The sequence below is a fragment of the Zavarzinia marina genome, assembly GCF_021568905.1.
Lineage (GTDB): Bacteria > Pseudomonadota > Alphaproteobacteria > Zavarziniales > Zavarziniaceae > Zavarzinia > Zavarzinia marina.
Genome location: NZ_JAKGSB010000003.1, coordinates 111,797 through 168,613 on the forward strand (window position 1 = coordinate 111,797; position 56,817 = coordinate 168,613).

Annotated in this window: 50 protein-coding genes (2 of these 50 only partly in view); 29 read left to right on the top strand and 21 right to left on the bottom strand. The window is 67.9% G+C overall.

Annotated features, from left to right (window positions below; translation table 11 throughout):
• Nucleotides 1–418, bottom strand: partial view of a hemin-degrading factor gene (locus L2U69_RS09420; protein WP_236106555.1) — the beginning only. Its footprint begins 653 nt before the window's first position; 418 of the gene's 1,071 nt are visible here — the first part of the coding sequence; it begins with the start codon at nt 416–418; the stop codon falls past the left edge of the window.
• A 101-nt stretch (nt 419–519) separates the two neighbouring features.
• Nucleotides 520–2,739, bottom strand: coding sequence for a TonB-dependent hemoglobin/transferrin/lactoferrin family receptor (locus L2U69_RS09425; protein ID WP_236106556.1), 2,220 nt, complete (start codon nt 2,737–2,739; stop codon nt 520–522).
• 395 nt (nt 2,740–3,134) lie between these two features.
• Between L2U69_RS09425 and L2U69_RS09430 the strand changes: the two genes are divergently transcribed.
• The 7 genes from L2U69_RS09430 to L2U69_RS19255 all read left to right on the top strand — a co-directional run bounded on the left by L2U69_RS09430 (nt 3,135) and on the right by L2U69_RS19255 (nt 15,714).
• Nucleotides 3,135–5,066, top strand: a complete 1,932-nt coding sequence (locus L2U69_RS09430; RefSeq protein WP_236106557.1) for a hydantoinase/oxoprolinase family protein — start codon at nt 3,135–3,137, stop codon at nt 5,064–5,066.
• Nucleotides 5,067–5,077: 11 nt separating this feature from the next.
• Complete coding sequence (locus L2U69_RS09435; protein ID WP_236106558.1) at nt 5,078–5,515, top strand: acetone carboxylase subunit gamma; 438 nt, start codon at nt 5,078–5,080, stop codon at nt 5,513–5,515.
• Nucleotides 5,516–5,519: 4 nt separating this feature from the next.
• Nucleotides 5,520–7,655: a hydantoinase/oxoprolinase family protein gene (locus L2U69_RS09440; RefSeq protein WP_236106559.1), complete on the top strand. Its 2,136-nt coding sequence runs from the start codon at nt 5,520–5,522 to the stop codon at nt 7,653–7,655.
• Nucleotides 7,656–7,672: 17 nt separating this feature from the next.
• Complete coding sequence (locus L2U69_RS09445; RefSeq protein ID WP_236106560.1) at nt 7,673–9,940, top strand: hydantoinase B/oxoprolinase family protein; 2,268 nt, start codon at nt 7,673–7,675, stop codon at nt 9,938–9,940.
• Nucleotides 9,941–9,944: 4 nt separating this feature from the next.
• Nucleotides 9,945–10,757 carry a hypothetical protein gene (locus tag L2U69_RS09450; protein ID WP_236106561.1) on the top strand — a complete coding sequence of 271 codons (813 nt, stop codon included), beginning with the start codon at nt 9,945–9,947 and terminating at the stop codon, nt 10,755–10,757.
• 16 nt (nt 10,758–10,773) lie between these two features.
• Entirely contained in the window at nt 10,774–12,780 is a 2,007-nt protein-coding gene (locus L2U69_RS09455) for an acetoacetate--CoA ligase (protein ID WP_236106562.1), read from the top strand.
• Between the two features lie 213 nt (nt 12,781–12,993).
• Nucleotides 12,994–15,714, top strand: a complete 2,721-nt coding sequence (locus tag L2U69_RS19255; protein WP_236106563.1) for a LuxR C-terminal-related transcriptional regulator — start codon at nt 12,994–12,996, stop codon at nt 15,712–15,714.
• Nucleotides 15,715–15,829: 115 nt separating this feature from the next.
• Here the strand turns inward: L2U69_RS19255 and L2U69_RS09465 are convergent, their stop codons facing one another.
• On the bottom strand, nt 15,830–16,642 hold the full coding sequence (locus L2U69_RS09465; protein ID WP_236106564.1) for a glucose 1-dehydrogenase: 813 nt from the start codon (nt 16,640–16,642) through the stop codon (nt 15,830–15,832).
• Nucleotides 16,643–16,781: 139 nt separating this feature from the next.
• Between L2U69_RS09465 and L2U69_RS09470 the strand changes: the two genes are divergently transcribed.
• On the top strand, nt 16,782–17,246 hold the full coding sequence (locus tag L2U69_RS09470) for a DUF3237 domain-containing protein (RefSeq protein WP_236106565.1): 465 nt from the start codon (nt 16,782–16,784) through the stop codon (nt 17,244–17,246).
• Between the two features lie 48 nt (nt 17,247–17,294).
• Here L2U69_RS09470 and L2U69_RS09475 read toward each other — a convergent pair whose 3' ends face one another.
• Nucleotides 17,295–18,353, bottom strand: coding sequence for an NADP-dependent oxidoreductase (locus tag L2U69_RS09475; RefSeq protein WP_236106566.1), 1,059 nt, complete (start codon nt 18,351–18,353; stop codon nt 17,295–17,297).
• Nucleotides 18,354–18,394: 41 nt separating this feature from the next.
• Nucleotides 18,395–19,579 carry a lipid-transfer protein gene (locus L2U69_RS09480; RefSeq protein ID WP_236106567.1) on the bottom strand — a complete coding sequence of 395 codons (1,185 nt, stop codon included), beginning with the start codon at nt 19,577–19,579 and terminating at the stop codon, nt 18,395–18,397.
• 163 nt (nt 19,580–19,742) lie between these two features.
• On the opposite strand from L2U69_RS09480, the gene L2U69_RS09485 reads away from it, so the two are divergent.
• Both L2U69_RS09485 and fixJ read left to right on the top strand, forming a co-directional pair.
• A complete protein-coding gene (locus tag L2U69_RS09485; protein WP_236106568.1) occupies nt 19,743–21,212 on the top strand; it encodes a PAS domain S-box protein in 1,470 nt (489 codons plus the stop codon).
• Nucleotide 21,213: 1 nt separating this feature from the next.
• On the top strand, nt 21,214–21,804 hold the full coding sequence (gene fixJ, locus L2U69_RS09490) for a response regulator FixJ (RefSeq protein ID WP_236106569.1): 591 nt from the start codon (nt 21,214–21,216) through the stop codon (nt 21,802–21,804).
• Here fixJ and L2U69_RS09495 read toward each other — a convergent pair.
• Nucleotides 21,801–22,190, bottom strand: coding sequence for a response regulator transcription factor (locus L2U69_RS09495; protein ID WP_236106570.1), 390 nt, complete (start codon nt 22,188–22,190; stop codon nt 21,801–21,803). The genes fixJ and L2U69_RS09495 overlap by 4 nt on opposite strands.
• Nucleotides 22,191–22,378: 188 nt before the next feature.
• On the opposite strand from L2U69_RS09495, the gene L2U69_RS09500 reads away from it, so the two are divergent.
• The 4 genes from L2U69_RS09500 to L2U69_RS09515 all read left to right on the top strand — a co-directional run bounded on the left by L2U69_RS09500 (nt 22,379) and on the right by L2U69_RS09515 (nt 25,287).
• Nucleotides 22,379–23,065 carry a helix-turn-helix domain-containing protein gene (locus L2U69_RS09500; protein WP_236106571.1) on the top strand — a complete coding sequence of 229 codons (687 nt, stop codon included), beginning with the start codon at nt 22,379–22,381 and terminating at the stop codon, nt 23,063–23,065.
• Nucleotides 23,066–23,178: 113 nt separating this feature from the next.
• Nucleotides 23,179–24,087: a DMT family transporter gene (locus tag L2U69_RS09505; protein WP_329605386.1), complete on the top strand. Its 909-nt coding sequence runs from the start codon at nt 23,179–23,181 to the stop codon at nt 24,085–24,087.
• 58 nt (nt 24,088–24,145) lie between these two features.
• Entirely contained in the window at nt 24,146–24,844 is a 699-nt protein-coding gene (locus L2U69_RS09510; protein ID WP_236106572.1) for a peroxiredoxin, read from the top strand.
• Nucleotides 24,844–25,287, top strand: a complete 444-nt coding sequence (locus L2U69_RS09515; protein WP_236106573.1) for an ArsR/SmtB family transcription factor — start codon at nt 24,844–24,846, stop codon at nt 25,285–25,287. Before L2U69_RS09510 ends, L2U69_RS09515 begins: the two co-directional genes overlap by 1 nt.
• A 46-nt stretch (nt 25,288–25,333) precedes the next feature.
• Here L2U69_RS09515 and L2U69_RS09520 read toward each other — a convergent pair whose 3' ends face one another.
• Nucleotides 25,334–25,978 carry a peroxiredoxin gene (locus L2U69_RS09520; protein ID WP_236106574.1) on the bottom strand — a complete coding sequence of 215 codons (645 nt, stop codon included), beginning with the start codon at nt 25,976–25,978 and terminating at the stop codon, nt 25,334–25,336.
• Between the two features lie 302 nt (nt 25,979–26,280).
• Here L2U69_RS09520 and L2U69_RS09525 point away from each other — a divergent pair, with 302 nt between their 5' ends.
• From L2U69_RS09525 to L2U69_RS09555, 7 genes are all read left to right on the top strand, one after another.
• Nucleotides 26,281–27,072, top strand: a complete 792-nt coding sequence (locus tag L2U69_RS09525) for a hypothetical protein (protein ID WP_236106575.1) — start codon at nt 26,281–26,283, stop codon at nt 27,070–27,072.
• A gap of 19 nt (nt 27,073–27,091) precedes the next feature.
• Nucleotides 27,092–27,538 (top strand): DsrE family protein, encoded by a 447-nt coding sequence (locus L2U69_RS09530; protein WP_236106576.1) that lies wholly within the window; start codon nt 27,092–27,094, stop codon nt 27,536–27,538.
• Nucleotides 27,539–27,607: 69 nt separating this feature from the next.
• Nucleotides 27,608–28,471 carry an MBL fold metallo-hydrolase gene (locus L2U69_RS09535; protein WP_236106577.1) on the top strand — a complete coding sequence of 288 codons (864 nt, stop codon included), beginning with the start codon at nt 27,608–27,610 and terminating at the stop codon, nt 28,469–28,471.
• Between the two features lie 39 nt (nt 28,472–28,510).
• Nucleotides 28,511–28,711: a YgaP family membrane protein gene (locus L2U69_RS09540; RefSeq protein ID WP_236106578.1), complete on the top strand. Its 201-nt coding sequence runs from the start codon at nt 28,511–28,513 to the stop codon at nt 28,709–28,711.
• A gap of 156 nt (nt 28,712–28,867) precedes the next feature.
• Nucleotides 28,868–30,631, top strand: coding sequence for a bifunctional protein tyrosine phosphatase family protein/NAD(P)/FAD-dependent oxidoreductase (locus L2U69_RS09545; protein WP_236106579.1), 1,764 nt, complete (start codon nt 28,868–28,870; stop codon nt 30,629–30,631).
• The gene (locus tag L2U69_RS09550; RefSeq protein ID WP_236106580.1) at nt 30,631–31,275 is read left to right on the top strand and encodes an SAM-dependent methyltransferase; all 645 of its coding nucleotides are present in this window, start codon (nt 30,631–30,633) and stop codon (nt 31,273–31,275) included. The genes L2U69_RS09545 and L2U69_RS09550 overlap by 1 nt, the downstream gene beginning before the upstream one ends.
• Nucleotides 31,276–31,285: 10 nt before the next feature.
• Entirely contained in the window at nt 31,286–33,043 is a 1,758-nt protein-coding gene (locus tag L2U69_RS09555) for a SulP family inorganic anion transporter (RefSeq protein ID WP_236106581.1), read from the top strand.
• Nucleotides 33,044–33,104: 61 nt separating this feature from the next.
• Here the strand turns inward: L2U69_RS09555 and L2U69_RS09560 are convergent, their stop codons facing one another.
• The 3 genes from L2U69_RS09560 to L2U69_RS09570 are packed head-to-tail and all read right to left on the bottom strand — an operon-like array spanning nt 33,105 to nt 34,615.
• Nucleotides 33,105–33,761: a DUF599 domain-containing protein gene (locus tag L2U69_RS09560; protein WP_236106582.1), complete on the bottom strand. Its 657-nt coding sequence runs from the start codon at nt 33,759–33,761 to the stop codon at nt 33,105–33,107.
• Nucleotides 33,761–34,177, bottom strand: coding sequence for a DUF6691 family protein (locus tag L2U69_RS09565; protein WP_236106583.1), 417 nt, complete (start codon nt 34,175–34,177; stop codon nt 33,761–33,763). Before L2U69_RS09565 ends, L2U69_RS09560 begins: the two co-directional genes overlap by 1 nt.
• A 15-nt stretch (nt 34,178–34,192) precedes the next feature.
• Entirely contained in the window at nt 34,193–34,615 is a 423-nt protein-coding gene (locus L2U69_RS09570; protein ID WP_236106584.1) for a YeeE/YedE family protein, read from the bottom strand.
• A gap of 330 nt (nt 34,616–34,945) precedes the next feature.
• On the opposite strand from L2U69_RS09570, the gene L2U69_RS09575 reads away from it, so the two are divergent.
• The 6 genes from L2U69_RS09575 (at nt 34,946) to cydX (ending at nt 41,966) form a co-directional block, all read left to right on the top strand.
• A complete protein-coding gene (locus L2U69_RS09575) occupies nt 34,946–35,311 on the top strand; it encodes a hypothetical protein (protein ID WP_236106585.1) in 366 nt (121 codons plus the stop codon).
• Nucleotides 35,312–35,614: 303 nt separating this feature from the next.
• On the top strand, nt 35,615–37,345 hold the full coding sequence (gene cydD, locus L2U69_RS09580; protein ID WP_268967336.1) for a thiol reductant ABC exporter subunit CydD: 1,731 nt from the start codon (nt 35,615–35,617) through the stop codon (nt 37,343–37,345).
• Entirely contained in the window at nt 37,327–39,015 is a 1,689-nt protein-coding gene (locus L2U69_RS09585) for an amino acid ABC transporter ATP-binding/permease protein (protein WP_236106587.1), read from the top strand. The genes cydD and L2U69_RS09585 overlap by 19 nt, the downstream gene beginning before the upstream one ends.
• A gap of 75 nt (nt 39,016–39,090) precedes the next feature.
• Nucleotides 39,091–40,668, top strand: coding sequence for a cytochrome ubiquinol oxidase subunit I (locus tag L2U69_RS09590; RefSeq protein WP_236106588.1), 1,578 nt, complete (start codon nt 39,091–39,093; stop codon nt 40,666–40,668).
• A 5-nt stretch (nt 40,669–40,673) separates the two neighbouring features.
• Nucleotides 40,674–41,828: a cytochrome d ubiquinol oxidase subunit II gene (gene cydB, locus L2U69_RS09595; protein WP_236106589.1), complete on the top strand. Its 1,155-nt coding sequence runs from the start codon at nt 40,674–40,676 to the stop codon at nt 41,826–41,828.
• Nucleotides 41,829–41,846: 18 nt separating this feature from the next.
• A complete protein-coding gene (gene cydX, locus L2U69_RS09600) occupies nt 41,847–41,966 on the top strand; it encodes a cytochrome bd-I oxidase subunit CydX (protein ID WP_236106590.1) in 120 nt (39 codons plus the stop codon).
• Nucleotides 41,967–41,997: 31 nt separating this feature from the next.
• Here the strand turns inward: cydX and L2U69_RS09605 are convergent, their stop codons facing one another.
• Together L2U69_RS09605 and ctrA are read right to left on the bottom strand one after the other, a co-directional pair.
• Nucleotides 41,998–43,290: a putative bifunctional diguanylate cyclase/phosphodiesterase gene (locus tag L2U69_RS09605; protein ID WP_236106591.1), complete on the bottom strand. Its 1,293-nt coding sequence runs from the start codon at nt 43,288–43,290 to the stop codon at nt 41,998–42,000.
• 149 nt (nt 43,291–43,439) lie between these two features.
• Nucleotides 43,440–44,156 (bottom strand): response regulator transcription factor CtrA, encoded by a 717-nt coding sequence (gene ctrA / locus L2U69_RS09610; protein WP_236106592.1) that lies wholly within the window; start codon nt 44,154–44,156, stop codon nt 43,440–43,442.
• Between the two features lie 221 nt (nt 44,157–44,377).
• Between ctrA and fliI the strand changes: the two genes are divergently transcribed.
• Together fliI and L2U69_RS09620 are read left to right on the top strand one after the other, a co-directional pair.
• On the top strand, nt 44,378–45,712 hold the full coding sequence (gene fliI, locus L2U69_RS09615) for a flagellar protein export ATPase FliI (RefSeq protein ID WP_268967337.1): 1,335 nt from the start codon (nt 44,378–44,380) through the stop codon (nt 45,710–45,712).
• Nucleotides 45,702–46,127: a flagellar FliJ family protein gene (locus L2U69_RS09620; RefSeq protein WP_236106593.1), complete on the top strand. Its 426-nt coding sequence runs from the start codon at nt 45,702–45,704 to the stop codon at nt 46,125–46,127. Before fliI ends, L2U69_RS09620 begins: the two co-directional genes overlap by 11 nt.
• Nucleotides 46,128–46,148: 21 nt before the next feature.
• On the opposite strand, the gene L2U69_RS09625 is transcribed toward L2U69_RS09620, so the two are convergent.
• The 9 genes in view from L2U69_RS09625 to fliF are tightly spaced (at most 16 nt apart) and all read right to left on the bottom strand, a layout consistent with a single transcriptional unit that may run on beyond the window.
• On the bottom strand, nt 46,149–47,666 hold the full coding sequence (locus L2U69_RS09625) for a hypothetical protein (protein ID WP_236106594.1): 1,518 nt from the start codon (nt 47,664–47,666) through the stop codon (nt 46,149–46,151).
• 13 nt (nt 47,667–47,679) lie between these two features.
• Entirely contained in the window at nt 47,680–48,507 is an 828-nt protein-coding gene (locus L2U69_RS09630; protein ID WP_236106595.1) for a MinD/ParA family protein, read from the bottom strand.
• On the bottom strand, nt 48,504–49,625 hold the full coding sequence (locus L2U69_RS09635) for a flagellar biosynthesis protein FlhF (RefSeq protein ID WP_236106596.1): 1,122 nt from the start codon (nt 49,623–49,625) through the stop codon (nt 48,504–48,506). The genes L2U69_RS09630 and L2U69_RS09635 overlap by 4 nt, the downstream gene beginning before the upstream one ends.
• Nucleotides 49,626–49,640: 15 nt before the next feature.
• Nucleotides 49,641–51,749, bottom strand: a complete 2,109-nt coding sequence (gene flhA / locus L2U69_RS09640; protein ID WP_236106597.1) for a flagellar biosynthesis protein FlhA — start codon at nt 51,747–51,749, stop codon at nt 49,641–49,643.
• 14 nt (nt 51,750–51,763) lie between these two features.
• On the bottom strand, nt 51,764–53,155 hold the full coding sequence (gene flbD, locus L2U69_RS09645) for a sigma-54-dependent transcriptional regulator FlbD (protein WP_236106598.1): 1,392 nt from the start codon (nt 53,153–53,155) through the stop codon (nt 51,764–51,766).
• 13 nt (nt 53,156–53,168) lie between these two features.
• The gene (gene fliN / locus L2U69_RS09650) at nt 53,169–53,498 is read right to left on the bottom strand and encodes a flagellar motor switch protein FliN (protein ID WP_408065808.1); all 330 of its coding nucleotides are present in this window, start codon (nt 53,496–53,498) and stop codon (nt 53,169–53,171) included.
• 16 nt (nt 53,499–53,514) lie between these two features.
• Nucleotides 53,515–54,141: a FliH/SctL family protein gene (locus tag L2U69_RS09655; protein ID WP_236106599.1), complete on the bottom strand. Its 627-nt coding sequence runs from the start codon at nt 54,139–54,141 to the stop codon at nt 53,515–53,517.
• 16 nt (nt 54,142–54,157) lie between these two features.
• Entirely contained in the window at nt 54,158–55,174 is a 1,017-nt protein-coding gene (gene fliG, locus L2U69_RS09660) for a flagellar motor switch protein FliG (protein WP_236106600.1), read from the bottom strand.
• 1 nt (nt 55,175) lies between these two features.
• Nucleotides 55,176–56,817 carry the 3' portion of a flagellar basal-body MS-ring/collar protein FliF gene (fliF, locus tag L2U69_RS09665; protein ID WP_236106601.1) on the bottom strand. The gene runs 26 nt beyond the window's last position, so only the last 1,642 of its 1,668 coding nucleotides appear in the window; the start codon falls outside the window, past its right edge — the gene reads right to left on this strand; it ends in the stop codon at nt 55,176–55,178.

The following is a 56,817-nucleotide window of genomic DNA, read 5'->3' on the forward strand; positions in this document are numbered from 1 at the left end:
AGAATTGCAGGCTGCGGCGGATGCCGTCCTTGGTGTCTTCGCGAAGGGCGAAACCCATGGCCCAATGGCCGAAAAAGATGCGCAGGTCGATGTCGGGATCGAGCACGAGGCCGATATGGCCTTCGAGGGAGAGCTTGTCGTAGCGCCCGACCTTCTCGTGGACGCAGGATTCGTTCCGGGTCAGGGCCATGACCTCGCCCAGTTCGGGCAGCCGGGCGACGATCGCCGTGAAGCGTGGGGCCAGGCGGACCGTCGCGGCCGTGCCGCAGCCCAGCGCGACCAGTTCCCCCTCGCTGATGCCGAGGCGGGCGGCGGCCTCGCGGGCACGAAGCGCCGGCTCCGCCGCGCGCAGGTCGGCGAGGCGCCGGGCGAGGGCGGCAACATCGGTGGGCTGGGGCGGGGCGAGATCGTCGGGCATGGCTGTTTCCGTCGGAGCCGGGCAGATTTTAAGAGTCACTTGCATTTGCAATCGCATGGTGCCGCCGGGCTGTCAACCGGCAGCCCGGCGGCGGCGCGGCATCAGAAACGATAGGTCGCGGTGACCCGGAAGTTCCGGCCCGGCTCGGAATAGAAGTCGTCCGGCTGGGTCGCGGTGTCGGGCACGCCCACGGCATTGCGATATTTCTCGTCGAAGACGTTGAACAGGCCGACTTCCAGCTTGGCCCCGGGCAGGAACCCGGGTTCCCACCAGCCGGTCAGATCGAAGACTTCGTAGGACGGGGTCTGCAGGTGGGTCACGCTCTGCGGGAAACCACGCACCATCGGCGGGTTCTCCACCTTCTCGCGCCCTGAAGCGATGGTCGCCGAGCCGGCGACGCCCCAGGTTGCCGCGTCATAGGACAGGCCGAGGATCGTCTTGGTCGGGGGGATCGAGTTCAGATGTTCCCCGACATCGACATCCTTGCCGCTCTGGACGGCCAGGCTGGCCCAGGTCCGCCAGCCCGGCGCGAAGCGCCACTGGCCGGACAATTCGACGCCCTGGATATGGACCTTGGCGCGGTTGACATATTCGGTGACCCCGAGGGGGTAGTTCGCGGTGGCACCGGTATCCACCTCGTCGATAAAGTTCCGATAGAAGTTCTTATAGGCCGTGATCTTGCCGCCCAGATCCTCGTCGCCGAAACTGGCGCCGACTTCATAGCCGTTGCTGGTCTCGGGCTTCAGGTCCGGATTGCCGATCACCTGATAGGAACCGACCGAACCATAGGTCAGATAGAGTTCCGTCGGGCTCGGAGCCCGGAACGCCTGCGCCCATTGGGCGAACAGCGTGACATTGTCGGTGGGATACCATTCGAGGAGAACCTTGGGGCTCAGCTTCGAATCGGATGAACCGGCGATCGGGCCGCTGTAGTTGGCATTGCCCTGATAGGCGGCATTGTCCTGCGGTTTCTGTTCGTACCAATCGTAGCGAAGACCCGGAGTCACCGCGACCGCGCCGCCGGCGACCGTGATCTTGTCCTCGATGTAGAGGCCGACGGTCTTACCCTCGGCATCCGGAGCATCGGCCTGATCGTCGTGCAGGAAATAGCAGGTGGAGAAGGGGATCGCGAAGGCCGGGCAGTTGTTCACGCTGTCGCTGAACTGCCTCGTCTCGTCGGCGATGAATTCGCCGCCGTAACGCAGCGTGTTGCCGATGCCGCCGATATCGAAACGGCTGACCGCATTGCCGACGACGCCGAAGGCCTCCACCTGGTTGGTGTTGGTCTGGTCGAAGACGCCGACCGGGCTGGTCTGGCGTTCCGCGTCGCGAAAGCTGGTCAGCTTCACCTTCTGCCAATAGGCGATCGCCTCCGCCTCGTCGATCCAGCCGCCTGCGGCGGGGGCGGTGAACTTGTAATCGAGGGAGACACGCTGGCGCTCGCTTTCCTCCGTCTGCCGATAGTCGCCCGGCGCGAAATTCGTGTTGCCGGACAGGCTGTGGGCATCGATGTCTTCCTCCCGATCGAAGATCTCGGCCGTCAGGCCCAGGCGATGACCGGCCGCCAGATATTGATGCACGGTGATCATCGCGTTGTAGCGGTCGTAATCCGCGGGATCCGCCTTGGTCCGGGTGGTGCCGTAGGTGTCGACCGACCCCTGGCTCGCGAGCTCGTTGCCCCGGCGGTAACCGCCCTGCGCCAGGAACCAGGTGTCACCGTGGCGGCCGGCCAGCGCCAGATTGCCGCGCCAGCTCTCGTCGGCGGAACTGTAGCCGCCCTTCAGGAGACCGCCGAAGACCTTGTCGCCCGTCAATATGTCCTCGGGCTGGAGGCTGCGCAGCGCCAGCACGCCGCCGAGCGCGCCCGAGCCGAAGAGGGAGGAATCCGCGCCCTTCTGGATGTCGAGGGACGAGAGGCCGCCGAAATCGAAGGTATCGGTGCCGCCGCGCTTGGCGCTGCCCGAACCGCTGGCGTCCCGCGCGCCATAGACCAGATGGGGCAGGCGGATGCCGTCCAGCGTGGTCCGCACGCGGCTTTCCGAAAGGCCGCGGATATTGATGCTGCGGGTATCCCGGTCATAGGTGATGGAAGGATCGACGCGCTGGCCGAGGTCCTCGATGCTCTCCACCTGGCGCCGGTCGAGGGTTTCGCGGTCGACGGTGGTCACGGTCGGGGCCTTGGGGGCCTGGGCTTCGACCAGCACCGGGTCGAGCACGACCGGTGCCGCGCCCTCTTCCGCGAAAGCCCGCAGACCGAAACCCGCCGTCATCACCGCGCCGAGGGCGACGCCCCGCAACAGAAGTCCACGATCTCGAAACATGCCTTGCTCGCCCCTCTCGCACGAAATCGGCCGTCTCATCGAGATGATCGGCCGTTGAGGGACAGGGGTATTTGCGAATGATTATCATAGTCAATGCCGGAGGGCCGATCCAAGCCCTTCATTCGAAAGAAACAATCACCGCACGGGCCGGACCCCTCCGCCGTCACCCGGGGCCCCCCCGCCCATACCCCTCGACATTTCCCCCCGATCGGGGGGAGAGGCCGGGCGCGGTCGAGGCAAAGATGCATCCAACGAAACGAGGAAACGTCGGGCAGAGCCTGTTCCCCCAACTGGGCGGTGATCGTCGGAATGGCGGCGCGTCCAACGACGGGAGAATTGCGCCCTGAGCGGGCCGCAAGCCCATCCGCGTGGCCTCAGAACACGAGGGAGTGGGCATGGGTCTCCTCATCAATATCGACAACGGCGGCACCCTGACGGACATCTGCGTCATCGACGGGGCCAAGGTTCATCACACCAAGACGATCACCACGCCCTACGACCTTTCGAAATGCTTCTTCGAGGGGCTGAAGAAAGCCTCGGTTGCGCTCTATGGCGAGGAGAAGCTGGTCGATCTGCTGCTGGCGACGGACCACATCCGCTATTCGACGACCCAGGGCACCAATGCCATCGTGGAGAAGAAGGGGCCGCGCCTCGGCCTGATCGTCGCCGCCGGCGACGATACCGCGGGCCTGACGGCGAACGGCGCCACCGCCGACATGTTCTCGGTGCTGGTCGGGCCCCGTCTCCAGAGGGTCGACCTCGCCCTCGAGGGCGGCGACTTCGATACCGCTCTGGTCTCGGCGGTCAACGCGCTGACCAACGACGGCGCCAACCGCATCGTCATCGCCTTCGCCGGCGACGACTATCGCACCGCCGAGAAGGCGGTGAAGAAGGCGATCCTGCGCAAGTTTCCCCGTCACCTGCTGGGCGTCGTGCCGACCCTCTGCGCATCCGACCTGGTGGACGACAGCGACGCCGTGCGCCGCACCTGGTCCGCCCTGATCAATGCCTTCCTGCATCCGGCGATGGAGACCTTCCTCTATAACGCCGAGGCCATTCTTCGCGAATACAAGCACCAGAACCCGCTGCTGATCTTCCGCAACGACGGGGATTCGTCCCGCGTCGCCCGCACCATCGCGGTGAAGACCTATGGCTCGGGCCCGCAGGGCGGCATGGAAGGCGCACGCGCCCTGGCCGGGCACTACGGTTTCAAGCGCCTGCTGACCATGGACATCGGCGGCACCACCACCGACATCGGCCTGGTCGAGGGCGGCATGCCCCGCGCCAACCGCCGCGGCGAGGTGGAGGACATCGAGATTTCCTTCCCGCTGTCGGAAATCGTCAGTGTCGGCGTCGGCGGTTCGTCGATCCTGAAGGTGGTCGACGGCGCCATCCAGGCCGGCCCCGAATCCGCCGGCGGCGCGCCGGGCCCGGCCTGCTTCGGCCTGGGCGGCACGCGGCCGACCATCACCGACGTCTTCCTGCTGACCGGCCTGATCGATCCCGCCACCTATTTCGGCGGCGCCATGTCCCTCGACAAGGCCCGGGCCGAAGCGGCGGTGCGCAGCGAATTGGCGGAACCCCTCGGCGTCGATCTCGAAACCGCCCTGGCGGCGGCGGAAAAGGCCTGGGTGGGCAAGGTCGCCGACAGCCTGAAGGCCTTCACCCGGATCGACCAGGACACGGTACTGGCGGCCTTCGGCGGCGCCGGTCCCTTCGTCGTCACCGCGATCGCCGAGGCGGCGGGTATCAAGCGGGTGATCATCCCCGGTCTCGCCGCCGTCTTCTCGGCCTTCGGCATCGGCTTTTCCGATATCGCGCAGGGTTACAACCGGTCGGTCGGCAGGGGCGACGCGGCGGTGATCGAGGCGGCGGTCGCCGAACTGACCGCCCAGGCCAATCGCGACATGTTCGCCGAAGGTTTCGCGCTCTCCGACTGCCGCCTGGACTGGAGCCTGTCGCGTGACGGCGGCAACGACACGGAGGGACAGCCCTGGAGCCCGGGGGCGCCGCTGCCGGCCGCCTTCGCGGGCGCGGACGACCTGGTTCTCGGCCTGCGCGCGGTCCGGGCCATCAATCACGCCAAGCTCGTCAACGGCGCGGCACCGCCCAGAACGGCGGCCGGCAGCGCCGGCAGCCGCCGCCTGGTCCTGCCCGGCGACGGCGAGGCGGAACTCGCCGTCCACCGCCTGGAGGACCAGATCCCGGGCGCCGAGGCGACCGGTCCCTGCATCCTCGAGGAAGCCTTCTTCACGGCGCGTATCGGCCGGGGGTGGCGCTTCGACGTCAATTCCAACCGCGACACCATGCTCGCCCGCGACAATTGAGGAGAAGAGCCGTGAAGGTTCTCGTGACCGAATATCTGCGCATCGATCTCGACACCGAGAAATGGGAATGCCGCAGCTGCAACCATGAAATCGGCAACGCGCGGGGCAACTACAAGGAAGGCCTGCTCGTCTACGACCGCGAGCCCGCCGAAATCCACAAGCCCCTGCTGGATCCGAAGCGTTACAGCCATACCTATACGCCGAATCCGAAATGGTGCCGCATCCTCGAATTCTACTGCCCGAACTGCGGCACGATGGTCGAGACCGAATATACCGTCCCCGGTCACCCGCCGGTGCATGACATCGAATTCGACATCGACGCCCTGAAGGCGCAATGGGCGACGCGGAAGCCCGTCACCGAACGTACCCCCGGCAAGGAACCGCCGCGCCACGAGCACCACCACCACGGCCACGGCCACGGCGCGGCCCACGCCCCGCAGAAGGACTGACCCGATGAAGCGCGTCTCTGTCGATATCGGCGGCACGTTCACCGATTGCTTCGTGATCTGGGGTGATCGCTACGTCCAGTCCAAGGCCCTGACCACCAAGCACAATCTGGCGCTCGGCTTCAACGAGGCGCTGGACTTCGCCTGCCGCGAGGTCGGTACCACCCGCGAGACCATGCTGGCCGAGGTCGATTCGGTCCGCTACGCGACCACCCTCGGCACCAATGCCCTGATCGAACGCCAGGGCCCGCGCATCGGCCTCATCACCACGGCGGGCTTCAAGTCGACCGTGCCGCTGTCGCGCGGCCGCGGCTACGGCGAAGGCCTGTCGATGAAGGCCCAGCAGGACATTCCGAACGCCGAACGGCCCCTGCCGCTGGTGCCGATCGAGATGATCCGCATCGTGCGCGAGCGGATCGACTATCGGGGCGACGTGGTCATTCCGCTGGACGAGAACGACCTGCGCGTCCAGATCCGCGACCTGGTGGATGCCGGCGCCGAGGCGATCGTCGTCGCCCTGACCAACGCCGTGGTCAATCCGGCCCACGAGTTGCGTATCCAGGAAATCTTCGTCGAGGATTATCCCGAGCACATGCTGGGCGCGCTGCCGCTTCTCCTGTCCCATCAGGTGGCGGGGCGGAAGGGCGAATACGTCCGTTCCATGTCGACCATCATGGACGCCTTCCTGCACAAGGTGATGTATTTCGGCCTGTCGTCGCTGGAGCGCAACCTGCGCGGTTCCGGCTACGACAAGCCGATGCTGGTCGTCCACAATTCGGGCGGCATGGCCCAGCTGAACTCGACCGACGCGCTGCAGACCGTCCATTCCGGGCCGGTCTCGGGTATCGCGGCGGCGGAACATCTGGCGAAACAGGCCGGGCTCGGCAATGTCGTCGCCACCGACATGGGCGGCACCTCCTACGACATCGGCCTCGTCGTCGACGGCGGCGTGAAGTTCTACGACTTCCAGCCGACCATCGAACGCTGGCTGGTGACCGTGCCGATGGTCCATCTGGCCACGCTCGGCTCCGGCGGCGGCTCCATCGCCCAGCACAACCGCATGTACGACACGGTGCAATGCGGGCCGAAGAGCGCGGGGTCGGATCCGGGCCCGGCCTGCTACGACCGCGGCGGCATGAAGCCGACGGTGACCGATGCCGATCTCGTCCTCGGCTATCTCGATCCGGGCAATTACGCCAACGGTTACATCAAGCTGAACCCGAAGCGCGCCCGCCAGGTCATGGAGGACGAGATCTGCGATCCGCTCGATCTCGATCTGATCGATGCGGCCAAGCTGATCAAGAGCACGGTCGACCTCGACATGGCGAACGGCGTCGCGACGGAGCTGCGCAGCTTCGGTTACGAGCCGAGCGAGTTCACGCTGCTCACCTATGGCGGCAACGGCCCGCTCCATGCCTGCGGCATCGCGCGCGGTCTCGGCATCGGCCGCATCCTGGCACCGCCCTTCGCCTCGGTCTTCTCGGCCTGCGGCGCCGGCAACCTCAGCCAGCTCCACATCCACGAGATGTCGACCTTCACCGTCCTGTTCGACAGCAACACGAAGCAGCTCTTCACCGACTTCCCGGCCTTCAACGCCATGGTGGAGGAACTGGAGCGGCGCGGGCGCGAGGATCTGCTGCGCCAGGGCATGCCGGAAGACAAGATCCAGTATCGCCTGGAGCTCGACATGCGCTACGGCAACCAGCGCGTCCAGACGACGGTGGTGACCGATCTGACCCGCCTGTCCTCGATCGCGGACGTGGTGAAGCTGATCGGGCAATTCCACAAATCCTATGGCGACCGTTTCGGCGAGGGCAGCCAGGCGGCGGAGGCGGGGGTTCGCATCAACACCATCCGCGTCTGTTCCTTCGTCGAGGTCGATGCGGTGGATTTCCAGAACATCCATCCCGGCGACAAGCGTGTCGCGACCCCGGCGCCGGTCGGCTCCCGCGCGTGCCACTTCGTCGATCACGACGGCGCGATCGAGACCGCGATCTACGACGAGGCGGCGCTGGAACACGGCGTCGTCATCGACGGCCCGGCCATCGTGACCACCAGTCACACCACCTATCTGGTCGAACCCGGCTGGCGCTATGAAGCGGCGGCCCAGGGCGCGGTGTGGTTCACCCGCATCGACGCCTGAGAAGAAGGAGAGCAACCATGAACGTCATGCCCGGGATCGCCACGCTCAGCGTCGGCGAGCGCAAGATCCTGCAGGATTTCGTGGACGAGCATCAGCTCTTCTACGGCCCCGATCCCGCGATCATGCGCAACCACCATCTCGAGCCGCGGACCGATATGGAAGACGCGGCGATGAAGAAGCACGACGACCCGCACCTCCTGAACCAGGTGCGCGGGCGGGTGATCTCCGCCCTGTCGGAAAGCTTCCGCATGGTCGAGCAGATGGGCGCCGCCCCGGGCGCCAAATGGGGCGATCTGGTCACGGCGATCTTCACCGCGAGCGGCGATCTTTCGGAAATCTCGCCCGCCGGCATCGTCACCTTCGCCGGCGTCTGCCAGTATCCGATCAAGTTCATCAACAAGTACTGGACCGACGATCCGTCGGTCGGCGTGCGCCACGGCGACGGCTTCATCCATAACGACTCGCGTTACGGCGGAATCCACAACACCGACCAGTCGATGATGATGCCCGTGTTCCACGAGGGCGAACTGGTGTGCTGGGTCTCGTCCACCATCCACGAGGGCGAGAACGGCGCGATCGAGCCGGGCGGCATGCCCGCCAAGGCCGAATCCCGCTTCGACGAAGGGCTGAAGATGAGCCCGTTCAGGATCGTCGAGGACTTCCAGGTCAAGCGCGACATCCTCACCTTCCTGCAGAATTCGGTGCGCGATCCGAAGCTGCAGTACGAGGACGTGAAGGTGAAGCTGCACGCCTGCATCCGACTGATGGAGCGCGTGCGCTCGGTCATCGCGGAATTCGGCAAGGATGCGCTGGTCGCCTATCTGCGCCGGAACCTCGAGGATACCGAGGCCGAGGTGCACCGCCGCATCGCGGAGCTGCCGGATGGCGTGGTGCGCTTCAACACCTGGATCGACTCGACCCTGCGGGAGCCCGCGCTGGTCAAGATCGCCTGCGCCGCCCGGGTGAAGGGCGACCGCATGTGCATGGACTTCCGGGGCTCATCGCCCCAATTGTCCAACCGATCGATCAATGCGGTGATCGGCTCGACCAAGGTCTGTTTCCTCACCGGCGTCCTGCAGAACATCTGGCCGGACCTGCCGCACAACCTCGGCGTTCTCGCCGCCTTCGACTTCGAGACGGACCCCAATTCCCTGATCGACGCCAACAACGACGCGCCCTGCGCCATGAGCCTTCTGCCCATGTTCAGGACCATCACCGTGGCGACGGTTTCCTTCCCGAAGTTCATCTACGGCCTGCCGGACGGCGCCAAGGCGCGGGCGACCGTGACCATCGCCGGCCAGTACAACCAGCCCGCCACCTTCGTCTACGGCGGCCTGACCCAGCACATGGACGTGACCGGCAATTTCTGCGCCGACATCAACGGCAACGGCCAGGGTGCCCGCGAGAACCGCGATGGCGAACATTCCGTCTCGCCGCTGTTCGGCTTCATGTGCGACACCGGCGAGCACGAGCTGGCGGAAGAGGAACTGCCCATGGTGCGCCTGATCGCCCAGCATCTGGCGCGGGACCGCGTGGGCTGGGGCAAGTATCGCGGCGGCCTCGGCTACGAGCAGATGGTGACCGTGCGCGGCACCAACATGTGGGGCTTCATGACCGGTCAGTCCGGCTCGTGGTTCTGTTCCGCCCCCGGCCTGTTCGGCGGCTACAACTGCCCGGCCTATCCGATCGGCAAGGTCAAGGACGTCAACGTCTTCGACTGGTTCGCGAAGGAAGGCAACGCCGCGCGCTTCCCCTATGGCATCGTCGAGCTGATGAACGAGCAGCCGATCGAGGGTGCCCGCTACCTGACGGCCGACGCCGGCATGACCTTCGAACTGGTGGAGGAAGGCGAGATCTACATGATCTGCCAGGGCGCCGGTGCCGGTTACGGCGACGTCCTGGAGCGCGATCCCGAAGCGGTGATGCAGGATCTGCGCGAAGACCTGATCAGCCATGAATCGGCTCGGGACATCTACCACGTCGTCTACGACGAGCGGACCCTGATCGTCGACGTCGCGGCGACCGAAAAGGCGCGCGCCGGCGAGCGGGCGGCCCGCAAGGCGCGGGGCCGGAAATATGCCGACTTCGTCGCCGACTGGGTGACCGAGGCACCGGCCGAGGACCTGCCCTACTATGGCTCCTGGGGTGATCCGGCGACGGTCTACACCGGCGCCGGCGCCGCCCGTCAGATGCTGGACGCCGGCACGATCCAGCCGATCTTCATGGCGGACCCGCGCGACGTCCGTATCGCCGAACTCGAAGCGCAACTGGCGGCGAAGGGCTGACGGCATGGGGGCGTTTCGCGATCTCCTCTCGAAGGGCGGGCGGCGCCCCCGCTGGCTCGACGCCACGGACTATTGCGGGCGCCTGCTCGCCGCGGGCGACATTCCCTGGGGGGATGTCACCCGTCTCGTCGACTGGCACCGCAAGGCGCAGGGCCTGCTTCGGCCCGACGTCGCGGTGCTGCCGTTGGCGCCCATGCTGACGGCCTGGGTGGCGGCGCATCCCGCGCTCGGCGAGGCGATGTCGGCCCGCCGCCGCCTGCTCTACCCGCTGAAGACCCTGCTGTCGGACGAGGGCGCGCGCGATCACATCCGCGCGACCCTGGCCGGGCTCCGGGCGTCCCACGCGGGGCTTCCGCTGGCCCTCGTCCTGCCGGCGCCGGCGGATTTCGTCGCGCTGGCGGCGGATCTCGCTGGGACGGAAGCGGGCGAGGTCGATGCCGAGGACGCGGACAGCGCGGCCATGTATATGGCCGACTTCCTGCGTGCCTTCGGCGACAGCGGGCTCGACGCCCTGCTGCTCGAAACCGCCAGCGCCGCCGCCGATGCTGTGGTCGCCGCCTGCGGTCCGGTGCTGAACATCGCCGGCCACTATCGCTGGGACGTCGGCCTGCGGCACGGCGGCGAGGCGGTGCCGGCGGGCATCGACTTCCAGGTCGCCGCCACGCCGGCGCCGGGCGTTCCGACCGGCATCGCCCTTGCCGCCGATTTCTGGCGCGACGGCGCGCCGCCGCCCCAGGGGGGCGATTTCATCTTCGCGGCCGTTCCGGCGGACGCCCAGCCCGAGGCCGTGCTCGCGCGGCTTCAGGCCCTGAACTGATTATGAGACTGGGGGAATGACCATGGTGAAGGAAGGCGATCTGCTGTGGACGCCGTCGAAGCAATTCGTCGAATCCTCGAACGTCATGCTCTTCATGAACTGGCTGCGCGCGACGCGGGGCCTGGACTTCCCTGATTACGACGCCCTCTGGCGCTGGTCGGTCGAGGACACGGAAGGCTTCTGGACGGCGCTCTGGGCCTATTTCGAAGTGGCGTCCTCCACCCCCTATCTGCGTGCCGTCGACCGTCTCGACATGGCGCCGGGGGTTCGATGGTTCGAAGGCTCCCACGTCAATTACGCCGAGCACATGCTGCGCCACGAGGGCGAGGGGGACGAGGTCGCGCTCCACCACCTCTCGGAGATCCGCCCCCTCGGCGCCATGACAAGACGCGAACTGGGACGCCAGGTGCGGATCGTCGCCACCCAGTTGCGGGCGCTGGGCGTGAAGCCGGGCGACCGCGTCGTCTCCTACATGCCGAACATCCCGGAGACGGCGGTGGCCATGCTGGCGGCGACGGCGATCGGCGCCATCTGGTCCAGCGCCGCACCCGAATTCGGCGTGAAGACGGTGATCGAGCGTTTCTCGCAGATCGAGCCCAAGGTCCTGTTCGCGGCCGACGGCTATCGCTTCGGCGGCAAGGATTTCGACCGGACGGAGGAAGTGCGCTCCATCGTCGCCGCCCTGCCGTCCCTGAAGACCGTCGTCTGGCTGCCCTATCTGAACGAGACGCGGGAGACGCCGCCGGTCGCGGACGCCATGCTGTGGCGCGAATTGCTGGACCATTCCGAGGTGCCGCGCCATCTCTTCGTCTACGAGCGCGTGCCCTTCGACCATCCGCTGTGGATCGTCTTTTCCTCCGGCACCACGGGCTTGCCCAAGGCGATCGCCCACAGCCACGTCGGCGCCCTGATGGAGCATCTGAAGCTCGCCCATTTCCACCTGAACCTGAAGCCGGAATCGGTGATCTTCTTCTATACGACCACCGGATGGGTGATGTGGAACATCGTGCTGGCCGGCCTGCTGATGGGCTCGGCCGTGGTCGCCTATGACGGCAGCCCGGTGCATCCGGCGCCCGACGTGCTCTGGAAGATGGCGGCGGATACGGGCACCACCTGCTTCGGCGCCAGCCCGACCTATGTCCAGATCCTCGAGCGCCAGGGTCTCGAGCCCGGCAAGACCTTCGACCTGTCGCGCCTCGATTCGATCCTGCTGGGCGGCTCGCCCGCGACGCCGGAGAGCTTCGCCTGGTTCTACCGCTCGGTGAAATCGGATCTCTGGCTGACCTCGCAGAGCGGCGGCACGGAGATCGCCTCCGGCTTCGTCGGCGCCTCGCCGACCCTGCCGGTCCATGCCGGCGAGATCCAGACCCGGATGCTCGGCATGGACGTCCACGCCTTCGACGACGACGGCAAGGAAATACTCGACGCGGTCGGCGAACTGGTGGTGACCCGGCCCTTCCCCTCCATGCCCGTCTTCTTCTGGGGCGACAAGGACGGGCGGCGCTATCACGAATCCTATTTCGACGTCTATCCGGGCGTCTGGCGCCATGGCGACTTCATCAAGATCAACGACCGCGGCGGCTGTTACATCTACGGTCGTTCCGACTCGACCCTGAACCGCTATGGCGTGCGCATCGGCACCTCCGAGATCTATCGCGCGGTCGAACAGGTGGAAGGCGTCGCCGACAGTCTGATCGTTTGTTGTGAATTGTCGGGCGGAACCTTCTACATGCCGCTGTTCGTCAAGACGGCGCCCGGCGTAACGCTTGACGATCAGATGCGGAAATCCATCAACTCGAAGTTGCGTCAGGATTACAGCCCGCGGCACGTGCCCGACGAAATCCATCAGGTCCCGGACATTCCCTATACGCTGACCGGCAAGAAGATGGAGATCCCGGTGCGCAAGATCCTCATGGATTGGGCGCCGGAACGCGCCGCGAGCCGCGATGCCATGACCAATCCGCCCGCGCTGGACTGGTACATCGGCCTCGCGACCCGGCGGCGGGTGAATGCTGTCGCCTGATCGGGAACAAGTCCGCTCGCGCCGGACAAACGAATAGTGCATAGTTTTAAATGCGACGGGGAGGAAACGGCCGGCGACAACGCCGGGGTTGATGAGCGTAACGCGCATCGACGTCGCGACAGGCAACTATAACGATAACGGGCCAAAGCCCGGGGTGGTGCCGATATGTTGGTCAGAACCAAATTTCTGCCGCCAAGTCTGCTTACCAATATCGTGCGGCGTAAGAATCTCGACGATTATTTCGAGAACCTGCCGGCTCACACTGTCACCATGGTGCGGGCGCCCGCTGGCTTCGGCAAGACGACGCTTCTCGCGGATTGGCGAAAGCGTCTTCTTTTCGATGGCGCCCGGGTCGCCTGGCTCAGTCTGGATTTCCACGACAACGAGCCGACGCAACTGCTGACATATCTGCTCGGCGCCCTCGACCAGGCTTTCGAGAACGACCGGCAGACGGGCACCTCCTTCCTGTCGGCGTCGGGCAACATGGCGCCGTCCCAGGTCGCGGGCTTCATCGTCAACGAAGTGCAGCAACTCGGCGACGACATCTACGTCTTCCTCGACGACGTGCACGAGCTCAATTCGGCGCCCGTGCTCTCGGTGCTCTACGACCTGCTGCATTACGCGCCGCCGAACCTGCATTTCGTGCTCGCCGGGCGGCCCGCCATGTGGCTCGGCCTGTCGCGGCTGAAGCTGCAGGGCCGGGTGCAGGAAACCGACATCGGCGAAATGCGCTTCGACATCGCCGAGGCGATCGAATTCTTCCGCCTGCGCGGCCACAACCTGCTGCGCCTCACCGACATCGACACCCTGAACCAGGCGACCGAAGGCTGGGTCGCCGGTCTCTGCCTCGCCGCGCAGTCGCTGAACCGCAAGCGCAACGTCTCCGAATTCGTCGAGACCTTCTGCGGCGAGACCAAGGAGATCACGGACTACATCCGCGAAACCGTATTCCGCCAGATCGGCGAGGAAGACCGTCGCTGGCTGGTGCGGGTCTCGATCCTGTCGCGCTTCTGTCCCAATCTCTGCGACACGCTGCTGGACACCACCGATTCCGAGGCGCGCATCCACCGCCTGATCGAGGAAGTGCCCTTCATCATCCCCCTCGAGGGGACGGAGGGATGGGCCCGGCTGCATCCCCTGCTGCGGGAATTCCTGGCGGGCGAGGTCGGCCAGATGGAGGCGGAGGAGTTGCGCGCCCTGCACAAGCGCGCCGCCACCTGGTTTTCCTCCCGGGGCGAGATATCGGAGGCGATCCACCACGCGATCGAGGAGGGCGATACCGCGCGTGCCATCGGCATGATCGCCCGCCAGTCGCGTCACCTGGTCGAGACGGCGCAGATCCTCCTTCTCATGAGCTGGTACGAACGCCTGCCCAAGAGCCTGTTCGTCGAGCGCCTGGATCTTTCGGTCGACGTCGGCTGGGCGCTGACGCTGTCGATGCGCATGGACGAGGCGGCGGCGACCATCGCCGGCGTCGAGAAGGCGCTGGCGGCGCGGCCCGATCCGGGCCGCCACGTGCATTTCGAGCTGCAGGCCCTGAAGGCGGCCTTCTACGCCCTCAACGACCGGACCTTCGAGGGCATGCAGCAGGCGGAGGAATGGCTGGCCTCCGGCCCGCGCGACGATCAGTTCAAGATCGGCGCGCTGGCCAATGTCCTGACCTACTGCAAGACCGTGGAGGGCGATTTCGCCGCCGCCCTCGACGCCCAGGTGATCGGCGAAAGCTGGTCGGCGGCGGAGCGCAGCCGCTTCACCGTCGTCTATGCCGCCTGCGTGATCGGACAGGCCCACGAACAGCTCGGCGATTTCGCCAAGGCCCGCGACTGTTTCGAGGAGGCGCTGCGCCACGGCGAGGAGGCGGGCGGGCGCCGTTCGGTGCCGGCCAGCCTGCCGGCCTCCTGTCTCGCCGGCCTGCTCTATGATCTCGGCGATCTCGAGGGCGCGCAGAAGCTTCTGGCCGGGCGCTTCGACATCGCCTGTTCGCGCACCCCGCCCAGCATCGGCATCCGGGGACCGCTGTCCCTGGTCCGCGTCCATGCCGCCGACGGCGACATGAAGCGTGCCCTGGAGCGGCTCGACCGGCTGGAGGCGATCGCCCATCGCCTCGGCTTCATCCGCATCGTCGCCGCCTGCCTGGTGCAGCGTCTCCATTTCGCCCTGCTCGCCAACGACTGGCGCCAGGTCCGCCATCTGTTGAACCGTCTCGAACAGATGCGCCAGCCCGAGGAGAAGGCGCTCGGCCGCACGGCGCGCAGCGTGACCAACGAGATCATCTGCCTCGGCATGGCCAGGGCCGATTGCGTGCTGGGCGAGGCGCGGCGCAATCTCGCCTATCTTCAGGAATATCTGGCCAAGGCGGAAGCCATGGGCCGCTTCGGCGATCAGGTCGAGGGGCGCATCCTGCTCGCCGCCTCGCTCTGGGCCTGCGGCGAACAGGCCGAGGCGCTGGACGTCTTCCGCAATGCCCTGGCGGCCGCCATGCCACGCGGCTTCACGCGCATCTTCCGCGAGATGCGGCTCTATCTCCTGCCGTTGCTGAAGGGTGTCGAGGCCAGCACCATCGGCGAGATGCTGCCGAAGGCGAAGCGCGACTTCATCGCCGATCTGCTGCACCCCGGAAAGGAACCGGCGGCATCGCGTTCGGAAGTGGTCAGTTTCGCCGACGCCAATCGGCCGCAGAAGCCGGTGCCCGAGCGGATCGTCGCGACGCGCGAGGAGGAACCGGCGACCCAGCCGCTCTACCAGCAGCTCACGGGGCGCGAGCGCGAGGTGCTGGCCTGCATGGCGGAAGGCCTGACCAACAAGGAGATCGCGGTCGCCCTGGCGATCACGCCGGAGACGGTGAAATGGTACGCCAAGCAGATCTTCGTGAAGCTCGGCGCCAACACCCGCACCCAGGCCGTGCGACAGGCCCGGCGGGCGCGGGTGCTGTAACACAACAGTGAGCGTCGTCCAGGCAGAAGGCCGGGATCTTGATCCGGAAGAGGCGCCCCTCCCGTCGCGTCACCCCGGCTGTCGCCGGGGTGACGCTTTTTGAATGGGCCTTCGATCAGCCCGCGCTGAAGCCGCCGTCGACGGCGAGTTCGGTGCCGGTGACCCAGCGCGCCGCATCGCTCGACAGATAGAGGATCGCCTCGGCGATGTCGCTCGGTCGGCCGTCGCCGAGAGGTTGACGCGAGGCGAAGATGGCCGATGCGGCCTCCTCGTCCGGCACCAGGCCGGCGGCGACGAAATGCTCGACCGCGGCCTTGCCCATGGCGGTCATGATGAGGCCCGGATGGACCGAATTGACCCGAATGCCATAGCCGAGCGCGGCGCATTCGAGGGCGACCGCCTTGGTCATCAGGCGAACGGCCCCCTTCGAGGCGCAATAGGCGGTGACGCCGGCGAAGCCGCTGAGGCCGGCGATCGACGACAGGTTGACGATGGCGCCGCCCCGGCCGGCCGGCCCGCCCGGCTTCATGGCCGCGACCGCGGTCTTCATGCCGAGGAATGTGCCGGTCGAATTCACCTGCATCACCTTCTCGAAAATCTCGAGGCTGGTGTCCGCCAGCATGTGGACGACTTCGATGCCGGCATTGTTGACCAGGATGTCGAGACCGCCGCAGGCCGCGACCGTGGTGTCAACCACGCGCTGCCAGTCGGCTTCGCTGGTCACGTCGTGGGTGACGAAACGGGCATCGATGCCGTCGGCCGCCAGCGCCTCGGCCGTCGCCTGTCCGGCGTCGCTCAGGATGTCGGTCAGGACCACGGCTGCCCCCGCCTTGCCGAGCGTGCGCGCCGTCTCGGCGCCGAGGCCGCGCGCGGCGCCGGTGATCAGCGCGGTCTTGCCGGCGAGGCGGGTGCTGTCGGTGGATGTCATGTCTCGTCTCCCTGATTTTCTTGGTGCCGTCTGATGGGCGGGCACAGTGTGGCCCGGCCGGGCGATCGCACTACCCCACCCGTCGGGGGGGCGTGGACGGGGGCGGAACGCGCTAGAACGGTTCGGGGAGGAAAAAACAATGACCCTGAATTCCGAATTCCTGTTTTCCATGAAGGCGCCGCTGCTGCCGCCGCTCGACGGCGGGGCCAGTTCCGCCGGCCATCTGCTGCCGATCCTGGTCGCCGAGGGCGGTACCTTCGAGGGGCCGAAGCTGTCTGGCCGGATCGTGGCCGGGGGCGACTGGTTCCGCATGCGGAACGATGGTTCGGGCGTGCTCGACGTCCGGCTCGCGATCCAGACCGCGGACGGCGCCTTCATCCATCTGACCTATGGCGGCCGGCTGGTGGTGCCGCCCGACCTGATCCCGCAGGTGATGGATTTCGCCAATGCGCAGAAGGTCGATCCGGCGAAATACTACTTCCGCAGCCTCATCACCTTCGAGACCGGGCATCCGGACTATGTCTGGCTGAACGACGTGGTCGCGGTCGGCGTCGGCAAGGTCGGCCATGGCGGCGTTTCCTACGACGTCCATCTGATCAAGTGAAAAAGGGGCCGGCGTCGCCGCCGGCCCCCCTCTCTTACGCGGAACTGATCAGGATTCCGCGCCGATCTGGACCATCAGCTTGCCGCTGTTGCCGCTGTGATACATGGAACGCAGGGCATCCACCGATTTTTCGAGGCCGTCGACGATGTCGAGGCGGAACTTCAACTCGCCTTTCTGCAGCCAGGGGATCAGCTCCGCCCAGGCCTCGCCATAGCGCGCCATGTAGTCGAGCACGACGAAGCCCTGGATGCGCAGGCGCTTCATGATGACGTTGTGGAACAGCTTGGGTCCCGTGCCGCCGGCGCCGACGCCGCCGTTGTAGGTGGAGATCAGGCCGCAGACCACCACCGTGCCGCCCTGCTTCATGTTGGCGAGGGAGGCATCCATGATGTCGCCGCCGACGTTCTCATAGAGGATGTCGATGCCCTCCGGCGCCAGGCGGTGCAGGGCCTCCGCGACATTCTCGGTCTTGTAGTCGACGACGGCGTCGAGCTTCGCCTCGTCCTTCAGCCAGCCGCATTTGTCGGCGCCGCCGGCGATGCCGATGACGCGGCAGCCCTTCAGGCGGGCGATCTGGGCGGCGCAGGACCCGGCGGCACCGGCGGCGGCGCTGACCACCACCGTGTCGCCGGGCTTGGGACGGCCCACGTCCATCATGCCGAACCAGGCGGTCGGCCCGGCGATGGCGAGAACGCCGAAGGCGAGGGACAGGGGAATGCCGTCCGGCCGGTCGAGCGCCATCCAGCCCTCGCCGTCGGTCACCACATGGCTGGCCCAATGGCCGAGACCCATGGCGATCTGGCCGGGCCGGAAGCCGGGGTTGCGGCTCTCCGCCACCTCGGCCAGCACGAAGCCGAGCATGGGCGTGCCCAGCGGCACCGCCGGCATATACATGTTCTCGATCTCTTCCATCCACAACCGGTTGGTGGCGTCGAGGGAGAGATAGACCACCCGCATCAGCACCTGTCCCTCTTCGAGGGCCGGGATGGGCACGGTCTGGAGCGAGAGGCAATCGTCCTCGATCTCGATCTTCGGGCGCTTGTCCAGGCGCCAATAGCGCATTTCACCGGCATTCGCCTGGGGCGAGAGGCTGCGGGCCGCTTCCATGGTTGTTCTCCCTTGTCCGTCTTTTTCGCGGTGTTTCGGCGTCAGGCCTTCTGATAGAGGGTGACGACGCAGGCGCCGCCGAGGCCCAGATTGTGCTGGAGCGCGAGTTCCGCGCCCTCGACCTGGCGGGGGCCGGCGGTGCCGCGCAATTGCCAGACCAGTTCGGTGCATTGGGCAAGGCCGGTCGCGCCGAGCGGATGGCCCTTGGACAGGAGCCCGCCCGAGGGATTGGTCACGCAGGTGCCGCCATAGGTGTTCTGGCCGTCCAGGATGAAGCGTTCGGCCGTGCCTTCCGGGGTCAGGCCCAGGCCCTCGTAGGTGATCAGTTCGTTCGCCGTGAAGCAGTCGTGCAGTTCGGCGACGCGGATGTCCTCCGGCCCGACGCCGGCCATCTCGTAGACCTGCTGGGCGGCCGCCCTGGTCATGTCGTAGCCGACGACGCGGCGCATGTCGTGCGCCTCGAAGGTCGAGGGCTTGTCGGTGGTCATGGCCTGGGCGGCGATCTTCACCGCCGGGGTCAGGCCGTGGCGCCTGGCGAAATCGCGCGACACCAGGATGGCCGCGGCGCCGCCGCAGGTCGGCGGGCAGCATTGCAGCCGGGTGAGGGGGGCGAAGATCTCCTTCGCCGCCATCACTTCCTCGAGACTGATCGGGTTGCGGAAGAGGGCGAAGGGGTTGTTGGCGGCGTGGCTGCGGGCCTTGACCGAGATCCGGGCGAAGGTTTCGGGCCTGGTGCCGTAGAGCTGCTGGTGGGCGCGGCCGGCGCCGCCGAAATGCTGGGCGGCGAAGGGCACATCGTCCTCGAAGCCCTGGATGTCGCGCATCTCGTCGTTGAAGCGCGAGAGCGGCGACGGCCGGTCCTCGAACACGGCGCCGAGGGCGCCGGGTTCCATCTGCTCGAAGCCGAGGGCGAGCACGCAGTCGGCCGTGCCGCTCTCGATCGCCTGGCGCGCGAGGAACAGCGCGGTCGAGCCGGTGGAGCAATTGTTGTTGACGTTGATCACAGGGATGCCGGTCAGGCCGACGCCATAGACCGCGGCCTGGCCGGCGGTCGAATCGCCGTAGACATAGCCGACATAGGCCTGCTGCACCTGGTCGTAGCCGATGCCCGCGTCCTCGAGGGCCGTCCTGGCGGCGGCGGCGCCCATGACATGATAGGGATCGCTCTGTCCCGGCTTTGTGAAGGGAATCATGCCGACGCCGGCGACAAGCACGTCTCTGCTCATGGGGTCCTCCGTTTTTTCGCATTCTCTTCCGGCCGCACCGGATTGCGCCCCCCCAAGTGGGCGGGGTAAACGGAGGGCGGCGAAGGCGCTCCGAGGGTTTCTCTTGTTCCCTTGGTTTTGCAATTTATTCTTGGACAAAATGATTCCTTCCTCGGAGGTGGGGATGAAGGGCACCCCCACGCATTCGGCATTGTTCAGCGACCAGCGACCGCAGGCCTTCGGCCTTGCGGTGGCGGTGGTCTGCGCCGTCACGCTGCTGTGCCATCTGGCCGGCGGCGGCATGCCGGATCAGGCGTTCTACCTGCCGTTTCTCGCCTGCGTGCTGGCGGCGACCGCCTATGGCGGGCTGCTGCCGGGGCTCTTCGCCACGCTGCTCGCCACCTTGGCGGCGGTCTTTCTGCTGCGCGGTCCGCCGCCGGGGCTGGCGGGCGTCGTCTCGGTCGGCGCCTTCGTGCTGACCGGGGCCGCGGTTTCGCTGGGCGGCGGCTGGTATCTGGCGGCCCGGCGGCGGGCGGCGGAAAAGACCGACCATCTGCGCTCGATTCTCGACACGGTGCCGGACGCCATGGTGGTGATCGACCGCCACGGCACCATGCGCTCCTTCAGCGCGGCGGCGGAACGCCTGTTCGGCTGGACCGAGGCGGAGGCGCTGGGCAAGAACGTCAGCCTGCTGATGCCGGATCCCTATGCACGGGCCCACGACGGCTATCTGGAGCGCTATGCGAGGACGGGAGAGCGCCGGATCATCGGTTTCGCCCGCGTCATCGTCGGCATGCGCAAGGACGGCAGCACCTTTCCGATGGAACTCCACGTCGGCGAAGCCAAGGGGGCGGAGCCCTTCTTCACCGGCTTCGTCAAGGATCTCTCGGAACGCCAGGAGGTGGAGGCGCGGCTCCAGGACCTGCAGTCGGAACTGGTCCATGTCTCGCGCCTGATGGCGGTGGGCGAGATGGCGTCGATGCTGGCGCACGAGTTGAACCAGCCGCTGTCGGCGATCGCCAACCTGCTCACGGGCGCGCGCCGCCTGCACGAGCGCGGCCGGCCCGAGGACGACGCCAAGATCCGCGAAGCGATGCAGAAGGCGTCGCAGCAGGCGTTGCGCGCCGGCGACATCATCCACCGCATGCGCAATTTCGTCAGCCGCGGCGACGGCGAGCGCGCGGTGGAGAATCTGTCCAAGGTGGTCGAGGAGGCGGCGGCGCTGGCCCTGGTCGGCGCCAAGGAACGCCAGGTCAACGTGCGCTTCCAGCTCTCGCCCGAGGCCAACGCGGTCTTCGTCGACCGGGTGCAGATCCAGCAGGTTCTTCTGAACCTGATCCGCAACGCGATCGAGGCGATGCAGGATTCGACGACCCGCAGCCTGGTGATCGCCACGGTCCGGCGCGACGACGGCCAGGCCCAGATCAGCGTCGCGGATACGGGCAGCGGCCTCGCGGAAGAGATCCGTCAACGCCTGTTCCAACCCTTCATGACGACCAAACCCCAGGGCATGGGCGTGGGGCTGTCGATTTCCCGCTCGATCGTGGACGCCCATGGCGGCCGCATCTGGGCCGAGGAAAATCCGGCCGGCGGCACCATCTTCCGCTTCACCCTGCCCCCCCTACCGACGGAAGGCACAGACGATGACGCATGAGATGCTCATCCATCTCATCGACGACGACGAAAGCGCGCGCGAAAGCCTCGCCTTCATGCTGGAAGCGTCGGATTTCGACGTCCGCACCTACGAGTCCGCCCCCGCCTTCCTGGCGGCGCTGGCGGATCTTGCGCCGGGCTGCATCGTCACCGACGTCCGCATGCCCGACATGACCGGGATCGAACTGGTGCACAAGCTGAATGCCCTGGGCGTCGGCTTGCCGGTGGTCATGATCACCGGCCATGGCGACATTCCGCTGGCGATCGAGGCGATGCGCGCCGGCGTCGTCGATTTCATCGAGAAGCCCTTTTCCGAGGACCGCCTGCTCGAAGCCCTGGCCATGGCGGCGGAACGCTTCGCGCCGCCCGCCGCCGACGATGGCGCCACCCTGGTGGTCGAGCGCATGAAGAGCCTCTCCGACCGCGAGCGCGAGGTGCTGGACGGCGTGGTCGCCGGGCGGGCGAACAAGGTGATCGCCCGCGACCTCGGCATCAGCCCGCGCACGGTCGAGATCTATCGCGCCAAGGTCATGGCCAAGATGCAGGCCGACAATCTGGCCGCCCTCGTGCGCATGGCGCTTCTGGTGCGCTAGAGCAGCGAGCGGATCTTGCGGCTGAGGGCGTCGGTCATCAGCGGCTTCTCGACGATGGCGGCGCCCATCAGGCGGGCGCGGCGCCGGCAATGGTGATCCGGCTTGGTGGTGATCAGGATGGCGGGGGCGGTGGCGCCCAGGCGCCGCAGTTCCGCCAGTACTTCCAGCCCGTCCATGGGCGACAGCAGATAGTCGATCACGAAGCAGTCGGCGTCGGCCAGGCCGCCCGCCTCCAGGACGTCGGCCTCGCCCAGGAAGCCCCGCGTCTCGTAACCCTCGGTGTCGAGGGCGAAGGAGAGGGCGTCGAGCAGCGCCGCATCGTCTTCGATGACGACGATGCGGGGACGGGTCGCGGCGGCGCCGTATGTCACAGGGCTGGTATCCATGGTGCGAATATCCCTGAAATACACCGGGCCGCCCTTGATCCAAAGCAAGGTCGGCCTAGGTAGTTCCCCTTAGGGGAAATCCCTTATGGGGGCCTCCTTATGCGCGCGTCCTGAATGTTCGCCGCGCCGTCCCGGGCGTAGACCTGTTCTCGCCAGTCAGGACCAACGCCTCGGGAAGGATAGCGACCATGTATGCCGAGCCCCTCTACGCCCAGCAGATCGCCAATATCGCCCCCGCGCCCGCCGTGTTCCCCCCCCACATCGGCACGGGTGACGATCTGCCCCTGGACGTCGGCCAGGTCATGCATTTCGCCCGCGGCGAGGAAATCTTCGGTCAGGGCGAACGCGCCGACTGCCTCTACAAGGTCGTTTCGGGCTGGGTGCGGAGCTACCGCATCCTTCGCGACGGCCGCCGGCAGATCGAGGGTTTCCACCTGGCTGGCGAATATTTCGGCATCGAGACGGACGACAGCCACCATTGCTCGGCCGAGGCGCTGGGCCCAGCCACCGTCCTCGTCGTCCGCCGCTCGGTCCTGAACGAACTGGCCACGCGCCGGGGCAACATCGCGACGACCCTGTTCCGTCTGGCGATGCAGGGCCTGCAGCGCAGCCGCGAGCACATCGCCATGCTCAGCCACAAGTCGGCCTGCGAGCGCGTCGCCGGCTTCCTCCTCGACATGGCGGAGCGCGCCGACGCCGTGAAGGCCCTGGACCTGCCGATGAGCCGCCAGGACATCGCCGACTACCTCAGCCTGACCATCGAGACCGTCTCCCGCACCCTCAGCCAGCTTCAGGCCGACGGCCTGATCGACATTCCCCGCTCGCGCAACATCGTGCTGCGCGACCGCCTCGCCCTCGAAGACATGTGCGAATGATTTGAGCGCAAGCCAGCGGTAGAAGTTCGGTATCGCGCACGGCCAAACTGCCCGCCGCGTGATACCGGGGCCCGGGGGTCGTTACCCGGGCCCGCTTTTTTTCGGAGCGGCAGTTGAACCTGAAAATGACGTCGGCGGACTGGGGTCTGCTCGGCCTGCTGTCCGTCCTCTGGGGCGGGTCCTTCTTCTTCACCGGGATCGCGGTCCGCGAACTGCCGCCCTTCACCATCGTCACCCTCCGGGTCGGCATCGCCGCGCTCGCCCTTCTCGGGTTCCTGGCGCTGCAAGGCCGGCGCCTGCCACGCGGGCGGGATTTCGTGCTCGCCTGCATCGGCATGGGCTTCCTGAACAACATGGTGCCCTTCAGCCTGATCGTGACCGGCCAGGGCTGGATCGCCAGCGGCCTCGCCGCGATCCTGAACGCGACCACGCCGCTCTTCGCCGTCGTCGTCGGCCACGTCCTGACCGACGACGAGAAGATGACGCCGGCCCGTCTCGGCGGCGTGGTGACCGGCTTTCTCGGCGTCGCGCTGATGCTGGGGCCGGCGCTCGGCGGCGCGGGCCAGCATCTCGCCGGCATGATCGCCGTTCTCGGCGCCGCCTTCTCCTATGCCTGCGCCGGCGTCTTCGGGCGGCGCTTCCGCCGCCTCGGCATCGCGCCGATCGAGGCGGCGACGGGGCAGGTGACGGCGGCGACGCTGATGATGCTGCCGCTCGCGCTCGCCGTCGACCAGCCCTGGACGCTGGCCATGCCCGCCGTTCCGACCGTGGCCGCCGTGGTCGGCGCGGGCGTGCTCTCCACCGCGCTCGCCTATGGCATCTATTTCAGAATCCTGCAATCGAGCGGGGCGACCAATGCCGCGCTGGTCACCTTCCTGATTCCGGTCAGCGCCGTCTTCCTGGGCGCGGTTTTCCTCGGAGAGGCATTGGACGCGCGGCATTTCGGCGGCATGGCGCTGATCGCCGCCGGTCTCGCGGCGATCGACGGGCGCCTTTTGTCGCGGTCACTTTCAAAATATTGAAATTGTTACCGGGGTGCGCCTATATGAGACGGTACCCCGAACCGGAGCGCGCCATCCCGTGACCGAATCCGCCAACAGCTTCGATCTCTACGACCGTCTGCCCCTGATCGGCGAGGCGGCGCCGGATTTCCAGGCCCGCTCGACCATGGGCACGGTGTCGCTGTCGGCCTATCGCGGGCGCTGGGTGCTGCTGCTGTCCCATCCCGCCGATTTCACGCCGGTCTGCACCTCGGAATTCGTCGCGCTGGCCCGTGCCGCCGACCGCTTCCGGGCCCTCGACTGCGAGATCGTGGCGCTGTCTGTCGACAGTCTCTTCGCCCATATCGCCTGGAGCCTGGCGATCGAGGAGAAATTCGGCGTCACCATCGATTTCCCGATCGTCGAGGATGTCTCGCTGGCGATTTCGCGCGCCTTCGGCATGGTCCATCCGAGCGCGGGCACGACGGCGACGATCCGCGCCGTCTTCGCCATCGACCCGGACGGGGTGATCCAGGCGATCCAGTATTACCCGATGTCGATCGGACGTTCGGTCGACGAACTGCTGCGCCTCGTCGCCGCCCTGAAGGCGGCGGAGGGGGGGACCTGCTCGGTTCCCGCCGACTGGCGGGAAGGCGAGGCGGTGCTGGCGCCGCCGCCGCTCGCCCTGCCGGAGGCGCGTCGCCGCCTCGGCGCGCCGGGCGCGCGCGACTGGTATTACGGCGATGCGGGCGAGGATGCCGCACCTCCGCCGTCCAAGCTTCGCAAGGGACGAAAGTGATGGCCCAGGCCGAATTGATGGACATGGCCGATCATGCGGCCGATTTCCTGAAGGTGCTGGCCAACGCCAACCGCCTGATGATCGTGTGCCACCTGCTGAGTGGCGAGCGTTCGGTCTCGGATCTCGAAAGCGAGCTCGGCATCCGCCAGCCGACCCTGTCGCAGCAATTGGGCATCCTGCGCGAGGCGGGCATCGTCGCCGGCCGGCGCGACGCCAAATCGGTGATCTATCATCTGGCGGACGAAAGGGCCCGGCCCATGATCGCCGTCATGAACAATCTGTTCTGCGGCGGTCCCCCGGTCGACGACGCCCATTTGGATGCGGGCACCAAGGGTGTTCCGACCGCGGCGGCGCTCAGTCTGCCGGCGGCGCGGGCGGCGGCGCCCGGCGAGGCGGCCGCCTTCCCGACGGTCCGCCGGCCGTCCCGCCCTTCGGCGGAATGACGGCCGGCGTCCCTGCAGTCGGGCCTTCCCGAAAAGGGGCGCTTCCTCAGAGAGACTTCTTCGAGAAGAACCAGTCGGTGTAGTCGTAACCCATGCCGGCACGGGTGTCCGCATCCTCGGCGGTCTTCGGCGGCGGCACGATCACCGGCTCGCCCTTCTTCCAGGCTTCGGGCGTCGCGACGCCGTTCGCGTCGGTGGTCTGCAGGGCCTCGACCAGGCGCAGGAATTCCTCGACCGAGCGGCCGTTCGACATGGGGTAGTAGACCATGGCGCGCAGGATGCCGTTCGGGTCGATGATGAAGGTGGCGCGCACCGCCGAGGTGTCGCCGGCACCCGGGTGGATCATGCCGTAGGCCATGGCCACTTCCATCGAGAGATCCTCGATGATCGGGAAGGGGATCTTCACGCCGAACTTCTCGTCGATCGTGCGCATCCAGGCGATGTGGGCGAAGATGCTGTCGATAGAGAGGCCGAGCAATTCGCAGCCGAGCGCCTTGAAGGCATCGGCATGGCGCGCGAAGGCCATGAATTCGGTGGTGCAGACCGGGGTGAAGTCGGCGGGGTGCGAGAACAGCACCAGCCACTTGCCCTTGTAGTCGGTCAGGGAGCGTTCGCCGGCCGTGGTGCGGGCCTTGAAGAAGGGGGCGGGTTCATTCAGGCGCGGCAGGCCGGGGATGGGGGCTTCGGACATTGTTTCCTCATTCGTTGACCGCCGGCCTTTCGGGGGCACGGCCGGCGGAGGGGGCGGTGTGTTCCGTCTCGGAACGGCTCCATCATTTTATAATTTCTCTAAAAGAGAAGCATTGTTTTGCTGATATTGCGATCATAAAAACAGATCGAAAGCCCAACCATTGATGAAAATCAATAGGTTGTGGTCTGGGGCGGCTTGCCTTGCCGCGCTGCAATAATTTATAATTCACGAAAAAATATATTGAAAGAGGCCCGTGCGCGGCTATCTTCTTTCTCCAGAACCCTGGAGAAGGAGATGCCGCGATGTCCGTTCGAAGCCTGTCGAGGGTACTGCTGGCCAAGCAGCTGGTGATCGGCGGTCTGCTGGCCGGGACCCTGGCCCTGCCGGCGGGGGCGGAGGATACGCCGGTCACCGTGCGCGCCCTCAGCCGCGATGCGAAATTCATCGGCAGTTCCATGGGCGGCATGGCGGTCACCCTGCGCGATGCCGCGACCGGCGCCGTCCTCGCCGAGGGCGTCACGGCCGGCGGCACGGGCGATACCACCCGCCTGATCAAGACGCCGCGTGCCCGGGGTGATGCGCTGGCGGGCGAAGGCGATGCCGGCTTTTCGGCGGTGATCGATCTCGCGCGTCCGACCCTGGTCGAGGTGGCCCTGCGCGGCCCCGTCGATCACCCGGCTTCGGCGGTCGAGGTCACGTCGCGCATGTGGCTGATGCCGGGTCTCGGCATCGCGGAAGGCGACGGCTGGGTGATCGAGGTGCCGGGCTTCGTCGTCGATCTCGACCAGACGCCCGCGACGGCCGCGGTCGGCGACAGCCTGACCCTCGGCGCCAAGGTGACCATGATGTGCGGCTGTCCGGTCACCCCCGGCGGTCTCTGGAACGCCGATACCTATGCGATCGCCGCCCATGTCACGGTCGACGGCGAAGCGCGTCCCGACCTGCCCCTGACCGGGGGCGAGGGCAGCCGTTATGCCGTGCCGCTCCGCTTCGATCGCCCCGGCCTCTGGCGCATAGACGTCTATGCCCATGACCCCGCCAACGGCAATACCGGCGTCGTCAGCCGCGAAATCCGCGTCACACCGCAAAGCTGATCAGTCGGAAGGAACCCTCATGAAATCCCTGCGCCCCGGTTTCGCCGCCGCCCTCCTCGTCGCCGGCGCCGCCGCTTTCACCCCGCTCGCCGCCGCCGAGCCGGCGACGATCCTGTCGATCGTGACCTCGCCCGCGCCCGAGACCCAGGCCATGGCCCTGGTGCTGGCCACCGCGTCCAGAAAGGCCGGGGCCGAGGTTCGCATCCTGCTCTGCGACGCGGCCGGCGATATCGCGCTCCGCGAACCGCCGGCCGCCGCCACCGCGCCCCTCAAGCCCAGGGGCGCCAGCCCGCGCGGCCTGCTGGACGGCCTGATGGCCGCCGGCGTGCCGGTGGAAGTCTGCGCCCTCTATCTCCCCAACCGCGACCTCGGGCCCGACGCCCTGGCCGCCGGCGTGGGGGTGGCAAGGCCGCCCGCCGTGGCTTCGACGATGGTCGATCCCACGGTGAAGGTGATTTCGTATTGATTTTAATTTTACGAAATCATAAATAGTGTAATCATAAAACATGGCGCAAGCCGCCCAGGAGTAGAAACCATGAAGCCCGTCGTCCATGCCTTCTTCGACGAGCCGACCTACACGGTCAGCTATGTGGTCGAAGACCCCGCCACCAAAGCCGCGGCCATCGTCGATTCGGTGCTCGACTACGATCCGAACTCGGGCCGCACGTCCCACGAGTCCGCCGACAAGATCATCGCCTTCGTGAAGGAGAAGGGTCTGACGGTCGAATGGCTGCTGGAAACCCATGTCCACGCCGATCATCTGTCCGCCGCGCCCTATCTGAAGCAGGCGCTGGGCGGCAAGATCGCCATCGGCGCCAACATCAAGGTCGTCCAGGGCATCTTCGGCAAGGTGTTCAACGCCGAGCCGCAATTCGCCACCGACGGCCGCCAGTTCGACCAGCTCTTCGCCGACGGCGACACCTTCAAGGTCGGCACGATCGAGGGCCGCGTGATGCACACGCCCGGCCATACGCCCGCCTGCCTGACCTATCTGATCGGCGATGCCGGTTTCGTCGGCGACACGCTGTTCATGCCGGACTACGGCACGGCGCGCTGCGACTTCCCCGGCGGTGACGCCACCACCCTGTTCCGTTCGATCCAGAAGATCTTCGCGCTGCCGGACGAGACGCGGCTCTTCATGTGCCACGACTACAAGGCGCCGGGCCGCGACACCTATGCCTGGGAGACCACGGTGGGCGAGGAGAAGAAGCGGAACATCCACGTCCACGACGGCGTGAAGGAGGAAGACTTCGTCGCCATGCGCTCCAAGCGTGACGCCACCCTGGCCATGCCCCGGCTCATCCTGCCGTCGGTCCAGGTGAACATGCGGGCGGGCGAACTGCCCCCGCCGGAAGACAACGGCACCCGCTATCTGAAGATCCCCCTCAACGCGCTCTGACGGACGGCACGCCCCGAGCGCAAGGAAAGGTCCACCGCCATGGAACGCAACGTCGGAACCGTCGATCGGGTGCTGCGCCTCGCCGCCGCCGTGATCCTGCTGTCGCTGCTCTTCCTCCTCGAGGGCAACGCGCGGTGGATCGGGCTGGTCGGCCTGGTGCCGCTGTTCACCGGCGGCACCGCCTGGTGCCCGCTCTACACGCTGTTCGGCATCCGGACCTGTCCGGTCGCCAAGCGCTGATCCCCAGGGCCGCTCTCCCCACCCCCCGCGGCCCGGCCCCGGCACCGTCTCGATGGCGGTGCCGGGTGCCGTTCGGGGACCCGGCCGCCCGTGAATGTGCCGAGCCGGTGAGTTTGCCGAACCCTTTCGAACGATAATCAAGCGAGGAACGCCCCGATGGACAGCCTGAAGAAACTGACGCCCTTCCTTTCCGTCGCCCCCCAGATCACCACCGGCGATGTCGGAAGCCTGTCCGCCCTGGGCTTCCGGGCGATCATCAACAACCGGCCCGACGGCGAGGGGCCGGGGCAGCCCCCGTCGGCCGAAATCGCCGAAGCGGCGAAGCGCCTCGGCCTCGACTACCGCCATATCCCCGTGGTTTCCGGCCAGGTGACGGACGAGGCGGTGGCGGCCTTCACCGCCGCCCTCGAAGAGGTGAAGGGCCCGGTTCTCGCCTTCTGCCGCACCGGCACCCGCTCCACCACCCTCTGGGCGCTGTCCGAAGCCCATCACCTCTCGACCGACGCCATCGTCGAGGCGGCGGCGGGGGCCGGCTACGATCTGGCGAACCTGCGCACCCGCCTCGATGCGACGGCTTCCGCCGGCCAGCCGGGTGGCGGCGAGGTCCTGCCCTTCACCCGCTCCACCAGTTTCGACGTGCTGATCATCGGCGGCGGTGCCGCCGGCTGCGCCACCGCGGCCAGCATCCGCCGCCGCCGCCCGTCGCTGTCGATCGCGATCGTCGAGCCCAGCGACAAGCATTACTACCAGCCGGCCTGGACCCTGGTCGGCGGCGGCGCCTTCGACCGGGCCAAGACCGAACGCTCGATGGAGCGGGCGATCCCCAATGGCGTGCGCTGGATCCGCGCCGCCGCCGCCGGCTTCGAGCCCGACCGCAATCTCGTCGTCCTGGAGGACGGCACCCGTCTCGCCTATCGCACCCTCGTGGTGGCGCCCGGCCTGCAACTGCGCTGGGACCTGATCGAGGGCCTGTCGGAGACGCTCGGCAAGAACGGCGTGACCTCGAACTATCTGTTCGATCTGGCGCCCTATACGTGGGAACTGGTGCAGGGCCTGAAGAAGGGCAAGGCGATCTTCACCCAGCCGCCCATGCCGATCAAATGCGCCGGCGCGCCGCAGAAGGCGATGTATCTGTCCTGCGACCACTGGCTGAAGAGCGGCGCCCTGAAGGATATCGACGTCGAGCTCGACAATGCCGGTGCCGTGCTCTTCGGCGTCGGCACCTTCGTGCCGCCGCTGATGAAATACGTCGAAAAATACGGCGCCCATCTCGCCTTCAACTCGAACCTGAAGGCGATCGACGGTGCCGCCAAGACCGCCTTCTTCGACGTCAAGGCGGCCGACGGCACGGTCGCCCGCGTCGAGAAGAAATTCGACATGATCCACGTCGTGCCGCCGCAGACCGCGCCCGAATTCATCCGCAATTCGCCCTTCGCCGATGCCGCCGGCTGGGTCGACGTCGATCAGGAGACGCTGCGCCACAAGCGTTACGGCAATGTCTTCTCGCTGGGCGACGCCTCCTCGGCGCCCAATGCCAAGACCGCGGCGGCGGTGCGCAAGCAGGCGCCGGTGGTGGCCGAGAATGTGCTCGCCGTCCTCGAGGGCAAGAGCCCGCACGCGGTCTACGACGGCTACGGCTCGTGCCCGCTGACGGTCGAGAAGGGCAAGGTGGTGCTGGCCGAATTCGGCTATGGCGGCAAGCTGCTGCCGACCTTCCCGATGGATCCCGCGGTGCCCCGCCGCACCGCCTGGTTCCTGAAGGCCAGGATGCTGCCGACGCTCTATTGGGACGTCATGCTGAAGGGCCACGAATGGCTGGCGAAGCCGACCATCCTGCCCCACGAGCCGCAGGAGCGTGAGGAGAACCCGTCGCTCGACGATTGCGCCAAGTCGAAGCGCGTGGGCGGGGGCGCGTCGTGATGGCGCAGGCCGTCACCCGGGCGACCGGCGCGAAGGCGCCCGTCTCGACGGCCCCCGACTGGGACGCCCGCTTCGGCTCGGACGAGGCTTTCTACGGCCTCGCCCCGTCCGGCTTCGTCATGGACTGTGCCCTGGCCCTGCCGGCCGGGGCGCGGGTGCTCTGTCTCGCGGAAGGTCAGGGGCGGAACGCGCTGGCCCTGTCCGCGCGCGGCTTCGAGGTGACGGCGCTCGACCTTTCCGCCGTCGCCTGCGAGCAACTGCGTGACAGGGCGCGGGCGCTGCGCCTGCCGGTCACCGTGCGCCAGCAGGATCTCGGTCTCTGGACGCCGGCGCCGGGCAGTGCCGATGCCGTGGTCGCGGTCTATGCCCATATGCCGCGCGCGCTCCGCCGTCAGGTCCACGCCATGATGATCCGGGCGCTCGCCCCGCGCGGCCTCGTCGTGATCGAGGGCTTTCGCAAGGAACAGCTCGGCCGCCAGTCCGGCGGTCCGAAAAACCCCGACTGGCTCTATGGGGTCGAGGATCTGCGCGAGGATTTCGCCGCGCTGACCATCGAGCATCTGGCCACGCCCGACATCGTCCTGGACGAGGGCCGGGGCCACCGCGGTCCGGCCGCCGTCGTCCAGTTCCGGGCCCGTAACTGAGGAATTCTTCATGCCGTCCCGCCTGATCCGCGCGCTGCCCTTCCTCGAATGGGCGCGCGAATACCGACGCGACACCCTGGTCAGCGATCTGGTCGCGGCCGTGGTGGTCACCATCATGCTGGTGCCGCAGAGTCTCGCCTATGCCATGCTCGCCGGCCTGCCGCCCCATATCGGTCTCTATGCCTCGATCCTGCCGCTGGTCGCCTACGCCCTGTTCGGCACCAGCCGGGCGCTCGCGGTCGGGCCCGTCGCCGTCGTCTCGCTGATGACCGCGACCGCGGTCGGCGGCATCGCCGCCACCGGGACCGAGGATTATCTGGCGGCGGCCATCGTGCTCGCCATGGAATCGGGTGTGATCCTGATCGCGCTCGGCGTGCTGCGCCTCGGCTTCCTGGCCAATTTCCTGTCCCATTCGGTGATCTCGGGCTTCATCACCGCGTCCGGCATCCTGATCGCGACCAGCCAGTTGAAGCATCTCTTCGGCGTGAGGACCAAGGGCGACACCATGCCCGATCTGGTCGGCCAGCTCGTCTCCTCGATCCCCGACATCAACTGGATCACCCTGGTGATCGGCGTCCTCGCCACCGGCTTCCTGTTCTGGGTGCGCAAGCAGTTGAAGCCGCTGCTGCGCCGGATCGGCCTCGGCCCGCTCGCCGCCGACATCGTCGCCAAGACGGGGCCGGTGGTCGCCGTCATCGTCTCGATCGTCGCCGTCGCCGGCCTCTCCCTCGACGCCGAGGGGGTGAAGGTGGTCGGCGCCATTCCGGGCGGCCTGCCGCCCATGGGCCTGCCCCTGCTGAACCCCGATCTCTGGATCGATCTCTTCGTGCCGGCGCTGCTGATCTCGATCATCGGCTTCGTCGAATCGATCTCGGTCGCCCAGACCTTCGCGGCCAAAAGGCGCCAGCGCGTCGACGCCAATTCGGAACTGGTCGGTCTCGGCGCCGCCAATGTCGCCTCGTCCCTGACCGGCGGCTTTCCGGTGACCGGCGGCTTCTCGCGCTCGGTGGTCAATTTCGATGCCGGCGCCCAGACCCCCATGGCCGGCGTCTTCACCGCCGTCGGCATCCTGGTGACCACCCTGTTCCTGTCCCATCTCTTCGCCAAGCTGCCCCAGGCGGTGCTGGCCGCGACCATCATCGTCGCCGTCCTGTCGCTGGTCGATCTCGGCGCCGTGAAGCGGACCTGGGACTATTCCAAGGCCGATGCCGTCGCCATGGCGGTGACCATCGTCGTCGTGCTCTTCGTCGGGGTCGAGATCGGTGTCGTCGCCGGCGTCGCCGTCTCCCTGGCGCTGTTCCTGTTCCGCACCAGCCGGCCCCATATGGCGATCGTCGGGCGCGTGCCGGGGACCGAGCATTTCCGCAACGTCGAGCGTCACAAGGTAGTCGAAAGCGAAGCGGTGCTGACGGTCCGCGTCGACGAAAGCCTCTATTTCGCCAATGCCCGCTTCCTCGAGGACCGGATCTACGACCTCGTCGCCAGCCGCGCCGAGGTGAAGCATGTCGTCCTGATGTGCTCGGCCGTGAACATGATCGACGCCAGCGCCCTCGAAAGCCTGGAGGCGATCGCCGAGCGCCTGAAGGCGGCGGGCGTGAAATTCCATCTGTCGGAGGTGAAGGGCCCGGTCATGGACCGTCTGAAGCGGACCCATTTCCTCGACCATCTGACCGGCGAGGTGTTCCTGTCCCAGCAGGCGGCGATGCGGGCGCTGGATCCCGGCACCTGCGGCCCCGGACCGGCGGCCGAGGCTCGCCTCGTCTCCTGACCGTCGCGTAACGAAAAGGGCCCGGCCGAGAGAATCGGCCGGGCCCTTTTCGCATGGAATGTCAGTCGTTCCGGTGGGGCGCGCCGCGATCGAACCAGCGCAGGGTGAGGATGATGACGCCGGCGCCGAAGACGACGGCCATGGGCTCCAGGATCCCGGCGATCAGGGGCGCCAGATAGATCAGGGTGCGCAGGCTGTCGCTGTAGTAGCGCCCGGCCAGCGCGACATAGCGCTTCGCCTGGCGGCGGTCGTCGTCGGTCGCATGGCCGCCGAAGCCGGCCAGATAGCCGAGATGGTTGTAGAAGCGTGCCGACTGGGTGGCGAACAGGAAGGATGTGAACAGGGTCGCGACCAGGAGGCCGCCGACCGCGAGCTGGATCGGATGGACCGCGGTCTCGCCCGGGCCGACCGCGACCTTGAGCGCCAGATGGACGGCGACCGGGCCGATCAGGCTGATGGTGCCCATCAGGGCGATCACCGTCGTCGAGGCGACGATGGTCGCGGCCATCAGGGAATTGCGGATGGTCTGGACCGCGATGATCTCCTGCCCGGGCCGGGCGAAGATCGAGTCCAGCCAGCGCTCGCGCATGGTGATATGGCGCTGGCGGGCGGTCTGGCGGTGGCGCTGGAAGGTTTCGAAGCCGGCGATCAGCAGGGTGCCGGCGCCGAGCGACGCCCAGCGCAGGCCTTCCACAACGTCGGGCGGAATGGCCGCCATCAACCCCTGGCCTTGATCACGCGCACCACGACCATGCCGGCGGCCATGGAAGCGACAAGGGCGACCACGGGCAGGGCGCCCGAGACCAGGGACGACAGCGCGGGCCCGGGGCAATAGCCGGCGAGGCCCCAGCCGATGCCGAAGAGGGCGGCGCCGGCGACGAGGTTCAAGTCGATGTCCCTGCGGGTCGGGATCTGGAACGCGCCGGCCAGCACGGGGCCGCTGCGGCTCAGCACCAGCTTGTAGCCGATGAAGGTGACGATCACGCCGGCGCCCATGACGAAGGCGAGGGAAGGATCCCAGTCGCCGGCCAGATCGAGAAAGCCGAGAACCTTGGCGGGATCGGTCATGCCGGCGACGGCGAGACCGAGGCCGAAGATGAGGCCGATGACGAGGGCGGTGAGAATGCGGGCCATGGCGGCGTTTCCCGATCAGAACAGGTGGCGGACGACGAAGACGGTGGCGACACCGGTCGCCATGAAGGTGGCGACGGCGACCAGGCTGCGGGGCGAGAGCCGCGAAAGGCCGCAGATGCCGTGGCCGGACGTGCAGCCCGAGCCGAGCGCCGTGCCGATGCCGACCAGAAAGCCGCCGACGATCATCATGGGCAGGTCGACGGTCGGGGCGCCGATGCCGGTGTCGCCGGTCAGAAGCCCGAGCAGCAAGGGCCCGCCAAGGAGGCCGACGACGAAGGCGAGGCGCAGCGCGGCCTCGCCGCCCGTGGCGGGGGCCGGCGGCAGCAGGCCGCCGAAAATGCCGCTGATGCCGGCGATACGGCCCAGCATCGCCATCATGAGGACGGCGGAAAATGCGATCAGCGCACCGCCCAGGGTGGGCAACAGAAACTGGCTCATGTCGGGTTCTCTGGCTGGTGGAATCGAGGTCCGGCTTCCGGAATTTCATTATATATAATCGTAAAGTTTAAAAAATTCCAGCGCGGAACGCACCCGCGTCCGAAACCGTCGCCCGATGTTCGCGGTCATCCCATATTGCGGTACGAGCCCTTGAGAACATTCGGTTTTCAGCCGATTCCGCGCCTGCGACGCTTTGATCCGCGACGATGTGACATGTGCCGTTCTGTCCCATTCAGCCTGGATGGGGAGAGGCATATGGTTTCGCTATCGATGAAGTGGAGAACCGACGTGACGGTCGTCCGCAGGTCCAGACGCACAGCATGGCGCCCGATGCCGGCGCTGGCGGCGCTCTTTGCCCTGCTGGTCCATCTCGTCGCGCCGCTGTCCCCGATGTCGGGCGCCCGGAACACCGCGGACCGCGCGCTTGCCCTGGCCTTCGCGGACTTGTGCGGCTTCGGCGCGGCGGCGCCGGCGGGCGGCAAAGCGCCGACCGACCGGCAACCTGTCGGCCGCACCCCTCACTGCCAAGTCTGCTTCACCATGGAGCACGGCGGTAACTTCGTCGCCCCCGTGCTCGCCGCGCTGGCCGTGCCCGGGCGGCATGGCGATCCGGAATGGATACAGCAGCCCCTCTCTGCTCCGTTCCTGGTCCATGCCGTCGGCGTCCAGCCGAGAGGGCCCCCGACCGTCGGGTGACGCCGAACGCGTCCTTCCCGCCGACCGAGTCCCGCGTCTCCGCGCGGTCGTCGACGCCGAGCGGTCCCTCCACCCTCCGTTTTCCGTCCTGCACACAGATCCGATGCGCCCGCACAGGGAAACGCGCCACCGCCCGGTTTCCGCAGTCCCGCGGCGCGTGCGATGCAGAAATACCGGAATGCGGGTGTTGATCGTGATCAATGAAGTCGCAGGCAGGGCGTGTAGCCTTGCCCGGAAGTTCTTCAAAGCATAACGTAACTTCAAGAATTATTCGAAGTTACGGAACCATGCAAAGCCGCTTACATGAAACCGTACTCGCAACGCCGATCGCCTTCTTCTCCCCCGGGGGAAGCTGATTTCCGCCGGGAAACCGCGACGGCCGAAGGGCGGGGTGCGGTCGATGGCGGATCCCTTCTGTCCATGCTCGCCGCCTTCGTCTGGCTGCCCCAGGCGGGCTTCATCGCCCTTGCCGTGCAACGGCTGGCGGATGGCGGCGGCGTCGATGCCGTGCTGTGGCCGGCGGTCGCGGTCGGTCTCCTCGGCGTGCTGCGTGCCGCGCTCGATGCCCTCGGCGCCCGGCTTTCCTACCGCAAGGCCCGGCATGTGCTGAGCGCCGCGCGGGCCCGGGCGGTCGATGTTCTCGCCGCCGGCTCGCCGCTCGACACGCGGCGCCATCCCGCCGGTCTCGCCGCCAGCGTCATCGCCGAACAGGCGGAAGCGGTGCTGCCCTATCTGTCGCGCTACAAGCCGGTGCGGATGCGCGTGATGGTGCTGCCCTTCGTCATCGCCGGCGCGGTCTTCTTCTTTTCCTGGACGGCGGCCCTGATCCTCCTGGTCGCGGCGCCGCTGATCCCCCTGTTCATGGCCCTGGTCGGCTGGCGCGCCAAGGCGGCGAGCGAGGCCCAGCTGGCGGAGATGGGCGACATGAACGCCTTCCTGCTGGACCGCCTGCGCGGCCTTGCCACCATTCGCGGCCTCGGCGCGGTCGAGACGACGGCGAATCGGGTCCACGGCGCCGCCGTCAGCCTGAAGGAGCGCACCATGGCGGTGCTGCGCATCGCCTTCCTGTCGTCCGCCGTCCTCGAACTCTTCTCCGCCCTCGGCGTCGCCATGGTCGCGGTCTATGTCGGCTTCCATCTGCTCGGCCAGATCGGTTTCGGCGCCTGGGGCGGCACCCTCGGCCTCGGCGAGGCGCTGTTCGTGCTCCTCCTGGCGCCGGCCTTCTTCGAGCCGCTGCGCGATCTCTCCGCCGTCTGGCACGACCGTGCCGCCGGTGTCGCCGGCCTTGCCGCGCTGGACGGCCTGATGGCGCCGGGGCTCGAGATGCCGGGCGCGCTTTCGGCCGGAAGCCGGGTGCCTGCCCGCGCCGGTGCGCTGTCGGTGGACCTGCGCGGCCTCTCCTTTGGTCACGAGGGCGCGCCCGCCCCGGTCTTCGATCATTTCGACCTGCATGTCCGCCCGGGGGAGAGAATCGCCGTGCTCGGCCCCAGCGGCGCCGGCAAATCGACCCTGCTGTCGCTGATCGGCGGGCTGGCCCCGGCTTCGGGCGGGCGCATCGCCATCGGCGACCGTCTGATGACCGCCGAAACGGCGGCGGATCTGCGCCAGGGCATGGCCTGGATCGGCCAGCGGCCGCATTTCTTCGCCGGCACGCTGCGCGCCAATATCGCCCTCGGCCGGCCCGAGGTGGATCTGGCCACGGTCGAGACGGCGGTGGCCGAGGCGGCGCTCCAGCATGTCGCCGGGCCGGGTGCCGCGCGCGATCTCGGCGAAGGCGGCCTCGGCCTTTCGGGCGGGGAGGCGCTGCGCCTCGCGCTCGCCCGGGCCGCCGCCACCCCCGGCCTCGGTCTCGTGCTGGCGGACGAGCCGACGGCGCATCTCGACCGCGAGACGGCGGCAGAGGTCACGGCCGGCCTGCTGCGCCTGACCGAGGGCGTCACCCTGATCGTCGCGACCCATGACCCGGCGCTGGCCGCCGCCATGGACCGCACCATCCGTATCGGCGGGAGGTCGACATGCCAAGCCGTCGCCTGATCCACACCCTGGCGGATCTGCTGGCCCTGGCCGACCGGCGGCAATTGCTGCTGGGTGCCGTGCTGTCGGTCGTCACCGTGCTTGCCGGCATGGCGCTGCTCGGCCTGTCGGGCTGGTTCATCACCGCGACCGCGCTGGCCGGGCTGATCCCGGCGACGGCGCTCGCCTTCGACGTCTTCGCGCCCGCCGCCGCCATCCGCCTGCTGGCGATCGGGCGCACCGGATCGCGTTATGGCGAGCGGCTGGTGACCCATGACGCCACCCTGTCGCTGCTGGCCCATCTGCGCGCGCGCCTGTTCCGGGGTTTTGCCCGGCCGGCGGCGGCGCGCGACCTGCTGGCCCGCCCGGCGCGCCTGCTGTTCCGCCTGACCAACGACATCGATGCCCTCGACGGGCTCTATCTCCGCCTGATGGTGCCCTTCTCGGCCGCCTTCGGCGCGACGCTGGCCGCCGGTACCGCCCTCGGCCTGCTGGCGCCCTGGCTCGGCCTCGGGCTGGCGCTGTTCCTCGGCGGCATCGGCATCCTGGTGCCGGTCGCGACCGCGCTCGCCGGGCGCCGGCCGGCGCGGCGCCGCGCCCATGGGCTGGAGGCGCTGCGCGCCCGCACCATCGATCTCGTGGACGGCCAGACCGAACTGGCCATGGCCGGCCGCCTCGCCGCCCAGCGCGATGCGGTCCGCCGGGCCGATGCCTATCTGGCCGATGCCGACGATCGCCTGAACCGGATCGAGACCGGCGCCGGCCTCGCCTTCGGCATCGCCGGCAGCCTCGCCCTCGCCCTGGTGCTGGCGGGGGCCGGCCTTCTGGTTGAAGCGGGGCGCATCGACACGCCGCTGGCCGCCTTCGCCCTGCTGATCGCCGTCGCGGTCATGGAACCCTTCGGCGCGCTGCGCCGGGGCGCGGCCGAGATCGGACGCACCCTGCTGGCCCTCGATCGTCTCGGTCCCCGGATCCGGGACGGTGCCGAGATGCCGGTGCCGGCGCGGCCCGACGGCTCGACCGCCGTCCTCCTGGACAATGTCGATTTCGCCCATGAGGGCGTGGCGCGACCGGTTTTCACCGCCCTCGATCTGCGGATCGAGGCGGGCGAGACCGTCGCCCTGATCGGGCCGAGCGGGGCCGGCAAATCCAGCCTTCTCGCCCTGATCGCGGGCGAGGCCACGCCCCGGTCCGGGCGCTGCGCGGTCCGGCCGACGGCGCTGCTGACCCAGCGCAGCGAATTGTTCCGCGACACATTGGCCGAGAACCTGCGCCTCGCGGCGCCCGACGCGGACGAGGCGCGCCTCTGGGCCGCGCTGACGGCGGCCGGGCTCGCGGGCGATGTCGGCGAGATGGCCGACGGTCTCGAAACGCGGCTGGGCGACGGCGGGCTCGGCCTTTCGGGAGGGCAGGGGCGTCGCCTCGCGCTCGCCCGCATGTTTCTCCGAAACGCTCCGGTCTGGCTCCTGGACGAGCCGACCGAGGGCCTGGATCGGGAAACCGCCGTCGACGTGCTCGCTCGGGTCCGGGCGGCGGCGGCGGGACACACGCTGCTTCTCGCCACCCATCTGCGGCGCGAGGCGGCGATCGCCGACCGTCTGCTGATGGTCGGCGGCGGCGGAATCAGCCGGGAGGCCCGTCGGGGCGAACCGGCTTTCGAAGAGATGCTCGCCGGCCTTCGGGCCGGTTGAGAGCGAGGTTGCGTAACGCCCGGCGACGGGCACGGCCAACTGGAGGGCGCCGGAGGGATGCCGGCGTGAAATGACATGGAACTGGACATCGTAGGCCTTTCGCGACTGCAGTTCGCGATGACGGCCCTCTATCACTTCCTCTTCGTGCCCCTGACGCTCGGGCTGTCGATCCTGCTCGCCATCATGGAGACGGTCTATGTCATGACCGGCCGTCCGATCTGGCGTCAGATGACCAAGTTCTGGGGCACGCTGTTCGGCATCAACTTCGTGCTCGGCGTCGCGACCGGCATCGTGATGGAATTCCAGTTCGGCATGAACTGGTCCTACTACAGCCATTACGTCGGCGACATCTTCGGGGCGCCGCTGGCGATCGAGGGCCTGATGGCCTTCTTCCTCGAGGCGACCTTCGTCGGCCTGTTCTTCTTCGGCTGGGACCGGATGTCCAAGGTCGGTCACCTGACCGCGACCTGGGCGGTCGCGCTCGGCTCGAACCTGTCGGCGCTGTGGATCCTGATCGCCAACGGCTGGATGCAGAACCCGGTGGGTTCCGTGTTCAACCCGGTGACCATGCGCATGGAGGTGAACAACTTCTTCGAGGTGCTGTTCAATTCCGTCGCCCAGGCGAAATTCGTGCACACGGTCTCGGCCGGTTACGTCACGGCCTCGATCTTCGTCCTCGGCGTCTCGGCCTGGTACGCGCTGAAGGGCCGCCATATCGATCTCGCCAAGCGTTCGATGACGGTCGCCGCCTCCTTCGGCCTCGCCGCCTCGCTCTCGGTCGTCGTGCTGGGTGACGAAAGCGGTTACCTCGCGACCGAGCATCAGAAGATGAAGCTGGCCGCCATGGAAGGCATGTGGGAGACGGAAGAGGCCCCCGCCGCCTTCAACCTGATCGGCTTCCCCGACCAGGAAGCGCGCGAGACCCACTACACGGTGAAGATCCCGGCCGTCATGGGCCTGATCACCACCCGCAGCCTGACCGAGGAACTGCCGGGCATCAAGGAACTGGTGGGCAAGGCGGAGGGCCGCATCCAGCGCGGCATCGTCGCCTATGACGCGCTCCAGACGATCCGCGCCGCCGGCAGCACGGATGCCGTCGATCCGGCGGTGAAGGCCGCCTTCGAGGACAATGGCGCCGATCTCGGCTATGCGCTGCTGCTCAAGCGTTACGTCGACGATCCGCGCGCGGCGACCCCGGCGCAGATCGAACAGGCGGCCTGGGACACGGTGCCGGAAGTCTTCCCGCTGTTCTGGTCCTTCCGCATCATGGTCGGGCTCGGCTTCTTCTTCATCCTGCTGACCGGTGTCTTCTTCGTGCTGTCGACCCGGCGCACGCTGCTGAAGCGGCGCTGGCTGCTGCGCCTTGCCGTGTTCTGCATCCCGCTGCCCTGGCTCGCGGCGGAACTCGGCTGGTTCGTCGCCGAATTCGGCCGCCAGCCCTGGATCATCGAAGGGGTGCTGCCGACGGCGGCGGCGGTCTCCAGCCTGGGCGCCGGCACCTTGCTGCTCACGCTGGTCGGCTTCGTCGCCATCTACAGCGTGCTCATCGTCATCGAAATGGGGCTGATGCTGAAGGCCATCCGCAAGGGGCCTGAAGAGGACGTCGACCCGCAGGCCGAGCTGGTCTCGCCTGCCATCGTGCCCGCGGAGTAACGACCATGATCCTTCACACGCTTCTCGACTACGAAACCCTGCGCCTGATCTGGTGGGTGCTGCTCGGCGTCCTCCTCATCGGCTTCGCGGCGACCGACGGCTTCGATCTCGGCGTCGCCACCCTGCTGCCCTTCGTCGGCCAGACCGACGTCGAGCGCCGGGTCGTCATCAACACCGTCGGCCCGGTCTGGGAAGGCAATCAGGTGTGGCTGATCCTGGGCGGCGGCGCCATCTTCGCCGCCTGGCCGCCGCTCTACGCCGTGTCGTTCTCGGGCTTCTACCTGGCGATGTTCGCGACCCTGTTCGCGCTCATCCTGCGGCCCGTGGGCTTCAAGTACCGCTCGAAGCGCGAAAGCGCGACCTGGCGCAGCGGCTGGGACTGGGCGCTGTTCGTCGGCGGTTTCGTGCCTTCGCTGATCTTCGGCGTCGCCGTCGGCAACGTCCTCCAGGGCGTGCCCTTCCGGCTCGACGACGATCTGCGGATCTTCTACGACGGCACCTTCTTCGGCCTGCTGAATCCCTATGCCCTGCTGTGCGGCCTGCTGTCGGTCGCCATGCTGGTCATGCACGGGGCGGCCTGGCTGGTGATGAAGACCTCGGGCCGGGTGGCGGATCGCACCCGCACCTTCGGCACGGCGGCGGCCTTCGCCACCTTCGTGCTCTACGCCCTCGGCGGCATCGCCCTCTACTTCCTGGTGGACGGCTATGCGGTCACCTCGGGCGGCGACATGGCGGGTCCGTCCAACCCGCTGCTGAAGACGGCGGCGGTGCTGCCGGGCGCCTGGTTCGCCAATTACGGCGCCTATCCGCTGCTGCTGATCGCGCCCGCGCTCGGCCTGCTCGGCGCCTTCCTCGCCTTCGTCGGTTTCGGGGCGAAGCGGCCGGGCGTGACCTTCACCGGGTCGTTCCTGTCGATCTTCGGCATCATCTCCAGCGTCGGCGTCTCGATGTTTCCCTTCATCCTGCCGTCGTCGGTGGACCCCCGTGCCAGCCTGATGGTCTTCGACGCCTCGTCGAGCCATCTGACCCTGTTCATCATGCTGGTGGTGACCCTGATCTTCCTGCCGCTCGTGCTGGCCTATACCGCCTGGGTCTACAAGATCCTGTGGGGCAAGGTCGAGCCGTCGGACATCACCCGCAAGGGCGGTCACGCCTACTGAGCCAGAGGAGAACGAGAGATGTGGTATTTCGCCTGGTTGCTCGGCCTGCCGCTGGCCGCCGCCTTCGCCGTCCTGAACGCCATGTGGTACGAGCTGATGGAAGACGAAGCGAACAAGCGCAAGCTCGCGGGCAAGTGACGCCCGCGTGACCGGACCCCGCGGCGGCCCTTCAGGTCGCCGTGGGCAGCCGGTACAGCTTGTCCTGGAGCCAGAGGAACAACTCGCTCTCGGGCAGGGCCCGGGACAGGTAGTAGCCCTGATAGACGTCGACCCCGAGCGACGCGAGGTCCGCCGCCTGGGCGGCCGTCTCCACCCCTTCCGCGATGATCTGCAGGCCGAGCGCGTGACCGAGTTCGATGGTCGCCCGGATGATCACCCGCGCGATCTTCGACATCGCCAGTTCGCAGACGAAGGAGCGGTCGATCTTCAGGCCGCTGACCGGGAAATGGCGCAGCCGGTGCAGCGACGAATAGCCCATGCCGAAATCGTCGATCGAGACCTTCACGCCCATGGTGCGGAATTCCGCCAGCAGGGCGGAGGCCGCCAGCATGTCCTCCGCGATCGTCGTCTCGGTCATCTCGATCTCGAGCCAATGGGGCGGGATGCCGCTGTCGCGCAGCACGTCGCGCACGGTCAGGACATAGGTGCTGGCGTCGAGTTCGTTGGCGGAGGCATTGACGGAAACCGTGAAATCGGTGCCGAAGGCGGTATTGATGCGCTTGATCGCGGCGCAGGCGCGTTCCACGACCCAGACGTCGATCTCGCGGATCAGGCCGCTCTCCTCCGCCAGGGGGATGAAGCTGGCGGGGGCGACCAGGCCGTGGCCCGGCCGATGCCAGCGCAGCAGGGCCTCGAAGCCCACAAGTTCGTTGCCCGGCAGCTTGGCCTTCGGCTGCAGGAAGATCTCGAATTCGCCCCGTTCCAGGGCATTGCGCAATTCGCCGTTGATCGCCGCGCGGTCCTGGGCGGTGCGGCTCACGTCCTCGTCGAAATAGGCGACGGCGAGGTGATGGCGCGCCGCGACGTTGAGCGAGGTGATGGCGCGCGACAGCAGTTCCTCGGCCGAGGCGCCATGGTCCGGCGCCAGCACGACGCCCATGCGCAGATCGATGCGCACCGGATGGCCGGCGATGTCGATCGGCAGCATCATGGCCGCCATCGCCCGGTCCACGATCTGGCGGACCTTCAGGTCGACGTCCGCCTCGCCGTCGACCAGGGCAAAGAATTCGTCCGCGAAGAAATGGCCGATGGCGATTTCGTGCAGCCGCTCCGCCAGGCGCTCGCCGAGGCCGGCGATGGCCCGGTCACGGCCCGACAGGCCGTGCAGATCCTCGATTGCAGACAGGCCGTTGATCTTGAACAGGACGAGGCCGAGACGCGCGTCGGTAGCGCGGCGGTCGAGGGCGTCGATCAGCCACCGGCGATCGAAAAGGGAAGGCAGGTGTTCCGCCTTGGCGATCATGATTCCCACATCGTGAACAAACTGTCCTGTCCTCTGCCCGAAAGGCGAGGGTATTTGATGTCACAATTCCCTGGCTGTCGATCCGGTTATTGGCCGAAAAATTCAACTTTCGATTGAATTGCGCCCTGCCAAGGCTGGGGATGGATGGATCAGGCGGTACGCGTCTTGCCGGCCGGCGCTTCCTCGTCACCGGCGGAATCGCGCAAGACATAGCCCCGGCCCCAGACCGTCTCGATGTAGTTGTCGCCGCCGGTCGCCTGCGCCAGCTTCTTGCGCAGCTTGCAGATGAAGACGTCGATGATCTTCAGTTCGGGCTCGTCCATGCCGCCGTAGAGATGGTTGAGGAACATCTCCTTGGTCAGGGTGGTGCCCTTGCGCAGCGACAGCAGCTCGAGCATGCCGTATTCCTTGCCGGTCAGATGCACCGGCCGTCCGTCCACCTCGACCGTCTTGGCGTCGAGGTTCACGGTCATGCGGCCGGTCTTGATCTGGGACTGGGAATGGCCCTTGGAGCGCCGCACGATGGCATGGATGCGCGCCACCAGTTCCTCCCGGTGGAAGGGCTTGGTGACATAGTCGTCCGCGCCGAAGCCGAGGCCCTTCACCTTGGAGTCGAGGCCGCCGATGCCGGTCAGGATCAGGATCGGGGTTTCGACGCGCGATGCCCTCAGCTTCTTCAGGACGTCGAAGCCGCTCATGTCCGGCAGGTTCAGGTCCAGGAGGATGATGTCGTAGTCGTAGAGCTTGCCGAGATCGAGCCCTTCCTCGCCGAGATCCGTCGCATAGACGTTCAGCCCTTCGGAACCGAGCATGAGCTCGATGCTCTTCGACAGTTGAGGATCGTCCTCGATCAGTAGAACACGCATTGGACCTCCCCCCGCGCGTCGCGCCGCCTCGTCAACGATTTACAAAGGTTAATGTGCCCGCCGGTGCCGACGAATGCAACCGGATAGACTGCAATTTTCTTCGCGTGGTTCTTTTTCGGCAATGCCGCATGCCGCTCCGGACCGGGCGTGCTTTACCGCCGGTTAAGGATCCCGGGCGCACACTCCTGCGGCTGTCCGCCCATCGTCCCGGAGCCGGCCCGTTGCAAGCCCTGATCGCCGAAATCGCCGCCATGTCCACCACCACCCGCTTCGCCCGGGTCGTGGCCGTGCAGGGCCTGGTGGTCGAAGTGGCCGGGGTCAAGGGCATGGTCGGCATCGGCTCGCGCATGCGCCTCGTCGGGCGCGACGGGCGCGAGACCCTGGCGGAAGTCGTCGGCTTTTCCGAAACAAGGGCGCTGGCCATGCCCTTCGGCCCGATCGACAGCGTGGGCATGGGCTCGCGCGTGATCATCGAGGACGGCACGGCGGCGGTCTTTCCCTGCGATCAATGGCTGGGCCGGGTCGTCGACTCCCTGGGGCGCCCGGTCGACGGCGGCGGCGAACTGCCGCGCGGCGCCGAAGCCTATCCCCTGCGCCGCCAGCCGCCGCCCGCCCATCAGCGAAAGCGCGTCGGCGCCAAGATCGAACTCGGCGTCCGCGCCCTGAACACTTTCCTGTCGTGCTGCCGGGGCCAGCGCATGGGCATCTTCGCCGGTTCCGGCGTCGGCAAATCCTCGCTGCTCTCCATGCTGGCGCGCTATTCGGGGGCCGACGTCATCGTCATCGGCCTGGTCGGCGAACGCGGCCGCGAGGCCCGCGAATTCATCGAGGACGATCTGGGGCCGGAAGGCCTCGCCCGGTCGGTCGTCGTCGTCGCCACCTCGGACGAAAGCGCCCTCATGCGCCGCCAGGCCGCCCATATGACCCTGACCGTCGCGGAATATTTCCGCGACCAGGGCAAGGACGTGCTGTGCCTGATGGATTCGGTCACGCGCTTCGCCATGGCCCAGCGCGAGATCGGCCTTTCGGGCGGCGAGCCGCCGACCTCCAAGGGCTATACGCCGACCGTCTTCGCCGAACTGCCCAAGCTTCTGGAACGCGCCGGGCCCGGCACCGGCAAGGGCTCGATCACCGGCCTCTTCACCGTGCTGGTCGAGGGCGACGATCACAACGAGCCGGTGGCGGACGCGGTGCGCGGCATCCTGGACGGCCATATCGTGCTGGAACGCGGGATCGCGGAACGCGGCCGCTTTCCGGCGGTGAACATCCTGCGTTCCGTCAGCCGCACCATGCCGGGCTGCAACACGCCGGAACAGAATGCCCTGGTCAGGACCGCTCGGCGTTACATGGCGGCCTATGAGGACATGTCGGAGATGATCCGCCTCGGCGCCTATCGCCAGGGCGCCAACCCGGAAGTCGACACGTCCATCGAACTGCATCCCGCCCTCGAGGCATTTCTCTCCCAGGGCAAGGCGGAGGAGGCGAGCCTGGACGAGGGCTATGCCGCGCTCGCCGAGATCCTGGCCCCGGTGATGGAGGCGGACGATGGCGAATAAGCGCGGCCTGCCGACCCTGATCCGCCTGCACCAGCGCCAGCTCGACGAAAAGCGCCGCGTGCTGGCCGAGCTGGAACAGATGCGCGCCGAGATGGATCACAAGATCCTGCTGCTCGACGCCGAGATCGAACGCGAGCGCAAGGCCGCCGGCGAAGGGCCGGAGGCGCTGCGCCAATTCACCCGCTATCTGGCGGGCGCGCGCCAGCGCCGCCAGACCATGCTGCGCACCATCGACGAACTCGTACCCCGGATCGAGGCGGCGGCCAATGCCGTCGCCATCGCCTTTCAGGACGTGAAGCGTTACGAAATCGCGGTCGATCTCAAGGCGCGCCAGCGCCGCGCCGCCGCCGATCGCGAGGAACAGGGCGAATTGGACGAGATCGCGCTGGTCCAGCACCGCCGGCGCCCGACCTGACGCATCAGGCTTCCCGAGGCATCAGGCCTCGATCGAAATCCCGCCGCCCTTCCGGGCATCGGCATCGCTGCCGAAATCGATGTTGCCGAGCGGATTGTCCTCCACCTGGAAGGTCAGCGTGCCGGCGAGGCCCGAGAGGCCGAGCACGGCGCCGTAGCGCCCGGTCAATTCGTCGCGCAATCCCTCGTCCAGGGCCGTGCGGCTGCGCAGCAGGGTGTCGATCCGGCCTTCCTGGGCGAAGCCGTCGATCATCAGCGGGCCGAGGCGGCTGAGTTCGACCCGGACGACGAAGCGCGAGCGCCCGCCTTTCGACGATCCGCGTTGCGTTTCGTCGCCACCGGCCGGGGCCTCTTCGGAATCTGAAGACGCCTGGCGGTGGACGAACAGCGTGACGGGTACGATCTCGCGCCCGTCGAAGAAGGGCAGGGGCACGACGCGCCAGCCGCCGGGCGTATCCTCGGCCGTCGCCGCCTTGGCGAATTCGGTCAGTGCCGCGCCGGCGCGCAACAGGGGCGCGGGGCCCGCCCGCGACAGCACCCGCGTCTCGCGCTCGGGGCCGATGAAACGTCGGAAATCACGGAATTTCAGGGCCGCACCCAGCAGGGCCACGGACAATCCCTGACCGCCTTCCTGGGCGAGGCCGGGGACGAGGCGTGCCAGCGCCGGCAGGACCGCGTCCCTTTCCGCCAGCAGGGGCGCCAGGGTGGTGACGGCATCGCGCCCGGCGACGAATTCCTGCACCACGGTCGGCGCCGAGGCGACGGTGGGCACGCCCGGGGACTTGGCGGTCGCCGCCGGGCCGGCCGCGGCCATGGGGCGCCGATCCACCACTTCGAGCAGCAGCCTGGTGCCGGTGGCGATGGCGGGCGGCGCGTCGGCGATGGTGACGGCACTGCCGTCGGCGGCCCGCAGGGTCAGGCTGACCGTGCCGTCGGGCAGGGGGCGCCGTGCCGTCACCAGGGCCGGCAGGACCTTGCCCTCCGCGCCGCCGGCAGTGCCGACATGGACCGCCAGGGAGGCGCGGGTGGCGCCGTCGGCCGACATCTGCACGGCGCGATAGAGGGTACGGTCCGCCATGGCCTCGCCCGTCGGCGGGGCGTTGCCGAGAAACTGCAGGTCGAAGCGCCCGGAGAGGCCGCGCGCCGCCGCGCCGCGCAGCATGACGGAGAGCAGCTCGCCCGATCCGATCACCTCCAGCGACAGCGGGGCGCCCGGCGGCGGCAGCGCGACGCCGTCGTCGGTGACGGCGAACATGCCGGCATTGGTGATCACGGTCGGGCGGCCGGCCTCGTCCGGACCGCCGGTCAGCGCTTCCAGGATCAGACCGGGGTCGAGGCGCAGCAGTTCGGCGGCGAGCCGCACGGCGGGGCCCGACAGGGGATGGGGCTGGGGCGGGGCCGCGCCGGGATCGCCCTGGTTCGGCGCGCCGCCCTGCTGGCGCAGGCGGGCCGCGCCGGGATCCAGCGACTGGCGCGCATTGTCCGTCGCCGTGCCGAGGCGCGGCGTGGCCAGCGGGCCGTTCACCGGATCGGTGGCCACCGGTGCCTCGCGGTCAGGCCGGCGTCGCCTTGGCCAATTGGCCGGCCAGGGCTTCGACGTCGGCGGCGGCGTCCGCGTTCGGATGGCGGGTCAGGAACGGCGTCTGGTAACGGATGGCGTCCTTCACCTTGGCGTCTCGGCGGATGATGCCGGCCAGCGGCGGCGAGAATTTCAGGAAGCTCTCGCAGGCGCGTTTCAGGGTGCCGTAGGTGCGCTCGCCCTCGGTCCTGGAACTCGCCATGTTGACGACGACGCGCATGTCCGGGCGCGGCGTCAGCCGGTTTGCCACCTTGATGAAGGCATAGGCATCGGTCAGGGAGGTCGGCTCGTCCGTGACGACGACGAGGACGGTGCCGCCGATCGAGGCGAGCACGAGTTGGGTCGTGTCGATGCCGGCGCCGATGTCGACGATGACGTCGTCGTAGCGCGGCGCGATGTCGAGGACGCCCTGGCGCAGCGACGCCACTTCCTGGCGGGTCAGGGACGACAGCGCGCCGGAGCCCGATTTGCCGGCGATGACGTCGAAGCCGGTCGAATCGACATGGGTGACGGCGGCACCGACATCGGCGCCGCTGGCGACCACGGCGCCCAGGTCCTGTTCGGGCATCAGGCCCAACTGGATGTCGACATTGGCGAGGCCGAGGTCGCCGTCGAACAGCAGCACGCGCTGGCCGGCGCGGGCCAGCGCATGGGACAGCGTGATGGCCAGCCAGGTCTTGCCGACGCCGCCCTTGCCCGAGGCGATGGCCGTGATGCGACGCGCCTCGTTCCGCCGCTGGGCGGCACCGAGGGACGAATTGCCGGGGGACGGATTCAGGGCGACGATGGATTCGGTGTTCATTGGGCGGCCTCCTCGAGGGAAGGATCGGCTTCGATGTGGTCGTAGTCCTGCATGATCAGGCGGGCGAGGTCGGCGGCGCCGATGGGGCGCAGGCCCTGGCCGACGAAGGGGCTGGCGCTGACTTCCGCGATGGCGAGGCCGCCGGCCTCCGCCGCCGCGATCAGGCTGCCCAGGCGCCGTGTCGCGTCCAGCCGGGTCACGATCATGCGCCGTGCCCCCAGGCGGGCGAAGGCGCGGGCCGTGTCCATGGCGTCATGGGCGTCGGTGCCGGCCGCCATCACCATCACGGGTTCGACGTCGGCGGCGGCGAGAAGACGGGTGAGTTGGGTCATTTCCTGTTCGTCGAAGGGATTGACCCCGGCGGTGTCGATCACGGCGCGGCGCGCGCGGGCGCCGCCGTGTTCGGTCTTCGCCAGTTCCGCCGGATTGGCGGCAAGCCCGAGGGGCTGGTTCATCGCCCGCAGATAGGCTTCGAGCTGGGCCGTGGCGCCCGCCTTCAGGGTGTCGGTCGAGACGACGCGCAGCGGCGCCCCGGCGGCGGCGGCGCGCGCCGCGATCTTGGCGGTGACCACGGTCTTGCCGACGCCCGGCGTGCCAACAAGCATGATCGAGCGGGTCGGCGGATCGGCCAGGGGCTGGAAGCGCAGCAGGGTCGAGAAGGCGTGGGTCAGCGCGTCGGACGGCGTGCCGCCCTCGAAGGCGGCGGCGATCCGGACCAGCCGCTCGACCTGGCGCCGGGGCGTGCGGTGATAGTCGAGGGCGCGGGTGATCTGGCGCGAGAAGGCGTCCCGCGTCTGGCTTTCCAGGGGGGCGCTGCGAGTCGGCTCGTTGATCTGCGCCAGGCGGTCGGCCAGCAGCGACTCGATCGGGTCCGAACCTTCCGGGCGGTGGCGCGCGAAGGGATCGGGGCGCCGGCCCAGGGCGTCGCGCGGGTCGGGCGGGGGGGGAGCGTGCAGGGGCTCGGGCGCGGGCGGCGGATTCTCGATCGCCGCCACCACCTCGACCTTGCCGCGCGCGGCACGCCTGGTCGAGACGATGATGGCGTCGGGGCCCAGAACCTTGCGGATCTCGGCCATGGCGTCCGCCATGCTGTCGGCGTGGAAGGTGCGAAGCCGCAACGCTCAGTCCCTCCGTCAGATCTGGCCGAGCGTGCGGATGCGCGCGCGGGGGTGGATTTCATTCTGCGACATGACCACCGTCTGCGGCCGGAAACGTTCGACGATGGACCGGACATAGGGGCGGATCGCCGGGCTGGTCAGCAGCACCGGCAGTTCACCGTCGGCGGCGATCCGGTCGAAGGCCTGCTTCACCGCCTGGATGAATTGCTGCAGCCGGGTGGGGGCCAGCGTCAACTGCTTTTCCTCGCCCGGGCCGATCAGGGCCTCGGCGAAGGCCTGCTCCCAGTCGGGTGACAGCGGCAGCAGCGGAATATAGCCGCTGGGGCCGGTGTTGGAGAAGGAGATCTGGCGCGCCAGGCGGCTGCGCACATGCTCGGTGATGACCATGATGTTCTGGCTGTAGCCGACCGCCTCGCCGATGCCTTCCAGGATGGTGGGCAGGTCGCGGATCGAGATCCGTTCGGACAGCAACTGTTGAAGGACGCGCTGCACGCCTGCCAGGGTGAAGCGCGACGGAATCAGGTCCGAGACCAGCTTCTGCTGCGGTTTCGGCAATTCGTCGAGCAGCTTCTGGGTCTCGGCATAGGACAACAGTTCGGCCATGTTGTCCTTGATCATCTCGGTCAGATGGGTGGTCACCACGGTCGCGGGATCGACCACGGTCAGGCCGCGGAACTGCGCCTCCTCGCGCAGCGAGGGATCGACCCAGGTGGCGGTCAGGCCGAAGGTCGGCTCCACCGTCGGCTCGCCCGGCAGGCTGACCGGCTCGCCCCGGGGGTCCATGACCAGCAGCATGTGGGGGCGGATGTCGCCCTTGCCCGCCTCCATCTCCTTCAGCCGCAGGACATAGGTGTTGGACGGAAGCTGGACGTTGTCGAGGATGCGGACGGACGGCATCACGAAGCCCATCTCGGCCGCGATCTGGCGGCGCAGGGCCTTGATCTGGTCGGTGATGCGCGGCCCCGAGGTATCGTTGATCAGGGCGATCAGGCCATAGCCGAGTTCGAGGCGCAGGCTGTCGATCGCGAGCGCCGAGGAGATCGGCTCCTCCGCCGGCACGGCGCGCTTCTGCTCGGTCTCGATGCGGCGGGTCTCCGCCGCCGCCTCGGCCGTCTGCTTGCGCTCGATCCGGAACGCGGCATAGCCGGCGCCGGCGGCGAGGATCAGGAAGGGCAGCGCCGGCATGCCGGGCAGCAGCGCCAGCACGAAGGCGAGCGCGGCGGCCATGCCCATGGCCCGGGCGGAACCGCCCAACTGGCCGAACAGGGCCTTGTCGGCGCTGCCCCGCGTGCCGCCCTTGGTGACCATCAGGCCGGCGGCGGTCGAGACGATCAGGGCCGGGAACTGGGAGACCAGGCCGTCGCCGACGGTCAGGGTCGAATAGGTGCGCATGGCATCGCCCGCCGACATGTCGGCCTGCATGGTGCCGATGACGATGCCGCCGATCAGGTTGATCGCGGTGATCAGCAGGCCGGCGACGGCATCGCCGCGCACGAATTTGGCGGCACCGTCCATGGCGCCGAAGAAGGTCGATTCCTGTTCCAGCTCGGTGCGGCGCTTGCGCGCCTCGTTCTCGTCGATGATGCCGGCCGAGAGATCGGCGTCGATCGCCATCTGCTTGCCGGGCATGGCGTCCAGGGTGAAGCGCGCCGCGACCTCGGCGATGCGGCCCGAACCCTTGGTGATGACGACGAAGTTCACGATCACCAGGATCGCGAAGACGATGACGCCGATCAGGAAGTTGCCGCCCATGATGAGGCCGCCGAAGGCGCCGATGACGTCGCCGGCGGCATGGGTCCCCTCGTGGCCGAATTCGAGGATGAGCCGCGTCGACGCCAGGTTCAGCGACAGCCGCAACATGGTCGCGATCAGCAGGACGGTCGGAAAGGCCGAGAAGTCGAGCGGCTTCTCGATGAACAGCGACGTCATCAGGATGAGCACGCTGAGGGTCACCGACAGCGCCAGGGCGATGTCCAGCAGCCAACTCGGCATCGGGAAGATCAGCACGGTCAGGATGACCGTGACGCCCGCCGCCAGCATGATGTCGCCGCTGCGCAGCGTCGTCTGCAGGCGGTTCAGGAACCCCTGGACGTCGAAGCTTCTGCCGTTGTTCGCGTCGCTCATGGCGCCTTCCGGGGTCAGAGGGCGGTGCGGGCTTCACCGGGCAGGGGCACGGTGACGCCTTCGTCGGTATATTGCTTCAGCTTGTTGCGCAAAGTCCGGATCGAGATGCCCAGGATGTTGGCGGCATGGGTGCGGTTGCCCAGGCAGTGGTCCAGGGTGTCGAGGATCAGGTCGCGTTCCACGTCGGCCACGGTTCGGCCGACCAGGCCGCGCCCGGCCTGCCCGCCCGCGCCGTTGTGGGCGGCGCCGGCGGCGACCGCGATCGACGCCGCGGCGGCGGTCGGATTTGCCGCCTCGGCCGGGCGGCTGCCGTCCGGCAGCACGATCGCCGAGGGTTCGATGGTCGGGCCGGCCGACAGCAGCACGGCGCGATGCATGGTGTTCTCCAGCTCGCGCACATTGCCCTTCCAGCCGTAGCCGAGCAGGAGCTTGCGCGCGTCGTCGGTGATCACCTTGGCGCCGGTCGCGTTCAGGTCCGCGTATTTTCGGGCGAAGTGATCGGCCAGCAGCAGGATGTCGGCCGGGCGCTGGCGCAGCGCCGGGATCTTCAGGTTGACGACGTTCAGGCGGAACAGCAGATCCTCGCGGAAGGTGCCCTTGCGCACTTCTTCCGCAAGGTCGCGGTTCGATGTGGCGACGACGCGGATGTCGACCTTCACCGGCTTTCCGCCGCCCACCCGGTCGATCTCACGTTCCTGGATCGCGCGCAGCAGCTTCGCCTGCAGGCGCACGTCCATCTCCGAGATTTCGTCGAGCAGCAGGGTGCCGCCGTTGGCTTCCTCGAACTTGCCGATGCGGCGCGCGACGGCGCCGGTGAAGGCGCCCTTCTCGTGGCCGAAGAGTTCGCTTTCGAGGAGGTTCTCGGGGATCGCGGCGCAATTGACCGAGACGAAGGGGGCGTTGGCGCGCCGGCTCTTGCGGTGCACGTAGCGCGCCATCACTTCCTTGCCGGTGCCGCTCTCGCCGGTTATCAGGATCGAGGCTTCGCTGGGCGCCACCTGGTCGGCCAGGCGCACGACCTCGGCCATGGCCGGGTCGCGGAAGATCAGGTTGTGGCTTTCCTCGGCGACGGCCTCGAGGACGGCGGCGATCAGTTCCGGTTCCGGCGGCAGGGGGACATATTCCTTGGCGCCCGCGCGGATCGCCAGCACGGCGGCGCGGGTATCGGTGCCGATGCCGCAGGCGACGACGGGGACATGGATGTGCTCGCCCGCCAGCGCCTGGATCAGGGCCGCGATGTCGAGACGGACGTCGACCATCAGGAGATCGGCGCCGCGTCCGGAACGAAGCGCGTTCAGGGCGCCTTCGACCGAATCGGCATGGGCCACCTTGGCGCCGCGCGCCATGGCGATCTTGGAAGCCGCGCCGAATTCGCCCGACAGGGAGCCGACGATCATCAACCGCATGTTCAATCTCCCCTCAGCGCCGGTCGCCCTTGATGATTTCCGTCATGGTGACGCCCAGACGGTCCTCCACCACCACGACTTCGCCGCGGGCGACCAGGCGGTTGTTCACATAGATGTCGATCGCCTCGCCGACCTTGCGGTCCAGCTCGATGACGGCTCCCTTGCCGATGCGAAGGAGCTGGCTGACCTGGAGCTTCGACTTGCCGAGCACGGCGGAGACCGCGACCGGGATGTCGAACACCGCCTCCAGTTCCTGGGCGGAACGGATGACGTCGCTCTCGTCGGGGGCGTCGCCCTGGGGCGACTGCAGTTCTTCGAAATTCATGTCGTTGTCGGCTGCCATGGTTCCGTCCCTGGGCTCAACGGCGCTGTGCGGTAATGAAACGGGTTACGGCGGACGAGACCGCCTTCTCGAGCGCGGCGGCATCGCGCAGCACGCCGCCGTGCGCCCATTCGACGCGGACGTCGCCGGGGGCGAGATCGCCGTCGCCGAGGACGAGAAGCTTGCCGGGAAAGGCCTGGTCCGCGGCGGTCGCCTCGAACATCGCCTTGGCGGCATCGAGCAAGGCGGTGGCGACATGGACGACGACCCGGGGTTCGTCGCGAAGGTCCGCGAGGGTGCTGGCGACCATGGCTTCCATTTCGGCCATGGGCATGTCCTCTGTCAGGGCCTCGCACAGGCGGCGCGCGACGGCATGGCCGAGTTCGGCGGCATCGGCGCGGAGCTGGCGTTCGCCGGCGGCCAGATGGCCGGCGATGCCGTCCAGGGCCTCGACCAGGCGCGCGGCAGCATCGGCGAGGCGGGCCTGCTCGGCGGCGGCCTGTTCGGCCCGGCCGGCGGCCTCGCCCTCGGCGAAGGCGGCGGCGCGGGCGGCGGCCATGTCTTCCTCGCCGAAGCTCGGCGGAGGCGGCGCCACCGGGAGCTTCTGGCGCGGCGCCGCGTCGAAGGCGTTGTCGAAGGTGAATTTCACCGGTTTGCCGGTCATCCCGCGTCTCCCCGGCTCAATAGATCAGCTCGTCGTCGCCCCGGCTCTCGGCGAGGACGATCTGGCCCTGGGCGGCGAGTTCCTTGGCGGTCTGCACCATCTGCATCTGGGCTTCGTCGACGTCGCGCAGACGGACGGGCCCCATCTGTTCCATCTCCTCGCGGAGGAGCTTTGCCGCGCGTTCCGACATGTTCGAGAAGAACATGTCGCGCAGCGTGTCTGAGGCGCCCTTGAGCGCGAGCGCGAGGCGGCTCTTCTCGATCGCGCGCATCAGCACCTGGACGCCGCCCGGATCCAGTTTCTGCAGATCCTCGAAGGTGAACATCAGGGCCTTGATGCGCTCGGCGCTCTCGCGGCTGCGCTCCTCGAGCGCGGTGATGAATTTGGATTCGGTGGCGCGGTCGAGATTGTTGAAGATCTCGGCGATCAATTCGTGGGCGTCACGCCTCGCGGTGCGCGCCAGGTTGGACATGAACTCGGTGCGCAGCGTCTGCTCCACCTTGTCCAGAACCTCCTTCTGCACCGATTCCATGCGCAGCATGCGGTTCACCACCTCGAGGGCGAAATCCTCGGGCAGGTTGGAGAGCACGCGGGCGGCATGCTCCGGCTTGATCTTGGACAGGACGACGGCGACGGTCTGGGGATACTCGTTCTTCAGATAGGCCGCCAGAACCTGTTCGTTCACATTGCCGAGCTTGTCCCACATGGTGCGGCCGGCGGGGCCCCGGATCTCTTCCATGATCTGGGTCACGCGATCGTTCGGCAGGGATTTGGACAGCAGGCGCTCGGTCGATTCGAAGGAACCGATGAGGTTGCCGGAGGTGGTCATGTTCGAGGCGAATTCGACGAACACGCGCTCCACCATGCTGGCCTGGACGCGGCCGAGCGTCGCCATGGCGGCGGAGATTTCCTTGATCTCGTCGTCGTCCATCAGGCGCCACAGGGGGGCGCCGTGATCCTCGCCCAGCGCCAGCATCAGGATGGCCGCCTTCTCGGGGCCGGTCAGGTTGCGGTTCTCGTCCTTGATGGCCATCTCAGGACTCCCGATACATCCAGTTGCGCATGATCGCGATCGCTTCCTCGGGGTGGCGCTGGACGATCTCGCCGACCTTCTTCAAGCTCGACGCCTTCACGCGGCCCTCGATATTGGCGATGTCGACCATCTGTTCGAATTCGTCGGAATCCGTGCCGATGGCCATGGGCATGCCGTCGGGGCCGGCGATGGCCGCCTGACCGCCCGGGCCGGGGATCTGCATCTGGCCGCCGCCACCCATGGCGCCGGCGCCGGCAAGCGCCGGACCGCCGCCTTCCAGCGGCGCCAGCATGCGCGCGACCAGCGGGCGGACGACGAAGAGCGTGAGCAAAAGGGCGACGAGGCCGAGAACGGCAATCTCGCCGATGCGGAAGAAGTCGGATTTGGTCAGGCCCAGAAAGCCTTCCTCGCCCGGCAGGCCGGTGTCGGCGATGGTGGCGTCGACGAAGGGCAGGTTGACCACGCGCACCTGATCGCCGCGCTGGTCGTCGAAGCCCATGGCCGATTTCACCAGGGCTTCCAACTGGTCCAGTTCCTGCTGGCTGCGCGGCTGATAGGTGCGGGTGCCGTCGGCGGCGACGTCATAGGTGCCGTCGACCAGGATGGCGACGGACATGCGCTTCACCCTGCCGCCTTCCTGCACCACGGTCTGTTCCGTGCGCGAGATTTCGTAGTTGATGGTCTCTTCCGAACGGTCGGTGCTGGACTGGTCGCCGGCGCCGCCCTGGTTGTTCTGGGTGCCCGGCAGATTGCCCTGCACGGTGACGGCGGTGGCGCCGCCCTCGGAGTTGCGGCTGCGGTCGGTGACGGTCTGGGTCGAGCGCACGACCTGGCCGTCGGGGTCGAAGGTCTGGGTCTGGGTGGTGATGCGGTCGAAATCGAGTTCGGCGGTCACCTCGGCGCGCACCTTGTCGAAGCCGACGGACGAGCCGACGAGCTGTTCGAGCGACCGGCGCATGCGCGTCTCGTATTCGCGGGTCTTGGTGGCGACCGCTTCGGCGGGGCCGGTCTCGCGCAGGTTGCCGTCGCCGGCGGCCAGAAGGTTGCCCCGGTCGTCGACGATGGAGACGCGGTCGGCCTTCAGGCCCGGCACGGCGGCGGCGGTCAATTGCTGGATAGCGCGGACCTGGCCGCCGTCGAGATTGCCGGCCTTCAGCTTGAGCACGATGGAGGCGGAGGGCGCCTCGGTCTCGCGGGCGAAGAGCTGGCGCTGGGGCAGCACCAGATGGACGCGGGCGGCGGCGATGCGGTCGATCGAGGCGATGGAGCGGGCGATCTCGCCCTCGAGGGCGCGCAGGTGGTTGATGTTCTGGACGAAGCTGGTGGTGCCGATCGAATCCGAACGGTCGAAGATCTCGTAGCCCATGGAACCGCCGGCCGGCACGCCTTCCTCGGCCATGGCCATGCGCAGGCGCGCCACCTGGTCCTGCGGCACCATGATGCGGGTGCCGTCCGACGACAGTTGATAGGGCACGTTCATGCCCTCGAGCTTCTCGACGATGCGGCCGCTGTCGGTCAGGTCCAGATCGCCGTAGAGCAGCCCATAGGTCGGCTGCATCATGCGGTTCATGGCGAAGGCGAGAAAGGCGACGACGACGACGGCGATCCCGCCGAGCACCAGCAGGCGCCGCATCCCCAATGCC

Coding starts and splice junctions, on each gene's coding strand:
- L2U69_RS09630 (WP_236106595.1), bottom strand. CDS start 48,507: ATGAACACCGAATCCATCGTCGCCCTGAATCCGTCCCCCGGCAATTCG.
- L2U69_RS09430 (WP_236106557.1), top strand. CDS start 3,135: ATGGGTCTCCTCATCAATATCGACAACGGCGGCACCCTGACGGACATC.
- L2U69_RS09545 (WP_236106579.1), top strand. CDS start 28,868: ATGGACAGCCTGAAGAAACTGACGCCCTTCCTTTCCGTCGCCCCCCAG.
- L2U69_RS09525 (WP_236106575.1), top strand. CDS start 26,281: ATGTCCGTTCGAAGCCTGTCGAGGGTACTGCTGGCCAAGCAGCTGGTG.
- L2U69_RS09550 (WP_236106580.1), top strand. CDS start 30,631: ATGGCGCAGGCCGTCACCCGGGCGACCGGCGCGAAGGCGCCCGTCTCG.
- L2U69_RS09450 (WP_236106561.1), top strand. CDS start 9,945: ATGGGGGCGTTTCGCGATCTCCTCTCGAAGGGCGGGCGGCGCCCCCGC.
- L2U69_RS09535 (WP_236106577.1), top strand. CDS start 27,608: ATGAAGCCCGTCGTCCATGCCTTCTTCGACGAGCCGACCTACACGGTC.
- L2U69_RS09620 (WP_236106593.1), top strand. CDS start 45,702: ATGGCGAATAAGCGCGGCCTGCCGACCCTGATCCGCCTGCACCAGCGC.
- L2U69_RS09470 (WP_236106565.1), top strand. CDS start 16,782: ATGACCCTGAATTCCGAATTCCTGTTTTCCATGAAGGCGCCGCTGCTG.
- L2U69_RS09555 (WP_236106581.1), top strand. CDS start 31,286: ATGCCGTCCCGCCTGATCCGCGCGCTGCCCTTCCTCGAATGGGCGCGC.
- L2U69_RS09485 (WP_236106568.1), top strand. CDS start 19,743: ATGAAGGGCACCCCCACGCATTCGGCATTGTTCAGCGACCAGCGACCG.
- L2U69_RS09570 (WP_236106584.1), bottom strand. CDS start 34,615: ATGAGCCAGTTTCTGTTGCCCACCCTGGGCGGTGCGCTGATCGCATTT.
- L2U69_RS09440 (WP_236106559.1), top strand. CDS start 5,520: ATGAAGCGCGTCTCTGTCGATATCGGCGGCACGTTCACCGATTGCTTC.
- L2U69_RS09605 (WP_236106591.1), bottom strand. CDS start 43,290: ATGATCGCCAAGGCGGAACACCTGCCTTCCCTTTTCGATCGCCGGTGG.
- L2U69_RS09465 (WP_236106564.1), bottom strand. CDS start 16,642: ATGACATCCACCGACAGCACCCGCCTCGCCGGCAAGACCGCGCTGATC.
- L2U69_RS09560 (WP_236106582.1), bottom strand. CDS start 33,761: ATGGCGGCCATTCCGCCCGACGTTGTGGAAGGCCTGCGCTGGGCGTCG.
- L2U69_RS09585 (WP_236106587.1), top strand. CDS start 37,327: ATGCCAAGCCGTCGCCTGATCCACACCCTGGCGGATCTGCTGGCCCTG.
- L2U69_RS09520 (WP_236106574.1), bottom strand. CDS start 25,978: ATGTCCGAAGCCCCCATCCCCGGCCTGCCGCGCCTGAATGAACCCGCC.
- fixJ (WP_236106569.1), top strand. CDS start 21,214: ATGCTCATCCATCTCATCGACGACGACGAAAGCGCGCGCGAAAGCCTC.
- cydB (WP_236106589.1), top strand. CDS start 40,674: ATGATCCTTCACACGCTTCTCGACTACGAAACCCTGCGCCTGATCTGG.
- L2U69_RS09495 (WP_236106570.1), bottom strand. CDS start 22,190: ATGGATACCAGCCCTGTGACATACGGCGCCGCCGCGACCCGTCCCCGC.
- L2U69_RS09575 (WP_236106585.1), top strand. CDS start 34,946: ATGCCGGCGCTGGCGGCGCTCTTTGCCCTGCTGGTCCATCTCGTCGCG.
- L2U69_RS09475 (WP_236106566.1), bottom strand. CDS start 18,353: ATGGAAGCGGCCCGCAGCCTCTCGCCCCAGGCGAATGCCGGTGAAATG.
- ctrA (WP_236106592.1), bottom strand. CDS start 44,156: ATGCGTGTTCTACTGATCGAGGACGATCCTCAACTGTCGAAGAGCATC.
- L2U69_RS09425 (WP_236106556.1), bottom strand. CDS start 2,739: ATGTTTCGAGATCGTGGACTTCTGTTGCGGGGCGTCGCCCTCGGCGCG.
- L2U69_RS09655 (WP_236106599.1), bottom strand. CDS start 54,141: ATGACCGGCAAACCGGTGAAATTCACCTTCGACAACGCCTTCGACGCG.
- L2U69_RS09540 (WP_236106578.1), top strand. CDS start 28,511: ATGGAACGCAACGTCGGAACCGTCGATCGGGTGCTGCGCCTCGCCGCC.
- flhA (WP_236106597.1), bottom strand. CDS start 51,749: ATGAGCGACGCGAACAACGGCAGAAGCTTCGACGTCCAGGGGTTCCTG.
- L2U69_RS09500 (WP_236106571.1), top strand. CDS start 22,379: ATGTATGCCGAGCCCCTCTACGCCCAGCAGATCGCCAATATCGCCCCC.
- cydX (WP_236106590.1), top strand. CDS start 41,847: ATGTGGTATTTCGCCTGGTTGCTCGGCCTGCCGCTGGCCGCCGCCTTC.
- flbD (WP_236106598.1), bottom strand. CDS start 53,155: ATGCGGTTGATGATCGTCGGCTCCCTGTCGGGCGAATTCGGCGCGGCT.
- cydD (WP_268967336.1), top strand. CDS start 35,615: ATGAAACCGTACTCGCAACGCCGATCGCCTTCTTCTCCCCCGGGGGAA.
- L2U69_RS09445 (WP_236106560.1), top strand. CDS start 7,673: ATGAACGTCATGCCCGGGATCGCCACGCTCAGCGTCGGCGAGCGCAAG.
- fliG (WP_236106600.1), bottom strand. CDS start 55,174: ATGGCCATCAAGGACGAGAACCGCAACCTGACCGGCCCCGAGAAGGCG.
- L2U69_RS09515 (WP_236106573.1), top strand. CDS start 24,844: ATGGCCCAGGCCGAATTGATGGACATGGCCGATCATGCGGCCGATTTC.
- L2U69_RS09590 (WP_236106588.1), top strand. CDS start 39,091: ATGGAACTGGACATCGTAGGCCTTTCGCGACTGCAGTTCGCGATGACG.
- fliN (WP_408065808.1), bottom strand. CDS start 53,498: ATGGCAGCCGACAACGACATGAATTTCGAAGAACTGCAGTCGCCCCAG.
- L2U69_RS09455 (WP_236106562.1), top strand. CDS start 10,774: ATGACCATGGTGAAGGAAGGCGATCTGCTGTGGACGCCGTCGAAGCAA.
- L2U69_RS09480 (WP_236106567.1), bottom strand. CDS start 19,579: ATGAGCAGAGACGTGCTTGTCGCCGGCGTCGGCATGATTCCCTTCACA.
- L2U69_RS09565 (WP_236106583.1), bottom strand. CDS start 34,177: ATGGCCCGCATTCTCACCGCCCTCGTCATCGGCCTCATCTTCGGCCTC.
- L2U69_RS09530 (WP_236106576.1), top strand. CDS start 27,092: ATGAAATCCCTGCGCCCCGGTTTCGCCGCCGCCCTCCTCGTCGCCGGC.